The organism is Cupriavidus sp. Agwp_2 (assembly GCF_040784895.1).
In the GTDB taxonomy this organism is placed as follows: Bacteria; Pseudomonadota; Gammaproteobacteria; order Burkholderiales; family Burkholderiaceae; genus Cupriavidus.
Map to the genome: position 1 here is coordinate 1,351,851 of NZ_CP088083.1, position 56,711 is coordinate 1,408,561.

A 56,711-nucleotide genomic window follows, 5' to 3' on the forward strand; every position below is an offset into this window, starting at 1 on the left:
CGCGCGCCGAAGAACAGCATCCGGCGCCCGCTGAAGTGCGACAGGTTGCGGCGCATGCGCTCGGTCATGGCGCGCATCGGTGCCGAGCCGGTGCCGGTGCAGATCATCATCACGCTGGCTTCGGCGTGGTTGGGCATCAGGAAGGTGGCGCCGAACGGGCCCACCACCTGCACGGTGTCGCCCTTGGCGAGGCCGCACAGGTAGTTGGACGCCACCCCGCGCACCGGCCGGCCGTCATGGTCCTGGTCGACCCGCTTTACCGTCAGCGCGAGGTTGTTATAGCCGGGGCGTTCGCCGTCGCGCGGGCTGGCCACCGAGTACATGCGGATGTAATGCGGCTTGCCGGCGGCGTCGGTGCCCGGCGGCACGATGCCGATCGACTGGCCTTCCAGGATCGGGAAGAAATGGGTGCCGAAGTCCAGCACGATATGGTGGATATCGCTGGACGCGTCCTCGGCGGTGAGCCGGTAGTTGCCGGCCACCGTCGCGGCGACCGGGGCGCGCACGCCGTGCAGGTTCACATACGGGTGCGCCGCCGACCATGGCGCGCGCTGCGAGGCGTGGCGGCTGGTTTCGACCGCCTGGATGGCGACGTCAGGCGCGGCCGTAGCTGGTGCCGCGGCGGCGGTACTTTCGATCGCCGTGTCCAGCTCTGGCAACGGCACCTCAGCCGGCAGTTCGTCCCACAGCAACTGCGCCTCGATGGTGTAGGCGTCGCCGCGCAGCATGGTGCGCCAGTTGTCGATGGCGCCGGTCGGGCACGGCGACAGGCAGGCATTGCAGCCGTTGCAGACGTCGGCCCTGACCACGTAGTTGCGGTCGTCGTGGGTGATGGCGTCGATCGGGCAGGTGTCTTCGCAGGTATTGCAGCGGATGCAGATTTCCGGGTCGATCAGGTGTTGCTTGATGATGTCGGGGGCGCCCATCGCATATCTCTGGTTTGTCCGGTATGTCCGGTTAGTCCGGTTAGTCCGGTATCTCCTTGCCGGCTCGTTGCCAGGCTCAGTTGAAACGCACGTACTCGAAATCCATCGGCTGGCGGTTGATGCCCACCGCCGGCGGCGCAATCCAGTTGGCGTACTTGCCGGGCTCGACCACGCGGCCCATCAGGCTGGCGACAAAGGCGCGGTCCTCGTCGGTGGCGAGCCACTTGCGCTCGTTGGCCTTCCACTCGGCCTCGGAGATCAGCTCACCCTGCGGCGACACATGCACGTTGGCCAGCGTGCCGATCTTGCGGTTGAAGGCCTTGTGCGGCACCGTCAGGCGGAAGGAGATGCCGGCTTTTTCAATCACCTTGTTCCAGCGCGCCACGCCGCCCATGCTGTCCTTGATGTAGTCGTCGCGCAGCACTTCATTGAGCGCATTGAGCATCGGCACCTCGCGCTCTCCCAGGCGGCCGTCGCGCACTTCCAGCACGCGGTAGGCATCGCCCTTGAGCACGTGGTCGTCGGCGCGCTTGCCTTCCTCGAAGCGGCCCTTCAGGCCGGCGCTGTAGAAGGTGGCCGCGTTGGACGACTGGTCGGCGCCGAACAGGTCGATGGTCACGCTGTAGTGGAAGTTCAGGTAGCGCTGGATCGTCTCCAGGTCGATCACGCCGGCGGCGCGCACCTGTTCCGGATCTTCGATGCCGCGCTCGCGCATGACCTCGCAGGTGCGCTGGATCACGCGCGACACGCCCGATTCGCCGACGAACATGTGGTGCGCTTCCTCGGTCAGCATGAAGCGCGTGGTGCGCGCGAGCGGATCGAAGCCCGACTCGGCCAGCGCGCACAGCTGGAACTTGCCGTCGCGGTCGGTGAAGTAGGTGAACATGAAGAACGCCAGCCAGTCCGGGGTGCGCTCGTTGAAGGCGCCGAGGATGCGCGGATTGTCCTGGTCGCCGGAGCGGCGATCCAGCAGCGCCTCGGCTTCTTCGCGGCCGTCGCGGCCGAAGTAGCGGTGCAGCAGGTACACCATGGCCCACAGGTGGCGGCCTTCCTCCACGTTCACCTGGAACAGGTTGCGCAGGTCGTACAGGCTGGGCGCGGTCAGGCCAAGGTGGCGTTGCTGCTCGACCGATGCCGGCTCGGTGTCACCCTGCGTGACGATGATGCGGCGCAGGTTGGCGCGGTGTTCGCCGGGCACGTCCTGCCACGCGGCTTCACCCTTGTGCTCGCCGAAATGGATCTTGCGCTCGGGGTCGGCCGGCTGCAGGAAGATGCCCCAGCGGTAGTCGGGCATCTTGACGTGATCGAAGTGCGCCCAGCCCGACGGGTCGACCGACACCGCGGTGCGCAGGTACACGTCGAAGTTGTGCGAGCCATCCGGCCCCATGTCGCGCCACCAGTCGAGGAAGGCGGGCTGCCAGTGTTCGAGGGCGCGCTGCAGCGCGCGGTCGTCGGACAGGTTGACGTTGTTGGGGATCTTCTGGCTGTAGTCGATGCTCACGGTGTCTCCTCGTTGTACTGGCGCGGCGCAGCGGGCAGGGCGCTACACCCGGTCCCAGTCGAAGCGCGCCTTGTTGCCGGTGCCGAACACCTTCAGTGCGCCGTTCTCGCCGACGGCGTTGGGCCGCTGGAAGATCCAGTTCTGCCACGCGGTCAGCCGGCCGAAGATGCGCGTCGCCATGTTCTCGGCGCCACCGAAACGCAGGTTGGCTTCCATGCCGGTGAGTGCGTCTGGAGACAGGCTGGCGCGCTCTTCCAGCGCGATGCGGATCTCGTCTTCCCAGTCGATATCGTCGGGCGCGGCGGTAATCAGGCCGAGCGAATCGGCGCTGAGCGCGTCGAGCGGCGCGCCAATGTGTTCGCGCACCGCGGTCAGTGCGGTCTCGTCGCCATAGAAACGCGCGGCCAGCCGGGTTTGGCCGTTCGGCATCGGGTAGCGGCCGAAGTTGACCGCGGACACGAAGATACGTGGCGCGTCGTCGGGTGCATCGGGCAGGTGCAGCATGTAGCTGCGGTCGGCCGCCAGCGCCAGTTCGAGCAGCGTGCCGGCGAAGCACGAATCCTGCTCGATCAGCGCGATCAGGCTGCGTGACGACACATCCAGCCGCGCCAGCGTACGGCGCAGCATGCCGATGGTCTCGCGCACGAACCAGTGGCCGGCATTGGCTTCCAGCAGCGCGTCAGCGGCCAGCACCTGAGCCGGATCGCCATCGGTCTTCAGCACCCAGATGCCGATGTCCAGGTGGTTGGTGCGCAGCGTCAGGATTGCGTCGTCAAGCTCGCGCGCCATTTTCAGCGGCCACCATTGCGCGCCGGCCGCGACCACGGCGGCGAGATTGGCGGGCTGGTGCTTGTCCGGGCCGAACACGGTCAGCGTGGCCTTGCGCGCCGCGGGATCGATATGCACGCGCACGGTCTCGTAGCGGTAGCCGTCGGGCTCGACTTTTCGCGACAGCGGCGTCAGCGTGACGCCATGGTGGCCCTGCGGGCGGTCGCTGGTGGCGGCCAGGGCCGCGGCGCGTTCGGCGACATACTCGGCGAAGCGCGCCGGCTTGACCACTTCATCGACCAGTTTCCAGTCCTTGGCGCGCTGGCCGCGCACACCCTCGGTGGTCGTGCAGAAGATGTCGGCATGGTCGCGCCTGACCTTGCGCTTGTCGGTCACCCGGGTCAGGCCGCCGGTACCGGGCAGTACGCCCAGCAGCGGCACTTCGGGCAGGCTGACCGCGGACGAGCGGTCGTCGACCAGCACGATCTCGTCGCAGGCCAGCGCCAGTTCGTAGCCGCCACCGGCGGTGGTGCCGTTGCAGGCGGCGATGAATTTCAGTCCGGAGTGCTCGCTGGCATCCTCGAAGGCGTTGCGGGTCTCGTTGGTGAACTTGCAGAAATTGACCTTCCACGCGTGCGACGACTGGCCCAGCATGAAGATATTGGCGCCGGAGCAGAAGATGCGCTCGCGTGCGCTGGTGAGCACCACGGTGCGCACTTCGGGATGCTCGAAGCGGATGCGCTGCAGCGCGTCGTGCAGTTCGATGTCGACGCCAAGGTCATACGAATTCAGCTTGAGCGCGTAGCCGGGGCGCAGGCCGGCTTCCTCGTCGACGTCCATCGCCAGCGTGGCGACGGCGCCGTTGAAACTGAGCTTCCAGTGGCGGTACTGGTCTGGATGGCGCTCGAACGTGACGGGAACGGGGGCTTCTGCCTGGTTGGCAGGCTGAAGTGGGGCGGTTGCCGGCGCGGACATGGCTGTCTCCTTGATGCACTATAGTGCCTTGCGGCTTTTGATGAAATATAGTGCAGAGGAAGGCGCGGCGCAATGCCTGATTGCCCCGCGCGCGGAACGGCGGGGTGGAGACGGCGGAAAACGGGTCAGGCGCCCGCGGTCTGCAACTGTGCGCGCAGTTGTTGCAGCGAGGTCGCGGCATCCAGGCCGCTGGTGTCGATGGAGATATCGGCGCGGGCGTACAGCGGCGTGCGCGCCTGCAGGATGCGGCGTAGGTCGGCCATGGCTTCGCGGTTGCCTTCCATCGGGCGCATGTCGCCCTGGGCCACCACGCGCGCCATGTGCTCTTCCGGCGAGGTGCGCACCCAGATGGTGTAGCAATGCGCCAGCAACAGGTTGAAGGTGCCCGGCTCCGACACCAGGCTGCCCGGCGTGGCGAGCACCATGCGTTCGTTCTCGCGCAGCGTGCGTTCCAGCGCACGCATCTCGTAGCGGCGGTAGGCGGCCTGGCCGTACAGCGAATGGATTTCGGACAGGCTGGCGCCGGCTTCCTGCTCGATCACGGTGTTCAGTTCGACAAACGGCACGTCGCGCGCTGCCGCCAGTGCGCGACCCAGCGTGGACTTGCCGGCGCCGCGCAGGCCGATCAGCGCGATGCGGCGGTGGCGTGCGTCGCCGGATTCCTCGGGGGCCAGCGCGTGGCGGCAGGCTTCGCGCACGCGCGCGAGGTCCGCTGCCGGCAGTTGCGACAGCCATTGCACCATCTGCGCGAATTCTGTCGCCTGCTGGCCATTGAGGCCGTCCACCTCGGCCAGCACCACCGGCAGCGGCACGTCGAGCGCACCCGCTACCTGGCGCAGCAACAGCACCGAGGCATTGCCGGTACCGGTTTCCAGGTTGGCCAGGTAGCGCTCGGACACGCCGGCGCCGCGCGCCAGGTCCTTGCGCGACATCCCGCGCGAGGCGCGCAGCGAGCGGATGCGGTCGCCCAGTTGCGTCAGGTAGGGATCGCGCTCGCCATTGGCGGCCGGCGCTGACGCTTCCCGGGCGGTAGGGGCGTCGGAATCGGTGGCGGGCAGCGGGGCTGGGTCGCGGCGCATGGGTGTCGGGAGTCGTGTTGACCGGGCGGCGCCTGGACCGCCTGGCAAAAAATGCAAGGGCGCATTATACGAGCAGGCTCGGCGCGTCCTGTGGCGCTTCGGGCTCGCCGCTCAGCGGCGGGCCGCAAGGCGCTGTCTTATAGTGCATCCCCTTGCTTGCATAATAGTTGATATGAAATAAAATGCATCGCAAAGCGGATGCCGGCACCCGACGTGATCCGGACACCGCGACAACAGCGACTCGCCTGGCGCCTGCGCGCAGCTACCGGATTCCGGCGGCTCGCGGCATGCGACACCAAGGAGTGGAGACATGACGCCCCCCAATACTGCCGCGACCGCCGCCGGCGCCGTCGCGGTGCTGCCGCCGCGCTACAACGCCGCCGAAGACCTGCTCTCGCGCAACCTCGAGGCCGGCCGGGGCGGCAAGGCCGCCTATCTCGACGACGCCACTTCGCTGACCTACGCCGAACTCGATGCCCGCGCCCGACGCTTTGCGGGCGCGCTGCGCGATGCGGGGTTCCGGCAGGAAGAGCGGCTGCTGTTGTGCGCGCTCGATACCGTCGATTTCCCCACGGTGTTCCTCGGCTGCCTGCTGGCGGGGGTGGTGCCGGTAGCGGTCAACACGCTGCTGACCGCGGACGACTATGCGTTCATGCTCGGCCACAGCGGCGCCCGCGCGGTGGTGGTATCGACGCCGCTGTTGCCGGTGATGCAGGCCGCGATCGGCAAGAGCGGGCTGGCACCGACGATGATCCAGGCTGCCCCGCATGGCGATGCGGCGCCGGCATGCAGCGTGGGCGCAATGCTGGCGCGCACGCGCTCGCCCGCTCCGGTAGCCCGCACCGGTCCGGATGACATGGCGTTCTGGCTCTATTCGTCGGGCTCGACCGGCCGACCCAAGGGCACGGTGCATACCCATGGCAACCTGTTCCATACCGCTGACCTCTATGCCCGCCAGGTGCTTGGCATCCGCGAGGACGACGTCGTATTCTCGGCCGCCAAGCTGTTCTTCGCCTACGGGCTGGGCAATGCGCTGACCTTCCCGATGTCGGTCGGCGCGACCACCGTGCTGATGGCCGAACGGCCCACGCCGACGGCAGTGTTCCGGCGCCTGCGCGAGCAGCGGCCGACCGTCTTCTGCGGCGTGCCGACACTGTTCGCGGGCATGCTCGCCGCGCCCGACCTGCCCGCGCGCGACGAGGTGGCGCTGCGCGTATGCACCTCCGCCGGCGAGGCATTGCCGCGCGATATCGGCGAGCGTTTCCTGGCGCATTTCGGCTGCGACATCCTGGATGGCATCGGCTCCACCGAGATGCTGCACATCTTCCTGTCGAACCGGCCCGGCGAGGTGCGCTACGGCACCACGGGCAAGCCCGTGCCGGGCTACGAACTGAAACTGCTGGACGAAAGCGGCGAGCCCCCTGCGCCTGGCGAGATCGGCGACCTCTACATCAAGGGCCCGAGCGCGGCGCTGATGTACTGGTGCAACCGCGACAAAAGCCGCGACACTTTCGTCGGCGAATGGACGCGCAGCGGCGACAAGTACCTGCGCGATGCCGATGGCTACTACACCTACGCGGGGCGCAGCGACGACATGCTCAAGGTCGGTGGCATCTACGTTTCGCCGTTCGAGGTCGAGGCCGCGCTGGCGCTGCACCCGGCCGTACTGGAAGCGGCGGTGATCGGCGTGGCCGATGCCGACGAACTGGTCAAGCCCAAGGCCTTCGTCGTGCTGCGGCCTGGCCAGCAATGGCATGACGGCATGGGCGCGGAGTTGCAGGCGTTTATCAAGTCGAGGCTGGCGCCGTACAAATATCCGCGCCAGATCGAATGCGTGCCGGAACTGCCCAAGACCGCGACCGGCAAGATCCAGCGGTTCCGGCTGCGCCAGCGCGAGGAAGCCGCGCGCCAGTCCGGGACAACGCCTTCCTGAAGCGATGCAAGACAACAAGATGCCGATGCCGACCAGCCTGGTGGAAATCCCCTTCGACGAACGCCGTATCCAGATCGAGTACCAGTGGCTGCGCCCCGAGCGCGCGCAGCGCCCGCTGGTGGTCTTCCTGCACGAAGGGCTGGGCTCGGTCAGCATGTGGCGCGACTTTCCGCGCAGCTTCTGCGAGGCCGGCGACTATCGCGGGCTGGTGTTCTCACGCTATGGCTACGGCCGTTCCACGCCGCGCCCGCCCGCCGAGAAGTGGCGCCCCGATTTCATGCACCGCCAGGCGCGCGAGGCGTTGCCGGCGTTGTTCGACGCGCTCGATATCGGCCCTGGCCGCACGCATGGCATGCCCTGGCTGCTGGGGCATAGCGATGGCGGCTCGATCGCGCTGATCTTTGCCGCCAGTTTCCCGCAGGCGCTGGACGGCATCACCGTGCTGGCACCGCATATCGTGGTGGAAGACCTGTCGGTCAGCAGCATCGCCGCCACGCGTCAGGTCTACCTCGACACCGACCTGCGCCAGCGGCTCGCGCGCCATCACGACGACGTCGAATCCGCCTTCTGGGGCTGGAACGATATCTGGCTCGACCCGGATTTCCGCCAGTGGGACCTGCGCCCGCTGCTGTCCGGTTTGAAGGGTCCGGTGCTGGCGGTACAGGGCGAGGACGACGAGTACGGCACCATGGCGCAGATCGAGGGTATCCATCGATATGCCCCGCAAACCACGTTGCTTAAACTCGCGCGATGCGGGCATTCGCCACACCGCGACCAGCCTGAGGCGTTGACGCAGGCCGCGGTTCGGCATATAAACACACATACTTCATACCTAAAATAATTGGGCTTCCCGCCCGCTCCGCAGCGGTCCGCGGCGCAGATGCGCCGACGCAGGCCACGGCAGCGGCAGGGGGACCGGCAACGGTCCAGCGAGCCGCCGGCTTGACCACCAGGAGACAACATGCGTCGCATCACCCCGCGCAGGCTCGCGCCTGCCTGCCTTGCCGTCGCCACCGTGTTTGCCATGGCCGGCGCCTCCGCCCAGACCGCACAGCCGGCGCCGGCTGCACCGGGCGGCAAGATCAAGGTCGGCTTCATGCTGCCGTACACCGGCACCTATGCGGCGCTCGGCACCGCCATCGAGAATGGCTTCCGGATGTATGTGCAGCAGCAGGGCGGCAAGCTCGGTGGGCGCGAGATCGAGTACTTCAAGGTCGACGATGAATCCGACCCCGCCAAGGCCCCGGAAAATGCCACCAAGCTGGTCAAGCGCGACCAGGTCGACGTGGTGGTCGGCACGGTGCATTCGGGCGTGCAGATGGGCATCGTCAAGGTCGCCAAGGAAAACAACACGCTGCTGATCATCCCCAACGCCGGCGTCGACGAAGCCACCGGTCCGCTGTGCGGCCCGAACATCTTCCGCACTTCGTTCTCGAACTGGCAGCCGGGCTATGCGATGGGCCAGGTGCTGGCCGACCGCGGGCTCAAGAAGGTGGTGACGCTGACGTGGAAGTACGCCGCCGGCGAGCAGTCGGTCAAGGGCTTCAAGGAAGCCTTCGAGGCCAAGGGCGGCAAGGTGGTGAAGGAACTGAGCCTGCCGTTCCCCAACGTCGAATTCCAGGCGCTGATCACCGAGGTGGCTTCGCTCAAGCCCGATGCCGTGTTCGTGTTCTTTGCCGGCGGCGGCGCGGTCAAGTTCGTCAAGGACTGGGCCGGGGCAGGATTGAAGGACAAGATCCCGCTGTATGGCTCGGGTTTCCTGACCGACGGCACGCTGGAAGCGCAGGGCAATGCCGCGCAGGGGCTGGAGACGACGCTGCACTATGCCGATGGCCTGACCAACGCGCGCGACAAGAATTTCCGTCTCGATTACGCCAAGGCCTTCAAGCTGCAGCCCGATGTCTACGCGGTGCAGGGCTATGACGCGGCACAGCTGCTCGCGGCCGGTGCCACCGCGGTCAAGGGCGACATGACGCGCAAGGCCGACCTGTACAAGGCCATGGGCGCGGCGAAGATCGACAGCCCGCGTGGGACTTTTACGCTGTCGAAGGCGCACAACCCGGTGCAGGATTTCTACCTGCGCAAGGTGGACGGGCGCGAGAACAAGGTCAGCTCGGTGGCGGTGAAGGCGCTGGCTGATCCGGCGCGTGGGTGCCGGCTGTAAGGCTTTCCAGGTCGCCCGGTCTGCTCCCCGCAGTCATCTCTCCCGCCTGCGGGAGAGGGGCCGGGGGAGAGGGCAGGAGTCTCCACGAAGTGTAGCCACGTCGCATCAGGCAAACGCCGGCCCTCTCCCCCAACCCCTCTCCCGCGCGCGGGAGAGGGGGGCTTGCCACCAGCATGCGTGGCGCTATCGGTTTCTTGATGTATTGCCCGCATGGACATCGTTTCCTTCCTCATCCAATGCCTGAACAGCGTGCAGTACGGCCTGCTGCTGTTCCTGGTCGCCAGCGGCCTGACGCTGATCTTCGGCATCATGGGCGTGATCAACCTGGCGCACGGCAGCTTCTACATGCTGGGTGCGTACCTGGCCTTCACCCTTGCGGGGCTGACCGGCAACCTGTTTATCGCCATCCCGCTCGGCATCGTGCTGGCGGTGTTGTTCGGCTACGTGCTCGAATGGGCATTCTTCAGCTATCTGTACGAGCGCGACCACCTGCAGCAAGTGCTGATGACGTACGGGCTGATCCTCGTATTCGAAGAGCTGCGCAGCATCCTGGTCGGCGACGATGTGCACGGCGTGCAGGTGCCGGCGCTGCTCGACGGCGCGCTGCCGATCGGCAATGACATGACCTACCCGGTGTACCGGCTGTTCATTTCCGCGGTATGCCTGGCGGTGGCCGCGGCCATGTACTACGTGATCCGCCGCACGCGGCTGGGCATGATGATCCGCGCCGGCGCGACCAACCGCGAGATGGTGCAATCGCTCGGCATCAACATCACCGTGCTGTACCGCTTCGTGTTCGCGCTGGGCGTGGCGCTGGCGGTGCTGGCGGGCATGATCTCGGCGCCGGTGTCATCGGTGTATCCGGGCATGGGCGGGCAGGTGCTGATCGTCTGCTTCGTGGTGGTGGTGATCGGCGGTATCGGCTCGGTCAAGGGCGCGCTGGTGGCGTCGCTGCTGCTGGGCTTCGTCGATACCTTTGGCAAGGTGTTCTGGCAGGAGGCGGCCGGCGTGCTGATCTACCTGCTGATGGCGGTGATCCTGCTGTGGAAGCCGCAGGGGCTGTTCAAGGCGGGATGACATGAATCCGACGACATTGCCGGCGCGCCGGCATCCTCGCGGCAATGCCGCACTGCTCGCCGCGCTGGGCTGGCTCGTGGCCTTCGCGGTACTGGCCGTGCTGCCGCTGCTGCTGACCGCGGACAGCCACAAGTTCTATATCGAGCTGCTCAGCAAGGTGATGATCATGGCGATCTTCGCGCTGTCGCTGCAGCTGCTGATCGGCTATACCGGGCTGGTGAGCCTGGGGCATGCCGCGTACTTTGCCATGGCGGCCTACGCCACCGCGATGCTGGCGCCGCAGTCCGGCCCGGGCAACGGCTGGCTGCTGCTGGCCGGCGCGCTGGCCGCCTCCGCGGGACTGGCGCTGGTGGTGGGCGCGCTGGTGCTGCGCACGCGCGGCGTGTATTTCATCATGGTGACGCTGGCCTTCGCGCAGATGGTGTATTTCGTGTTCCATGACACCAAGCTCGCCGGCGGCAGCGACGGCACCTATATCTATTTCCGCCCGGAATTCCCGGTACCGGGCGAGTACCTGCTGACCGTCACCGACGCCACGCACTTCTACTGGCTGGTGTGGATGGGCCTGGTGGCCACGGTGGCGCTGCTGGCGCTGGTGCTGCGCTCGCGCTTCGGCCATGCGCTGGTGGGCATCCGCCATAACGAGCAGCGCATGCGCGCCGCCGGCTATGCCACCTATCGCTACCAGCTTGGCGCCTTTGTCGCGGGTGGGCTGCTGGCGGGGCTGGCAGGCTTCCTCTATGCGATCCAGTTCGGCTTCGTCAACCCGGAGATCGCATCGTGGCACCAGTCGGGCAACGCCATGCTGATGGTGATCCTGGGCGGCGTCGGCAGCCTGGCCGGGGCGGTGCTGGGGGCGTTTTCCTTCGTACTGCTGGCCGAATGGTTCAGCACGCTGACCAAGCACTGGCAGCTGGTGATGGGCGGCTTCATCATCGTTGCCGTGGCGCTGCTGCCGCGCGGGCTGGTCAGCCTGCCTGCGGTGCTGCGGCACGGGCGCCGCGGCAAGACCGGGCGCCACAACGGCGGGCACGGGACCGAAGCCAGCGAGGCCGGCAAGGCCGGTGATGGCAACGCGCGCAAGACGGAGGCCGCATGAATACCCCGGTTCTGCAGGCGCAGCAGCTCACGCGCCGCTTTGGCGGCCTCACCGCGGTGGCCGGCGTCGACCTGTCGCTGTCGCTGCACGAGATCCATGCCGTGATTGGTACCAACGGCGCCGGCAAGTCCACGCTGATCAACATGCTGTCGTGCGAGCTGCCGCCCACGTCGGGGCGCCTGTTCCTGAAGGGTGAGGAGGTCACCGGCTGGTCGCAGCCGCGGCTGGCGCGGCACGGCGTGGGGCGCAGCTACCAGCGCAACAATATCTTCCTGCCGCTGACCGTGCGCGAGAACTGCCGGCTGGCGGCGCAGTCGCGCGCCCAGCGGGCCTGGCGTCTGTGGGAAAGCGCGCAGGGCTGCCGCACCAGCGCAGCGCTGGCCGACGAGGCCATGGAGCGCGCCGGCCTGGCGCAGCTGGCGGACCGCCCCGCCAGCGACCTGGCGCATGGCCAGAAGCGCCAGCTCGAGGTGGCGATGTGCCTGGCCACGCAGCCGGTGGCGCTGTTGCTCGACGAGCCGCTGGCCGGCATGGGGGCAGAGGAGTCGACGCGCATGCTGGGACTGCTGCGCGGCCTGCGCGAGGGCCACGCCATCCTGCTGGTCGAGCATGACATGGACGCGGTGTTCTCGGTCGCCGACCGCATCACCGTGATGGTCAACGGCACGGTGATCGCGACCGGCACGCCCGAGGCGATCCGGGCCAACCGCGAAGTCCAGCTCGCCTACCTGGGCGAGGAAGAAGGCGAGGCCGCATGAGTACGTCAATCAGCATGGCTACTAGCACGCCGACTAGCACGCCGATGATCGAAGCCACCGGCATCAACGCCTGGTACGGCTCCAGCCATGTGCTGCGCGGTATCGACTTCACCGTTGGCGTGGGCGAGACCGTGGGCCTGCTGGGCCGCAACGGCATGGGCAAGAGCACGCTGTTGCGTACGCTGCTGGGACACGTGCGCCAGCGCCAGGGGCAGATCCGCGTGGCCGGCCGGGATATGTCGCGTGCGCAGCCGTACGAGGTGGCGCGCCTGGGCGTGGCCTACGTGCCGGAAGGGCGGGGCATCTTCCCCAGCCTGTCGGTGCGAGAAAACCTGCTGATGGCCGCCCGCAAGGGTTGCAACGGCCGCAACGACTGGGACGAGGCGCGTGTGCTCGACCTGTTCCCGCGCCTCAAGGAGCGCCTGTCGCACGGCGGCCAGCAGTTGTCCGGCGGCGAGCAGCAGATGCTGTCGATCGGCCGTGCGCTGATGACCAATCCTGACTGCCTGGTGCTGGACGAAGCCACCGAAGGGCTGGCCCCGCGCATCGTGCGCGAGATCTGGGAAGTCATCGCCACGGTGCGCGCTACCGGCATTGCTTCGGTGGTGGTCGACCGCAACTTCCGCTCGGTGCTGGCGCACGCCGACCGCGCCGTGGTGCTGGAAAAGGGGCGGGTCGTGCTGGCCGGCCCCGCGGCCGACCTGGCCGGAAAGCCGGAGGCGCTGGATCGCTACCTCGGCGTATAAAGCACTCTGGGTGCCGTATGATGCACAAATGTTGCCCTGCCGCAACGGCACCTGCGGGCGCAAGGACACGCTGTTTTGCTTACACGGGCCTTGACCACCGGCCACTTCCCTCCCATTCTTGCTGAGTCGCGAAAACGGCATCCGAATCATCCGGAGTGGTCGTTAGCTGACAGTTCATCTAGAATTGCGCCGGTTTGTGCAATGCAATAGAACGCTAAGAGCGCCGGAAAACGGTCGCAGCAGCGCAGGCCCATGCGCCGGGCCGCGACTGCGCCAGAGCCAACAAAACTGCCGGCGAGCCGGCCGGGCAGACCCAATCTCATGACTACCCAGTCCACAACCAGCCATTATTTCGTCGAGAGTCCCAGCACGCGCGCCCTGGTGCTCGGCGCGGTCGGTGTCGTCTTCGGCGACATCGGCACCAGCCCGCTGTACGCGCTCAAGGAGTGCTTCAGCAAGGAGCACGGCATCGCCTTCAGCACCGACGCCGTGCTAGGCGTCATCTCGATGCTGTTCTGGGCCATGATCATCGTGGTCTCGATCAAGTACGTGGTGTTCGTGATGCGGGCCGACAACGACGGCGAGGGCGGGGTGCTGGCGCTGATGGCGCTGGTGCTGCGTACCGTGGCGCCGCGCTCCGGCAAGGCCAAGATCCTGATGATGCTGGGCATCTTCGGCGCCTGCATGTTCTATGGCGATGCGGTCATCACGCCGGCAATCTCGGTGCTGTCGGCGGTGGAAGGGCTGGAGATCGCCGCGCCGCAGCTGTCGCATTTCGTGATACCGATCACGCTCGTGATCCTGGCCGCGCTGTTCCTGATTCAGCGCCATGGCACGGCCGCGGTGGGCAAGCTGTTCGGGCCGATCATGACAGCGTGGTTCCTGGCGCTGGGCGCGCTGGGCGTGTTCAACCTGATCCAGGCGCCGGAGATCCTCAAGGCGGTCAATCCGATGTACGGCATCACCTTCCTGGTCGAGCACGCGCTGCAGGCCTTCATCGTGCTGGGCTCGGTGTTCCTGGTGCTGACGGGTGCCGAGGCGCTGTACGTCGACATGGGCCATTTCGGCGCGCGCCCGATCCGCATCGGCTGGTTCATCCTGGTGATGCCATGCCTGATGCTGAATTACTTCGGCCAGGGCGCGATGCTGATGCACAACCCCGCCGGCGCCGAGAACCCGTTCTACCTGATGGTGCCGGAGCCGCTGCTGATCCCGATGGTGCTGCTGGCTACCTGCGCCACGGTGATCGCCTCTCAGGCGGTTATCTCCGGCGCCTTCTCGCTGACCAGCCAGGCGATCCAGCTGGGCTTCGTGCCGCGCATGCGCGTGCGCTACACCTCGGCCGCTGAAATCGGCCAGATCTACCTGCCGGTGGTCAACTGGCTGCTGCTGGTGCTGGTGTTCGGCGTGGTGATCTCGTTCAAGAAGTCCGAGAACCTGGCCGCGGCCTACGGCATCGCCGTGACCACGACCATGGTCATCACCAGCATCCTGGCGGCGGTGTGCATGCGCAATGTGTGGAAGTGGAACACTGCGATGGTGGTGCTGGTCGGCGCTGGCTTCCTGCTGGTCGACCTGTCGTTTTTTGCCGCCAACCTGCTCAAGGTTGCCGAAGGCGGCTGGTTCCCGCTGCTGCTGGGCAGCATGGCCTTCTTCATGCTGATGACCTGGTACAGCGGCCGCAAGCTGCTGCGCGCGCGCAGCCTGGAAGACGGCATCCCGCTGGAGCCCTTCATTGCCGGCCTGCTGGCGCACCCGCCGCACCGCGTCGAGGGCACCGCGGTGTTCCTGACCGGCAATACCGATTCGGTGCCGGTGTCGCTGCTGCACAACCTCAAGCACAACCGCGTGCTGCACGAGCGCGTGGTGTTCCTGCACTTCATCACGCGCGACGTGCCGTACGTCGACGACGACCATCGCCTGAGCTGCAAGGACCTGGGCGGCGGCGTCTTTATCCTGAAGTCGGAGTACGGCTTCAAGGAAACGCCGGACGTGCAGAAGGTGCTGGATCTGGCCGACCGCAAGCTCGACATGCATTTCGAGCTGATGGAAACCTCGTTCTTCATCGCGCGCGAGTCGGTGATCCCGTCCAAGCTGCCGGGCATGCCGATGTGGCGCGAGAGCTTGTTCGCCTGGATGCATCAGAACGGCGCCAAGCCGTCCGACTTCTTCCAGATCCCGGCCAACCGGGTGGTGGAGCTGGGTACCAAGGTCGAGATCTGAACGCACGGGCCGCGCGCCCGCTGCAAGCCCCCGGTGGCGCTCACAGGCGCCCCGGGGGTTTTTCGTTTCAGGCGGCCATGGCAGGCGAGGGCTGGCCGCTGGCCGGCATCGCATACATCAGCGGTGCCATCGCGGCCTGGATCCGGGCCATCTGCGATTCGGTCACCATCTCGGTCAGCAGCTTGCCAAAGCGCGGCTCCAGCGCCCCTGTGACGATGTAGGTCCAGCGGTAGGCTTTCAGCACCGTCTCGGCGATCTGCGCGGCATGCGCGGTGTGGCCGGTCACGCTGATGAAGTAATCTGTATCCGCCTTTGCCTGGCCCTGCACGATCTCGTCGAAGCCGGCGACCAGCGCGATCATGTCCTCGATCGCGGCATCGCGCTCGGCGGCGTCAATGCGCGCATCCTCGCGCAGCCATTCCAGCTCGTCCATGATCGCGTGCTGCGATTCCTCGCGCCAGTGGTACAGGAACACGTCCTTGTACAGTTCGGACAGGTCGGGCGCGGTGCCGATGCTGGCGCGGTAGTGCGCCTGCGAGAACAGCTCGAGCTGGCAGGTCATGGCGAGCACGGCCCAGTTGCGCTTGCTCAGCACGAACGCGGCGACTTCGTTGGGCGTGGCGTTGAACTGGTAGCCGTCGGGCATATGCGCGGCGACCAGCCGCTCGATGCGGCGGAACAGTTCCTGGTGCTTGATCTCCTCGTCGGAAAAGCGCACCAGCGCTTCGAGCGCGGTCTGGTCGCCCAGCCAATGGTCACGGCTGAGTTCCAGCACCTTGGCGCTGACGAAGCGCTCCACCAGCCCGAACATGTTGGCGTAGGTGCGGCCCTGCACCTGGGACATGAAGCGCTGCTCGGCGGGCGACAGGAACGGCAGTTCATCGGCCAGCGACAGCCCGTCGGGCAGGAACTTGTGGTCGAGGTCGAAGGTGCGGCCGCGGATCACGTCGCGGTCGATGTCCCAGCGGATGCGGCGCGAGGCGTCAATACAGCGCGCGTAGCGCTGCGTGTCGACCTGGTAGCCGGTCTGGCTGCCGGTCGAGCCGGTGGAGGATTGGGCGGCGTTTTCCATGAGGAGGACTCCTGTAGGCGTTATCCGTCAGTCGGTTGACGGTGCACCCATCATTGCAGCGGGCCAGCGCCCGCGCATGAGGCCGGCGTCCCGATATGGCCTTTGCAGGGCGTTGTGGACGGCGTGGCGCCGGGACATCGGTCCCGGGCGCGGGGCCGCGGGGACTGCCGCACTGCAGCCATCACCGCCCAGGGCGCCCATCGGCAACCGCCGCGCCCGCAGGCAGCGATGCGTGCGGCCACCGCGGCAGCCCGGCATGCACGCACAGGGGGCCAGCGCATGCCATGCGCCACCCGCCGGCGCCTTGCCAGGGCGCTTGTCCCGGAAAGTCGGGCGGCTCCGCGGCCTACCCGGGACCAGGGCCTCATGCGCGCTCTTGCCCTCCGCCAGACAATGCAACCCTCAACCTGTCACAGGACCACCTTAGTGGTGGTCCATCTCCTCAAGGAGCCGTGCCATGCGTCCGTTGCAGCAGTGGTCTCGCCCGTCCAGCCGGCATGCCGACGAAGTCCGTCGCGCCCGCCAGCCGCGACGCGCGCTGCCGCCGTGGCTGCGACGGGCCCTGCGTCACCGCATGGCGCAAACCGGTGCGGTGCTGCTGCCGCCGGCGCTCCTGCTGCTCTACGTCTTCTGTCATTCACATGCGACCTGGGATGCGTGGCTGGCCTCACTGCGTGAGCTGGACCACGATCACGGCGCGCCGGCACGCGAGCTGGGACGCGCGTTGTCGCTGGCGCGCTCCCTGCGCGGACGCCAGGCGCCGGATGCGGCGCTCTTGCGCACCGCGGTGCAGCTGGCCGCCGACCGCGTGTCGGCGTGCCTGGCGGCACGCTGGCGCAGTCCGGCACGGCTGATGCCGTCGCTGCTGCTGCCGCCGCTGCTGCCGCTGTTCGCAATGTTTGGATGGCTGCACTGACGCAGGGCGGCTGAAGCCGGCGCCACGCGCCCGCTATCCCGCACCCGCCACACCCTGATCCAGGAGTCAGGCGCCGCGCTGCTGCCGCGATGGGAAGGCAGCCGGCCGGCGCCAGGCACTCGGCCCGCACGGCGAAGGCGATCCCGTGCGGCCCGCGCATTCCGTCGACGATCGCCTGCATGAGGGACCGCAGCGGCCACGCTCGCGGCATCCCCTGTTGGAGATAGCAATGCATAAGAAGTTTGCCAGGACCCTGCTTGCCACCGCCGCACTTGCCGCCGGGCTGAGCCTGACTGCCCACGCGGGTGTGGGTGACGAAGCCACCCGGACTGCCGCGCATGTCCGCAACGGGCAGCGCGACGCGTTTTCCGACGGCGCACACGGGCCCGCGACCGAGGCCACGATGCTGCCCGTGGTGGCGCGCCAGGGCATGTCCGTGTGCGCGGTCCGTGGCTTTGATCCGTACCGGGACGGCATGCGCAAGCCTGATCCATACACCGACGGCGCGCGCATGGGACAGTTCGACCCGTTTACGGAGGGGACCCGCATCAGCTCGCGCGACAGCTTCAGCGACGGCGAGCGCAGCGGCTCGCGCGATGGCGGCGAATGCCTGACCGCAACCGGGCGCGAAAGCGCCGCGAGCGGCCACGCGTGAGTGAGCCGGGCGCGGCGGAACGGCCGGTCCTGGCGCGCCCGCGACAGCCAGGCCAGGGAATGTGCGCCATGACCCGCGCATGCCCAATCCTGGCGCACTTTGTCCGTTGATTCACCTGCCAACTCCCACCGGCCCGGCGCCACGCCGGGCCGCTGCATCCGCGCAACCGGGTGCTTCAGGCGCAAACGCTTGCCAGGTCCCGTCGATCCTTTCCTAAACTATTGAAGTCACGCGGCGCGCCCGCGCGGCAGGCCGGGCCCACGGGCCCCGGCTGCCGTCAGGCCGTCCCAGCACCGCGCGACCCGACATGCCGATGTTCAAGCAGCAGATACGCCTGTGCACCAGCCGGGATGGCGTTCGCCTTGCCTACGCCGTTACGGGTGGCGGCGCGCCGCTGGTCAAGGCGGCAAACTGGATGAGCCACCTCGAGTTCGATGTCGGCAGCCCGGTGTGGAGCCATATGATCACGGCGCTGTCGACCGCCCACACCCTGATCCGTTATGACGAACGCGGCTGCGGCCTGTCCGACCGCGATATCGAAGACCTGTCCTTCGATGCCTGGCTGCGCGACCTGGAAACGATCGTCGATGCTACCGGGGTAGAGCATTTTCCGCTGCTGGGCATCTCGCAGGGCGCATCGATCGCGGTGGCCTATGCGGTGGCGCACCCGGAGCGCGTCAGCCACCTGATCCTGCACGGCGGCTACGCCCGCGGGCGCCTGAAGCGCGATCACCTGAGCCAGAGCCTGCGCGAGGAAGCCGAATTAATGAACAAGCTTGCCGAACTAGGCTGGGGCCAGGAGAACCCCGCCTTCCGCCAGTTCTTTACGACGCAGTTCATCCCGGGCGGCACCGCCGAGCAGCATGCCTGGTTCAACGAGCTGGAACGGGTATCGACGTCGCCGCTGAATGCCGCGCGCTTCATGCGCGTGTTCAATGAGATCGACGTGGTCGAGCTGCTGCCCCGAGTCACGTGCCCGACGCTGGTATTGCATGCGGTACGCGACGCACGCGTGCCATTCGACGAGGGCCGCCTGATCGCCAGCGAAATCCCTGGCGCACGCTTCGTGCCGCTGGAAAGCGGCAACCACCTGCTGCTGGAAACCGAGCCCGCGTGGCACCGCTGGCTCGACGAGGTGCGCGCCTTCCTGCCGGCCGCGGCACCGGTGAGCGATCCCGCGTTCACCGCGCTGACAAGGCGCGAGCGCGATATCGTCGAACTGATCGCTCAGGGCCGCGACAACGCGCAGATCGCTGCCCACCTGGACCTGTCCGAGAAGACCGTGCGCAACCACATCACCAGCATCTTTGCCAAGCTGGAAGTGGAAAACCGCGCCCAGGCAATCGTGCTGGCGCGCAAGGCGGGCTTTGATCGCGCCGACGCGTAGGCGCCTTGGCCGCGTGCCTGCGCCTACGACTGGTTCACCAGCGTGCGTGCGTCGGTCACGTGGCCGCGATACGCCTCGAATATGCGGCGCAGCGACTGCTCCATGCTGACCTCGGGCTTCCAGCCCAGCTCGTCGATGGTGTTGTCGATCTTCGGCACGCGGTGCTGCACGTCCTGGTAGCCCTTGCCGTAGAAGTCGCCCGACGAGGTCTCGACGATCTGCGTCTTGCGCGCCTCCTCGGCGTACTCGGGATAGTCCCCCGCCATCTTCAGCATCATCTCGGCCAGCTCGCGCACCGAGTGGATATTGGCCGGATTGCCGATATTGAAGATCTTGCCGCTGGCGATGCCGTTGGGGTTCTCGATGATGCGCATCAGCGCGCTGATGCCGTCCGAGATATCGGCGAACGCACGCTGCTGCGCGCCGCCGTCGACCAGCTTGATCGGCTCGCCGCGCACGATATGGCCGAGGAACTGCGTCACCACGCGCGACGAACCTTCCTTCGATTCGAAGATCGAGTCCAGGCCCGCGCCGATCCAGTTGAACGGACGGAACAGCGTGTAGTTCAGGCCTTGCTCCATGCCGTAGGCGTGGATCACGCGGTCCATCAGCTGCTTGGAGCAGGCGTAGATCCAGCGCGGCTTGTTGATCGGGCCGTAGACCAGCGGCGAGGCTTCCGGGTCGAACTCGTCATCGCTGCACATGCCATAGACCTCGGAGGTCGACGGGAACACCAGGTGCTTGCCGTACTTGACCGCGGCGCGCACGATCGGCAGGTTGGCCTCGAAATCCAGCTCGAACACGCGCAGCGGCTGGCGCACGTAGGTGGCCGGCGTGGCGATGGCGACCAGTGGCAGCACCACGTCGCACTTGCGGATGTTGTACTCGATCCACTCCTTGTTGATGGTGATGTCACCTTCAAAGAAGTGCATGCGCGGGTGGTCGACGAGGTCGCCGAGGCGGTCCGTGTTCATGTCCATGCCGTAGACCTCCCACGGCGTGGTTTCCAGGATGCGGCGCGTCAGGTGATGGCCGATGAAGCCGTTGACGCCGAGAATCAGTACTTTCTTGCCTTGCATTGCTTTTGACGATCGCATGGAAAAGAAGGCGTGCCGCGCAGGCGCGGCACGAAACACCGGCAGCACGCTAGCGCGCGCCGGCGACGGGGAAGTTGGCCACGGCAACGCGCCGCCAGTCGCGCGCGATCACGTGCATCGGCACGCGCACGCTGAGTTCGGCAAACGTCGCTGGCGACAGCAGCGCCACGGCACGCGGGCCGTGCTGCCACGCATCGACAAAGGCGTCGACGGTCGGCAGCCAGTTCTGCGGTTCCTGCTCCGTGCCGAAGGCCAGTTCATCGGGCTGCGCCACCATGGTCAGCGGATGTCGCAGGTAGAAGGGCAGCGTATGGTCGAGCATGCCGATGCCATACAGCGGCATGCCGGGTCGCAGCACGCGCTCGATCGGCGCTGCCAGGCCGATGCCAGATGCCGAGCGCCCGATGGCCTCATGGCCGAGCAGGGCGACGGTAAATGCCAGCAGCATGCCCAGCGCGTAAGCCGCGATGCTTGCCATGCGCCCGTGCCGGCGCAGCAGCCACAGCGCGGCGAGCGTGCTGGCGCAGACGAGGGCAAACGCAAGCGCCACCCACACGGCGTAGGCGCGATACAGCAGGTTGGGCGTGTTGTTGGAATCGAGCGTGGTCACGATCGGGCTTGCCAGCAGCCCGAGCGCGCCGATCGACAGCATCGCCCAAAGCTGCCTGCGCCATGCCGGCACGCTTGCCTGCGTCAGCGCGGCACCGGCGAGGATCGCCAGCGCCGGGAACACCGGCAGGATGTAGCCGGGCAATTTCGAGCCGGACAGGCTGAAGAAGACGAAGATCGACACTGCCCACAGCGCGCACATCAGCGCGGGCTGGAACGGTGCCGGGCCGCTTGTGCCGGCACTGCCGGCAGTGCCCGCGGCGCCGGCGCGATGCCTGACGGTGCGGACCATCGCGGGCAGCATCCCAAGCCACGGCAGGAAGCCACCCAGCACCAGCGGGACGAAGTACCACAGCGCCCCCTTGCGCGCATGCACGGTCGAGGTGTAGCGCTGCCAGTGCTCGTGGACAAAGAAAAAGTGCAGGAACTCGGGATTGCGCCTGGCCACCAGCCAGTACCAGGGCACCGCCACCCCCAGCATCAGTGCGAACCCCGCCCGCGCATGCAGGCGCCGCCACAGCGCCAGGTCGCGCGTGGCACAGGTGTACGCCACCAGCACCAGTCCCGGCAGCACCAGGCCGACCAGCCCCTTGGTCAGCAGCGCAATGCCCATCGCCGCCCAGGACGCCAGCATCCAGTTGCGTTGCGCCGATCGCGTGGTGCGCGGGTGCTGCGCCAGCAGCATGCCCGCGAGCACGCAGGCCATGACGCCGGAGAGCGTCATGTCGAGGGTATTGAAGTGGGCCGCGGCATTCCACATCGGCGCCGATACCAGCACCAGCCCGGCCAGCCAACCTGCGCGCGCGCCGAACCAGCGCGCCGCCGCCAGCATCGATGCCGCCACGCCGGCCAGGCCCGCGAGTGCGACGCACAGCCGCGCCTGCCATTCACCGACGCCGAACAGCGTGTACGAGAGCGCCGTCACCCACATGTGGAAGGGCGGCTTCTCAAAGTACTTCAGGCCGTCATAGCGGATCGTGACCCAGTCGCCGGTGACCAGCATCTCGCGCGCGATCTCGGCGTAGCGGCCTTCGTCCGGTCCCAGCAAGTGGCGCACGCCCAGCGTGCCGAACCACAGCAGCGCGAACGCCAGCACGGCGAGCGCGAGCGCAAGGGCGGGGATGCCTGCCACGCGGACGGCATGCCCCGGCCCGGCGGCGAGGCGCCCGGTGCGGGGCAGCACGGCGGGGGTGGCAGGGCTGGAGGGCAGGTGTGACGGCAAGGCGGCGCGGAAGGAAGAGTTGACGGCCTTGTCGGCGCCGGCGCCAGGCGCGGCGTTGAACAGGACAAGGCCTGGCAATGCGAGCGCGAGGATAAGCCGCCAACCTTAATGGCACATTAAGCCTGCGGGCGCACAATCGATATCCTTCGCGGCGTGCTTGCCGCGCGTGACTCCCGCATAACACCCGGAACATGAGAATCCTTATCGTTGAAGACGACCCCATGCTCGGCGATGGCCTGCGGCGCGGGCTGCAGCTGCTGGACTATGCGGTCGACTGGTTCGGCACCGCCACCGAAGCCGACCATGCGCTCGAGATGGCCGACTATGACGCCGTGGTCCTGGACCTTGGCCTGCCCGGCGAAGACGGCATGGCGCTGCTCGCGCGCTGGCGCGCGCGCGGCTGCTGCATTCCCGTGATCGTGCTGACCGCGCGCGATGCGATTGAAAGCCGCATCGGCGGGCTCGACGCCGGCGCCGACGACTACCTGGTCAAGCCGATCGCGCTCGACGAACTGGCCGCGCGCCTGCGCGCCGTGACGCGCCGGGCCGTGGGGCTGTCGTCGCCGGTATGGAAGCACGGCGCGCTGGAATTCCATCCGGCCGGCAGGCAGGCGTACTGGGCCGGCACGCCGGTGGAGCTGACCAGCCGCGAAGCCATGCTGCTCGAACTGCTGCTGGCACATCCCAACCGCCTGCTGACGCGCGACTTCCTGCGCGACAAGCTCTATGACTGGCAGGGCGGCGTGGAAAGCAATGCCCTTGAAGTCCATATCCACCACCTGCGCCGCAAGATCCATCCCAAGATCGTGCGCACCTTCCGCGGCGCGGGCTACACGCTGGGCGCCGCCGAGGACTGCCAATGACGCTGCAGCGCCGGCTTATCCTTGCCGTGCTGATCGCCACGCCGGTGGTCTGGCTGCTGACCATCGGCCTGACCTACGTGCGCGCCCGGCATGAGATCAACGAGCTGTACGACACCGACATGGTGCGCATGGCGCTGCAGATGCACTCGGTGATGCCGATGGTCGACCTTGCCGCAGGGCCGTCGCGCACCCGGCTGCCGCAACTTGTGGAGGGCGACCAGGGCGATGCCGGCCTGGGCGACCTCGCCATCGCCGCGTGGCTGCCGGACGGGAAGCCCCTGCATATCGATCCGGAGGGCGACCTGCTGCCGCGCGCGCCGGGCTTGAAGGGCTTCAGCGACACGGTCCTCGGCCACCAGCGCTGGCGGCTCTACTACCTCGACGATCCCGATACCGGCTGGCGCGTCTGCGTCGGCCAGCAACTGGCCGAGCGCAACGAGCTGATCCTGTCCTATATCGCCGCGCAGGTGCTGCCATGGGCCGCGGGCCTGCCGATGCTGATCGGGCTGCTGATCTGGTTCACGCGCCGCGCGATGGAACCGGTGCGGGCGTTGTCGGCCGATATCGAACGGCGTGCGCCCGATGATCGCCAGCCGCTCAGCCTGGCGGCGGTGCCCGGCGAGCTGGTGCCGCTGGTCCATGCCATGAACCGGCTGCTGGCGCGGGTTTCGGACTCGATCGAGCACGAGCGCCGCCTGACTGCCGACGCGGCGCATGAGATGCGCACGCCGCTGGCTGCGCTGAAGGCGCAATGGGAGCTTGCCGAGCGCTCGCCGGACGCCGTGGAGCGCAACCAGGCCCGCGCCAACGTCGCCGCCGGCATCGACCGCATCAGCCGGCTGGTATCGCAATTGCTGACGCTGAGCCGGCTGGAAGATGCCTCGGCACTGCCGTCCCGCCAGCCGGTCAGCTGGCTGCCGGTGGCGCAGCAGGCGCTGTCAGACTGCCTGGCGCTGGCGCAGCAGAAGCAGGTCGACGTGGAGCTCGAATGGCCGGAGCAGGGCGGGGAACCGCTGCCGGTCGCGGGCGATGCCAACCTGTTGTCGCTGCTGCTGCGCAACCTGCTCGACAATGCCATCCGCTACAGCCCGCCGGGGGCGCTGGTCACCGTGGATTTCCAGCCGGACGGCATTACCGTGCGCGACCAGGGGCCGGGCATCGCGCCCGATGTGCTGGCGCGGCTGGGCGACCGGTTCTTCCGCGGGGGTGGGGCGCAACGGGAGCACGGGCATGGCCTTGGTGTTTCCATCGCGCAGCGCGTGGCGCGGCTGCATGGGCTGGACCTGGCCTTTGCCAACCGGACCGACGGCGCGACGGGGCTGGCAGTGCGGATCGCCCGGGACGGGCCCCAATGAAAAACGCCCCGCACGGCTTGGTGCGGGGCGCCAGGGATGTCGCGGGCAGCGAGCCGCTCAGCGCTTGAGCTTGGCGAATGCCGCCGCCATCGCGCCCGCCGGCTCTTGCTCGCGGCGGCCGCCGCTGCTGCTGCCCTTGCCGCCACTGCGCTGGCCGCCGCGGTCGCCGCCGGCGCGCGGGGCCGCCTGGCCGGGCTCGTCATCCAGGCGCATCGACAGCCCGATGCGGTTGCGCTTGACGTCGACCTCCATCACCTTGACCTTGACGATCTGGCCGGCCTTGACCACCTCGTGCGCGTCCTTGACGAACTTGTTCGACAGTGCCGAGATATGGACCAGCCCGTCCTGGTGCACGCCGATATCGACAAACGCGCCGAACGCCGCCACGTTGGTGACCACGCCTTCCAGCACCATGCCAGGCTGCAGGTCCTTCACGTCCTCCACACCTTCCTGGAAGGTCGCGGTCTTGAACTCGGGGCGCGGGTCGCGGCCGGGCTTTTCCAGCTCGGACAGGATGTCGCGCACGGTCGGCAGGCCGAACGACTCATCGGTGAACTTCTCCGCCGACAGGCCGCGCAGCGCTTCGCGGTTGCCCATGACATCACGCAGGCCCTTCTTGATGGCGTCCAGGATGCGTTGCACCACCGGGTACGCTTCCGGGTGCACCGACGAGCGGTCCAGCGGGTTGTCGCCATCGTTGATGCGCAGGAAGCCGGCCGCCTGCTCGAAGGTCTTGTCGCCCAGGCGCGGCACCTTCTTCAGCGCCGCGCGGTTGGCGAAGGCACCGTTGGCATCGCGGAACTCGACGATATTGCGTGCCAGCACCGTGTTCAGGCCCGACACGCGCGCCAGCAGCGGCGCCGAGGCGGTGTTGACGTCCACGCCCACGGCGTTCACGCAGTCTTCGACCACGGCGTCCAGGGTGCGTGCCAGCTCGCGCTGGTTCACATCATGCTGGTACTGGCCCACGCCGATCGACTTGGGATCGATCTTGACCAGCTCGGCCAGCGGATCCTGCAGGCGGCGTGCGATCGACACCGCACCGCGCAGCGACACGTCCAGGTCCGGGAATTCCTTGGCGGCCAGTTCCGACGCCGAGTAGACCGAGGCGCCGGCCTCGCTGACCACGATCTTGGTCAGCTTCAGCTCGGGCATCTGCTTCATCAGGTCCTGCACCAGCTTGTCGGTCTCGCGGCTGGCGGTGCCGTTGCCGATCGAGACCAGCGCGACGTTGTGCTGCCTGGCCAGGCGCGCCAGCGTGGCGAGCGAACCGTTCCAGTCGCGGCGCGGCTCGTGCGGGTAGATGGTGGCGGTATCGAGCAGCTTGCCGGTGCTGTCGACCACCGCGATCTTGCAGCCGGTGCGGATGCCGGGATCGACGCCCATCACGGACTTGGGGCCCGCCGGCGCGGCCAGCAGCAGTTCATGCAGGTTGCGGCCGAAGACCTTGATGGCTTCGCTCTCGGCGGTCTCGCGCAGTTGCGTCAGCAGCTCGGTTTCCAGGTGCGGCTGCACCTTCACGCGCCAGCACCAGCGGCACACGTCGCCCAGCCACTTGTCGGCGGGGCGGCCCAGCTGCTGGATGCCGACATGGCGCGCGATCATGCCTTCGCACGGGTGCGGCACCATCGCGTCCTGTTCTTCGCCCAGGCCCAGCTTGACCATCAGCACGCCCGCGTTGCGGCCGCGGAACAGCGCCAGCGCGCGGTGCGACGGCACCGTGCGGATGGTTTCGCTGTAGGCGTAGTAGTCGCGGAACTTCTCTTCCTCGGCGGTTTCCTTGCCTTCCATCACGGTCGAGGCGACCACGCCGTTGTTCCACAGGTGTTCGCGCAGCTTGCCCAGCAGTTCCGCGGTCTCGCCGAACTGCTCGGACAGGATGTCGCGCGCGCCGTCCAGCGCCGCCTTCACATCGGGCACGCCGCCGTCGGCGGTCGGGTTGCCGTTGACGTACTTGGCCGCCTCGGTTTGCGGATCCAGCGTGGGATCGGCCAGCAGCGCCAGCGCCAGCGGCTCCAGCCCGCATTCGCGCGCGATCTGGGCGCGCGTGCGGCGCTTGGGCTTGTAGGGCAGGTAGAGGTCTTCCAGCGCCTGCTTGGTTTCGGCGCCCTCGATGGCGGCCTGCAGTTCGGGCGTGAGCTTGCCTTGCTCCTGGATCGACGCCAGGATGGCCGCGCGGCGGTCTTCCATGTCGCGCAGGTAAAGCAGGCGCTCTTCCAGGTTGCGCAGCTGCGTGTCGTCCAGGTTGTCAGTCACTTCCTTGCGGTAGCGGGCGATGAACGGGACGGTGGCGCCCTCGTCGAGCAGGGCCACGGCGGCCGCGACCTGGCGGGGCTGCACGGACAGTTCAGCCGCGATGAGCGACACGATTTTTTGCGAGACGGAAGCGGGCAGGTTGGACATCTGAAAACGCAGTCGGTCGAAAGCGGGGCATTTTGCCACAAGCGCGGCGCGGTTCGGCCACGCTGGCCGCTGGCGCCGCGCAAGGGGCGTTACCAGCATGTGCGGGGCAGGCCGCCAGGCGGCCCGGATGCTAGAATCCCGTCATGATCGTCAAGCCCCGTCCGGCCGCCGCCAAGGCCACTTCAGCGGCAACTTCGCCGGCACCCTCACCGGCCATGCCAACCGTCGCCAACGTGCCGAAATCCGTCCTCTTCCAAGCTGCCAGCCTGGCAGTGCTGGCGCTCGCCGCCGGTGCCGTGCTGATGCCGGTGCGACCCGCGCTGGCGCAAGCCTCGGCACCGGCCGCGGCAACGCCAACGGCCGCCGGAGCTCCGCGCGATTTCGGCGCCGAACGCAAGGCCATCGGCGATTCGCGCGCGTGGACCAACTACCGTTTCTCCGCGGCCGAGCACGAGTGCTACAGCAAGTTCTTCGTCACCAGCTGCATCGACAAGGCCAAGGAAGCCCAGCGCCAGGAGCTGCAGGTGCTGCGCAAGCGCGAACTGGAAGTCGGCGAGGCCGAGCGCGCGCACCGCGCCGCCGAGCGCGACCGCGACCAGGCGCTGCGCCGTGCCGAATTCGAGGCCAGCCAGCCGCAGCGTGCCGCCAGCGAGAAGTCCAGCCGCACCACATTCGAGAAAAAGCAGCAGGAACAGCAGCTGCGCGAGGCGCAACGCCAGGGCGAGGCGCCGCAGCGCGCCGCCAACGCGCAGTCGTACCAGCAGAAGCAGTCCGACTTCGACGCCAGGATGAAAGAGGCGCAGCAGAAGGGCGGCGAGCAGGCTCGCCAGCGCGAGGAAAACGCGAAGGCGTACGAGGCCAAGCAGCGCGACCTCGAGCGGCGCCAGAAGGAACTGGAAGAGCGGCGCGCCAAGGCCAAGGAACAGCAAGGCCAGGCGTCGGCGCCGCGCCCGTTCGGCTTCTGAGCCGATCGCACTGACCGTACCGCGGAGGCGCACATGGACAGCAACCTGAATACCCTTGAACGGCGCATCATGGAGTTGCAGATCGAGCACCGCGATCTGGACTTCCTGATCGACCGGCTCTCCGGCGACGCCGTCCATGACGAGCTGCAGTTGCGCCGCCTGAAAAAGCGCCGCCTGAAGCTGAAGGACGCCATCACGCTGCTGCAGTTGCAGCTCGAACCCGACGTGCCGGCCTGAGCATACGGGCCGCCGCGCCAGACGCCGCCGGCAGATCGACCGGCGGCCTACACAAACGTATTCCCCCACCCTTGTCCGACCTTTCCGATTCCCCCGAGCAAGACGACGCCGCCACTGCGGACGACGCAACGGACGTGCATGACGTCGCCGCCAGCGCCTTGGACGCCGCTGCCAGCCGCAGCGCCGAGCTTGGCACCATCTTTGCCGATACCGGCACGCTGGCACAGGCCATCCCGGGCTACCGGCCGCGCGCGTCTCAGCACAAGATGGCCGATGCCGTCGCCGAGGCGATCGCCGCCAACGACACGGTGATCGTCGAGGCCGGCACCGGCACCGGCAAGACCTACGCCTACCTGGTGCCTGCCATGCTTTGGGGCGGCAAGGTCATCCTGTCCACCGGCACCAAGAACCTGCAGGACCAGCTATTCCTGCGCGATATCCCGACGGTGCGCCATGCGCTGAACGTGCCGGTCTCGGTGGCCTTGCTCAAGGGCCGCGCCAATTACGTGTGCCACTACCACCTGGAGCGCGCGCAGGCGGCCGGGCGGCTGGCGTCGCGCCAGGATGCCGCGTGGCTGCGCGACATCGGCCGCTTCCTCAAGGAAACCAAGACAGGCGACAAGGCCGAGCTGGCCGCGGTGCCGGAAAACGCACCGGTGTGGCAGATGGTGACGTCGACACGCGACAACTGCCTGGGCTCGGAGTGCCCGTACTACAAGGACTGCTTCGTGATGCGCGCGCGCAAGGAAGCGCAGCAGGCCGACGTGGTGGTGGTCAACCATCACCTGTTCTTTGCCGACGTGGTGCTGCGCGATACCGGCATGGCCGAGCTGCTGCCCGCCGCCAACACCGTGATCTTCGACGAGGCGCACCAGCTGCCCGAAACCGCAACGCTGTTCTTCGGCGAGACGCTGTCGACCAGCCAGCTGCTCGAGCTGGCCCGCGACACGGTGGCCGAAGGCCTGTCGCATGCGCGCGACGCGGTCGACTGGGTCGCACTGGGCGCGCCGCTGGAGCGTGCCGCGCGCGACCTGCGGCTGGCGTTCAACAAGGACAACGCGCGCCTGGCGCTGGGCCAGATCGAGGCCGACCGCCGCATCGCCGAGCCCTTCAACGAAACGCTCGATGCGCTGGACGAGGCACTGTCGGCCTTTGTCGAGATGCTGGAAAGCCAGGCGGAGCGCGCCGAATCGCTGCAGCAGTGCCATCGGCGCGCGCTGGAACTGGCCGAGCGCCTGGCGGCATGGCGCAGCGATGCCGTTGCCGCGCCCGTGCCCGCCACACCGGCAGGCGAGGGGGGCGAGGGGGGCGAGGTAGCCGAAGCACGGGCGCCGGCAGAAACGGTACGCTGGGTCGAAGTGTTCTCCCATACCGTGCAGTTGCACCGCACCCCGCTGTCGATCGCGCCGATCTTCTCGCGCCAGCGCGGCGGCCAGCCGCGGGCGTGGGTCTTTACCTCGGCTACGCTGTCGGTCAAGGGCAACTTTACGCACTATGCGGCGCAGCTCGGGCTCGACAAGGACCGCTCGCTGACGCTGCCGAGCCCGTTCGACTACGCGACGCAGGGGCTGCTGTACGTGCCGCGCGACATGCCCGCGCCGCAGTCGCCGCAGTTCACCGATGCCGTGGTGCAGGCCGCGCTGCCGCTGATCGAAGCGGCCGGCGGGCGCACCTTCCTGCTCTGCACGACGCTGCGCGCGGTGCAGCGTGCCTCCGACCTGCTCTACGATGCCTTCGCCGAGCGCGGCCTGAACCTGCCGCTGCTGGTGCAGGGCCAAGCCAGCCGTACCGAGCTGCTCGACCGCTTCCGCGAACTCGGCAACGCCGTGCTGGTCGGCAGCCAGAGCTTCTGGGAGGGGGTGGATGTGCGTGGCGAGGCGCTGTCGCTGGTGATCATCGACAAGCTGCCGTTCGCGCCGCCGGACGACCCGGTGCTGGCCGCGCGCATGGAAGTGCTGCAGAAAAAGGGGCTGAGTCCGTTTGCCGCGCACCAGCTGCCGCATGCGGTGATCACGCTGAAGCAGGGCGCGGGGCGGTTGATCCGCTCGGAGTCCGACCGCGGCGTGCTGGCCATCTTCGACACCCGGCTGGTGGAAAAGCCCTATGGCCGCCAGATCTGGCAGAGCCTGCCGCCGTTCACGCGCACGCGCGAGGCGGCCACGGCGGTGCGCTTCCTGGAATCGCTGCGCGGCGAGGGCAAGACAGCGCCTGCAGAGGCGCAGGACGCCGACGCGGACGATTGACGGGGCGCCGAAGGGGCGCTGAACGCGCCGCGCTGAAAACAAAAACGGGACGGTCATGCGACACGTCCCGTTTTTTATCGCCGCCGTCAGGCGTGAGCGAGGTTCAGAACACTTCCCACCAGGACTTGTCCTTGCGGCGCTCACCGTACTTGATGAAGTCGCTTTCCGGGAAGTTCTTCTCCATCACGCGGGCGGTATCGTCGCGCAGGTCCTTCATGCCCATCGCATCGTACGAACGGATCATTATGTACAGCGCTTCCTCGTTGGCCGGCGCGCCGTCATAGTCCTTCAGCGCCTGCTGCGCGCGGTTCACCGCGGCCAGGTAGGCGCCGCGCCTGTAGTAGTAGCGTGCGGCATGCACCTCGTGCTGGGCCAGCGAGTTGACGATGTACTGCATGCGCAGTGCGCCGTCGGCGGTGTACTTGCTGTCCGGGTACTTGGTGACGAGCGTGTTGAACGCGTCGTAGGCGGCACGTGCCGCCTTGGGATCGCGCTCGCTCAGGTCCTGGCCGGAAAAGCGGCCCAGCCAGCCCAGGTTGTCGTTGAAGTTGATCAGCCCCTTGAGGTAGTAGGCGTAATCGATGTTGGGGTGGTTCGGGTGCAGCTGGATAAAGCGGTCGACCGCGGCCAGTGCGGCGGCTGTCTCGCCATCCTTGTAGTTGGCGTAGGCGGTATCGATCTGCGCCTGCTGCGCGTAGCGGCCGAACGGATAGCGGCCTTCGAGCTTTTCGTACAGCTTGACGGCGCGGGTGTAGTCGCCGCCATCCAGTGCGTCCTTGGCTTCCGAATATAATTTGTTGGCCGACCAGCCGGCGGTTTCGTCGGGCTGGTCCGCCAGCAGGCCGCATGCCGATAGCATGACGCAGCCGCCTGCGAGCAGAACCGCTCCAATAGTCGCGCGCCACGGCGCGCGTTTCATGCTCAGCAATTGCATGGGCAATCGTATCCCGGATGAAGAAAAATAGCGTCAAGCATTATAGCCCAAGCCCCCAGCCCCAAGCCCGACCGGCCGCAGGTGTGGGAGGACTGCCACCCGAACAGGTGCGCGCCGCCGCAGCCGTGGCCGATTCCGAGGAACTGGAAGACCTTGCCGATGCCGTGCCGGCCAACACCGCGCCAGGCGCCGAGGCGGGGGTAACCCTGTCGCTTGAGGTGGACAGTGCCGCGCATGGCGAGCGTCTCGACAAATTGCTGGCGCGTCACTTCAGCGAATTTTCGCGCAGCCGCCTGCAGCAATGGATAGAAAGCGGGGCAGTGCGCGTCGACGGCCAGGTGCGCCGCCCGCGCGATGCGGTACAGATGGGCAACCGCATCGAGATCCAGCCGCAGGCCGCGCCGGAGTCCTCCGCCTTTGCCCCGGAGGACGTGCCGCTGGACGCGGTCTATGAGGACGACACGCTGCTGGTGATCAACAAGCCCGCCGGACTGGTGGTGCATCCGGCCGCCGGCAACTGGAGCGGAACCGTGCTCAACGGACTGCTGCATCGCGATCCCGCTGCCGTGGCGCTGCCGCGCGCGGGCATCGTGCACCGGCTCGACAAGGAAACCTCCGGCCTGATGGTAGTCGCGCGCTCGCTGACCGCGCAGACCGACCTGGTGCGCCAGTTGCAGGCGCGCACGGTCAAGCGCACGTACATTGCGCTGGTGTGGGGCCGCACCTATGACGAGGGCACCATCGATGCGCCGATCGGCCGCGACTCGCGCGAACGCACGCGCATGGCGGTCGTGCATACGGCCAGCGGCAAGCCTTCGCGCACGCATTTCCGCACGCTGGCCACGGTGCCGCTGGGCCGCGGCTTTGTCTCGATGGTGATGTGCAAGCTCGAGACCGGACGCACGCACCAGATCCGCGTGCACTTCGAATCGATCGGCCATCCGCTGGTGGGCGATCCGGTCTACTTCCGCGCGACGCAGCGCGGCCAGCGTCCGGCGATCCGCGTGCCGCTGCCGGTGCCGTTCGAGCGCCAGGCGCTGCATGCGTACAAGCTTGGGCTGGTGCATCCGGCGACCGGCCGCCACATGTCGTGGACCGCGCAGCCGCCGGCGGACCTGCAGGCGCTGATCGATGCACTCGACTTCGAAAGCGCGCAGGAAGAGGACGAGGAAGAAGCCTGGGACGAAGTGTGGGAGGGCGGTGAAGCCCACTGGGAATATGCCGGCGGGGGTGACGAGGAGGGTGACGAGGAGGGCGACGAAGATGAAGACGATGAGCGCGACGCCTGATTCTCACTGGCTGGTGCCAGACTGGCCGGCGCCGGCGCGCGTGCGCGCGCTCTCGACCACGCGCCACGGCGGCGTCAGCCAGGGACCGTACGGGCTTGCCGGCGGCGTGCCGGGCGGGCTCAACCTGGGCACGCATGTGTGCGACGATCCGTTGGACGTCGCGCGCAATCGCGAACGCCTGGCCGCGCACCTGCCGTCGATGCCGCGCTGGCTCGACCAGGTGCATGGCTGCGCCGTGGTCACCGCCGACCACGTGGCCGGTGCCGATGATCGCGCGCCGCAGGCTGATGCCAGCGTGGCGATCGCGCCGGGCCATGTCTGCGCCGTGATGACGGCGGACTGCCTGCCAGTCCTGCTGTGCGATGCGCAAGGCACCGTGGTGGGCGCCGCGCATGCCGGCTGGCGTGGCTTGTGCCATGGTGTCATCGAAGCCACGCTGGCACGCATGCAGGCCGCTTCAGGCGGCCACGGCAGGCGCTGGCTGGCCTGGCTCGGCCCGGCCATCGGCCCGGATGCGTTCGAGGTCGGTGCCGAAGTGCGCGAGGCCTTCCTGGCGCAGGCGCAGGCCGGCGAGCAAGACGCCGTCGACGCGGCGTTCCGTGCCGGTGCTCCGGGCAAATACCTGGCGGATATCTATGCGCTCGCGCGCATGCGGCTGGCACGCGCCGGCTGCACCGAGGTGTATGGCGGTGATGCCTGCACCGTCACCGACGCAGCGCGTTTCTACTCCTATCGCCGCGACGGCGTAACCGGCCGCATGGCCAGCCTGGCCTGGCTGGCCGACTGAAGCGTCATTCTTTTCTCTCCGGCGGTGTTTCCGCCACCGGCAGCGCATCGCTGCCGGCCTGCGCGGCGCGCTCGGCTTGCGCCTTGCGCCGCCGCCGCGCGGGCGTGCCCATGATGTAAAGCACCAGCGCCACCGGCGCCAGTCCATAGAACACGAACGTGGCGACGCCCGCCACCACCGTGTGCTCGGTGATCGCCATCATCAGCGCGACGTAGAGCCAGCCAATGGCCACGATGTACATAAAATTTTCATCCTTCTCGCCTATCCTGCGGAGCCTCGGCGGAGGCAGGCGCGGCATACCGTCCGGTAGGTCGGGAAGCGCGCCTCGCCGGGGCGGATTTCCACATTGACAGCGCATACGTTGCAAGGCAACAATGGCCTCAAATGTCTCGGGATCGCTGACGATTCCAAGGATTTTTGCCGGCAAGCATACCGCATGGCGTTGCCAGCCAGAGCGCCGCGGTAGCCGGTAAAAAGGGAGTTGCTATCGGGATGGGCGGAATCCGCCGCGCAAGCGCGGCGTCAGGATTCCGGCGAATTATCTGGCTAGCCTGCCCAATTCGGGTGAGGCGCGCGCCGGGTCCATCCGGATAGCATCTCCCCATGCAAAAGTGCCGGCCAGGGCAATGCCCGGAGCCGGTTCGTATAGTGACGGCAGAGAGACAATTCACATCATGGCGACCGGCAAAGGTGCGGCAGCTTCCACCCAGGAAGGCAAGTCCCAACCGTTCAAGTTCACGCCGGGGCCATTCGATCCAGCCACATGGCTGGAATGGTCCCGCCAGTGGCAGGGCACAGGAGGTAACGGCCATGCGGCCAGTGCAGGCATTCCGGGCCTGGACGCGCTGACAGGCGTGAAGATCGCCCCGGCGCAGCTGGGCGATATCCAGAAGCGCTACATGAACGACTTCGTGGCCCTGTGGCAGGCCATGGCCGAGGGTAATCCCGACGCCGCGGGCCCGTTGCATGACCGGCGCTTCGCCGGCGAGGCGTGGCGCAACAACGTGCCTTACCGCTTTGCCGCCGCGTTCTACCTGCTCAACGCACGCGCCATGACCGAACTGGCGGACGCCGTCGAGGCCGACGCCAAGACGCGCCAGCGCATCCGCTTTGCGATTTCGCAATGGGTCGATGCGATGTCGCCGGCCAATTTCCTGGTCACCAACCCCGAAGCGCAGCGGCTGCTGATCGAATCGGGCGGCGAATCGCTGCGCTCCGGCGTGCGCAACATGCTCGAGGACCTGACGCGCGGCAAGATTTCGCAGACCGACGAGACCGCGTTCGAGGTCGGCCGCAACGTTGCCGTTACCGAGGGTGCGGTGGTCTATGAAAACGAATACTTCCAGCTGCTGCAATACAAGCCGCTGACCGTCAAGGTCCACGCGCGGCCGCTGCTGCTGGTGCCGCCGTGCATCAACAAGTACTACATCCTCGACCTGCAGCCGGAAAGCTCGCTGGTGCGGCATGCGGTGGAGCAGGGTCATACCGTGTTCCTGGTGTCGTGGCGCAATCCCGATGCCAGCCTCGCGGCCTCCACCTGGGACGATTACATCGAGCACGGCGCCATCCGTGCCATCGAGGTCGCGCGCGATATCGGCGGCCAGGACCAGATCAACGTGCTGGGCTTCTGCGTGGGCGGCACCATTGTCTCGACCGCACTGGCGGTGCTGGCCGCGCGCGGCGAGCATCCGGCCTCGAGCCTGACGCTGCTGACCACGCTGCTGGATTTTGCCGACACCGGCATCCTCGACGTGTTCGTCGACGAGGCCCATGTGCAACTGCGCGAAGCCACGCTGGGTGGTGGCGCCGGCGCGCCGTGCTCGCTGCTGCGCGGGCTGGAGCTGGCCAATACGTTCTCGTTCCTGCGCCCGAACGACCTGGTGTGGAACTATGTGGTCGACAACTACCTGAAGGGCAACACGCCGGTGCCGTTCGACCTGTTGTTCTGGAATGGCGACGCCACCAACCTGCCTGGCCCGTGGTACTGCTGGTACCTGCGCCACACCTACCTGCAGGATGAACTGAAGGTGCCCAACAAGCTGACCGTGTGCAACGTGCCGGTTGACCTGGGCAGCATCGACACGCCGACGTATCTCTACGGCTCGCGCGAGGACCACATCGTGCCGTGGACCGCCGCCTATGCCTCGACCGCGCTGCTCAAGAACAACGTGCGTTTCGTGCTGGGGGCGTCCGGGCATATCGCCGGCGTGATCAACCCGCCGGCCAAGAACAAGCGCAGCCACTGGACCAACGACAAGCTGGCGGCCTCGCCGCAGCAGTGGCTGGCCGATGCCACCGAGCACCACGGCAGCTGGTGGCCGGACTGGATGGCATGGCTCGCCGGCCATGCCGGCGCCAAGCGCGCCGCGCCCGCCGAGTACGGCAACGCGCGCTATCCCGTGATCGAACCCGCGCCTGGGCGTTACGTCAAAGCCAAGGCATGATGCTTGCATGACGGCCGGGCCGCCACACCGGGCGGCGCCGGCCGCCGCGCAGGCTTTCCATTTCCATTGAAAGGACTACACCATGACTGACGTTGTCATCGTTTCCGCGGCCCGTACCGCAGTAGGCAAGTTTGGCGGATCGCTGGCCAAGATCCCGGCACCGGAACTGGGCGCCGTGGTCATCAAGGCCGCGCTGGAGCGCGCCGGCATCAAGCCGGAACAAGTCAGCGAAGTGATCATGGGCCAGGTGCTGACCGCCGGCTCGGGCCAGAACCCGGCGCGCCAGGCGTCGATCAAGGCCGGCCTGCCGGCCATGGTGCCGGCGATGACCATCAACAAGGTTTGCGGCTCGGGCCTGAAGGCCGTGATGCTGGCGGCCAATGCCATTGCTGCCGGCGACGCCGAGATCGTGGTGGCCGGCGGCCAGGAAAACATGAGCGCCGCGCCGCACGTGCTGCCGGGCTCGCGCGACGGCTTCCGCATGGGCGACACCAAGCTGGTCGACACCATGATCGTCGACGGCCTGTGGGATGTGTACAACCAGTATCACATGGGCATTACCGCCGAGAACGTCGCCAAGGAATACGGCATCACGCGCGAGGCGCAGGATGAATTCGCGGTCAGCTCCCAGAACAAGGCCGAGGCCGCGCAAAAGGCCGGCAGGTTCGATGAGGAAATCGTGCCGGTGCTGATCCCGCAGCGCAAGGGCGACCCGGTCGCGTTCAAGACCGACGAGTTTGTCCGCCAGGGCGCCACGCTGGACAGCATGTCCGGCCTGAAGCCCGCCTTCGACAAGGCCGGCTCGGTGACCGCGGCCAACGCCTCGGGCCTGAACGACGGCGCCGCCGCGGTGGTGGTGATGTCGGCCGCCAAGGCCAAGGAACTGGGCCTGACGCCGCTGGCCACGATCAAGAGCTTCGCCAACGCAGGCGTCGATCCCAAGGTGATGGGCATGGGCCCGGTGCCGGCTTCCAAGCGCGCGCTGTCGCGTGCCGGCTGGACGCCGCAGGACCTCGACCTGATGGAAATCAACGAGGCCTTCGCCGCGCAGGCGCTGGCGGTGCACCAGCAGATGGGCTGGGATACCTCCAAGGTCAACGTCAACGGTGGCGCCATCGCCATTGGTCACCCGATCGGTGCATCGGGCTGCCGTATCCTGGTGACGCTGCTGCACGAAATGAAGCGCCGCGACGCCAAGAAGGGCCTGGCCTCGCTGTGCATCGGCGGCGGCATGGGCGTGGCGCTGGCGGTTGAGCGCAACTGATCCGCACCTGAGCTGACATTACGCGGCAACAAATCAGCAGTAGGCCGGGCCAGCGGTCCGCGCGGGCCCGGCAACGATAACGAAGAGCCAATCAAGGAGTGGACATGACTCAGCGCATTGCGTATGTGACCGGCGGCATGGGCGGCATCGGGACCGCTATTTGCCAGCGCCTGGCCAAGGATGGCTTTCGTGTGGTGGCCGGCTGCGGCCCCAATTCGCCGCGCCGTGAGAAGTGGATCGAGCAGCAGAAGGCGCTCGGCTTCGATTTCGTTGCCTCGGAAGGCAACGTCGCCGACTGGGACTCGACCAAGACCGCCTTCGACAAGGTCAAGGCCGAGGTCGGCGAGGTCGATGTGCTGATCAATAACGCCGGCATCACGCGTGACGTGGTCTTCCGCAAGATGACGCGCGCCGACTGGGATGCGGTGATCGACACCAACCTGACCTCGCTGTTCAACGTCACCAAGCAGGTGATCGACGGCATGGTCGACCGCGGCTGGGGCCGGATCGTCAATATCTCGTCGGTGAACGGCCAGAAGGGCCAGTTTGGCCAGACCAACTACTCCACCGCCAAGGCCGGCCTGCACGGTTTCACCATGTCGTTGGCGCAGGAAGTGGCGACCAAGGGCGTGACGGTCAATACCGTTTCGCCGGGCTATATTGCCACCGACATGGTCAAGTCGATCCGCCAGGATGTGCTCGACAAGATCGTCGGCACGATCCCGGTGAAGCGCCTGGGCGAGCCGGAAGAGATCGCATCGATCTGCGCCTGGCTGTCTTCCGATGAGTCCGGTTTCTCCACCGGCGCCGACTTCTCGCTGAACGGCGGCCTGCACATGGGCTGACCTGCCGGCGTGATCGGCAACCGCGCCGGCGGCCGCTTTTTGCGGTGCAGCCAGCGCGGCGCACAAGGCGGCGGACGTTTCGTTTCGCTGTCTCTTTCGCGGGCCGCAACGGCCCGCGAATCGTTTCTGCGCGGTGGTTTATTTGCTGTTCTTGCGCCGGTTTACCGGGTTTTCCTTAAGCTGGGTCGCTTTTCTTAGTGCTTTGTTGGGCATAGAATCAGGGCAGCGGCGCAGCCAGCACCATAGTCGTGCAGCGCGGCCCTCGCGGGGGCGAGGTGGCGAAGCCGCAACGCGCAGCCATGCGCGCACAGGCCGCGGCAGCCGACACGACAACCACAGATGGCGCAGGCGGTACCGATTTGCGCACTGCACCCCATGCGGTGCAGCAGCGCGCAAACAGCGACGACACAAGGACAGAGCACCGATGGCCACGACCAAAAAAGGCGCAGAGCGACTGATCAAGAAGTATCCCAACCGCAGGCTCTACGACACCCAGACCAGCACCTACATCACCCTGGCTGACGTGAAGCAGCTGGTCATGGATTCCGAAGAATTCAAGGTCGTTGACGCCAAGTCGGGGGACGAACTGACCCGCAGCATCCTGCTGCAGATCATCCTTGAAGAAGAGACGGGCGGCGTGCCGATGTTCTCCAGTGCCATGCTGTCGCAGATCATCCGTTTCTACGGCCATGCCATGCAGGGCATGATGGGCACCTACCTGGAAAAGAACATCCAGGCGTTTATCGATATCCAGAACAAGCTGGCCGAGAACTCCAAGGGCCTGTATTCCGGCGAAGCCTTCAGCCCCGACATGTGGTCGCAGTTCATGAACATGCAGGGCCCGATGATGCAGGGAATGATGAGCAACTACATCGAGCAGAGCAAGAACCTGTTCGTGCAGATGCAGGAACAGATGCAGAGCCAGGCCAAGAATATGTTCGGGACGTTCCCGTTCAACCAGCCGGACAAGAAGTAAGCGATGTGGCGGCGGGCCGCCTGGCCTGCCGTATTCCCTGTGCGCTGTCGATGAAAACCTCCGGCGTGCAGCGCAGCGGCCAAAGCGGTTAAAATGCCGACCTCCTGAACTGGCGGCTCATTTGCGGACTCGCCTGCAAAGCGCGAATCCCGATGCCTTCCAGAATCCACCGTCATTGCCATCTGCGTGCCCGCGAAGCCGGCGTGCGCCGCCTCGCGCACTCCCGAGTATGAGCCGCCTATTCCTCGCTCCGATGGAGGGGCTTGCGGACTATGTATTGCGTGACGTGCTGACGGGCCCGGGCGGCTACGACGGCTGTGTGTCAGAGTTTGTCCGGGTGACGGGCTCCCTGCTTCCCGCGCGTGTCTATGAGCGGGATACGCCCGAAACCCTGCAGGGTGGCTACACCCGCAGCGGCACACCGATGGTGATCCAGCTGCTGGGCAGCGACCCCGAATGGCTGGCGCGCAATGCGGCCTATGCCGCAACCCTGTCGCCGCATGGCATCGACCTGAACTTCGGCTGCCCGGCGAAGGTGGTCAACCGGCATGGCGGCGGCGCCATGCTGCTTGGGCAACCTGAGCTGCTGAACCGCATCGTTGCCGCAGTACGGGCCGCGGTGCCGGCGCATATCGCCGTGACGGCCAAGATGCGGCTGGGTATTTCCGATACGGCGCTCGCGCTGGACTGCGCCACCGCGCTGGCGGAGGGTGGGGCGGCATCGCTGGTGGTGCATGCCCGCACGCGCGACGACGGTTATCGGCCGCCTGCGCATTGGGAGTGGATCGCGCGGATCGCAGAGGCCATCGATGTTCCGGTCATTGCCAATGGCGATGTCTGGACCGTTGCCGACTGGGAACGCTGTCGCGCCGTGACCGGCTGCGACGATGTGATGATCGGGCGCGGCGCGGTCTCCGATCCTTTCCTGGCCCAGCGCATCCGCGGGCAGATGGAGAGCACGCCGTCCGCCGCCGAATGGCCGCTGGTGCTGCGCCAGATCTCGCTTTACCTGAAGAAGCTGCACGAACGGATCTCGTCCTGCCATGAGCACGGACGGGTCAAGCTGTGGCTCAGCTACCTGAAGCGGACCTGGCCGGAGGCCGTCGAACTACATGCCGCGATCCGGCGCGTGCATGACTCGGCCGAGATCGGTCGCCTGCTGCTAAGTGTCCCCGGCGCCTCTCCGATTCCTCACTGAGCAACCCGCCGCTGACCAGGCGACAAGTGTGGCGTCAGGCGCCGGCAAAACATGGCGAAAGGGTAAAATATGCGATTGGCCTGCACCGCCTGGCGTCCGATCGCCCGCGCGATAACCGGATATACTCCGCCCCGCCTGCCCCACATTCGTATTGCACCGTGAAAAACCCTTCAGAATCAACGACCCAGAAAGACCATAGTCCGCGCGTGGGATTCGTTTCGCTCGGCTGTCCCAAGGCCCTGGTCGACTCCGAGCAGATCATTACCCAACTCCGCGCCGAGGGCTATGCCATCAGCGGCACCTATGACGGCGCCGACCTGGTGGTGGTCAATACCTGCGGCTTTATCGACGAGGCCGTGCAGGAAAGCCTGGACGCCATCGGCGAGGCGCTGACCGAGAACGGCAAGGTCATCGTGACTGGCTGCCTTGGCGCCAAGAAGGACGCGGCGGGACACGACATCGTGTCTTCAGTGCATCCCAAGGTACTGGCCGTGACCGGCCCGCATGCGCTTGGCGAGGTGATGCAGGCTGTGCACACGCACCTGCCGAAGCCGCACGACCCGTTCACCGACCTGGTGCCGGCCGCCGGCATCAAGCTGACGCCCAAGCATTACGCCTACCTGAAGATTTCCGAGGGCTGCAACCACCGCTGCTCGTTCTGCATCATCCCGTCGATGCGTGGCGACCTGGTCTCGCGCCCGGTGGCGGAAGTCATGCTGGAGGCCGAGAACCTGTTCAAGGCCGGCGTCAAGGAACTACTGGTGATCTCGCAGGACACCAGCGCCTATGGCGTCGACGTCAAGTACCGCACCGGCTTCTGGAACGGCCGCCCGCTCAAGACCCGCATGACCGAACTGGTGGCGGCGCTGGGCGAGCTGGCCGCGCAGTATGGCGCCTGGGTGCGCCTGCACTATGTCTACCCATACCCGCACGTCGACGAGATCATCCCGCTGATGTCGCAGGGCCACGTGCTGCCGTACCTGGACGTGCCGCTGCAGCACGCCCACCCGGACGTGCTCAAGCGCATGAAGCGCCCGGCCAACGCCGAAAAGACCATGGATCGCATCCGCGCATGGCGCGAGATCTGCCCCGAGCTGACCATCCGCAGCACCTTTATCGCCGGCTTCCCGGGCGAGACCGAGGCCGAGTTCCAGACGCTGCTGGACTTTATCGCCGAGGCGGAGCTGGACCGTGTCGGCTGCTTTGCGTACTCGCCGGTGGAAGGTGCCACCGCCAACGACCTGCCGGGCGCGCTGCCCGACGAGGTGCGCGAGGAGCGCCGCGCGCGCTTCATGGAAGTGGCCGAGGAAGTGTCCGCGCGCCGCCTGCAGCGCAAGGTCGGCCAGACCCTGCGCGTGCTGGTCGACGAGGTCAACCAGGACGGCGGCATCGGCCGTTCCTCGGCGGATGCGCCGGAAATCGACGGCCTGGTCTATATCGCGCCGCCGGAGCGTACTTCGCAGCGCTACCGCGCGGGCGAGTTTGTCGACGTGAAGATCACCGGCGCCGACGGCCACGACCTGTGGGGCGAGGTCTGAGCTAGTCCTGCCGGACGAGTTGGACCCGGCGTCGATTAGGTAAAAGTACGATCGTTCGTTTTGGCGGATGCACCGTTATACTGTGCGGTGCAACATACCTCCTGGAGACAAGTCATGACGCGTGAAGTCGTAGTGGTGAGCGGTGTCCGTACCGCGATCGGGACCTTTGGTGGCAGCCTGAAGGACGTGGCGCCGGCAGAACTGGGCGCGCTGGTCGTGCGCGAGGCACTGGCCCGCGCGCAGGTGTCCGGCGACGACGTCGGCCACGTGGTGTTCGGCAACGTGATCCAGACCGAGCCGCGTGACATGTACCTGGGCCGCGTCGCCGCGGTCAACGGTGGGGTTTCGGTCAACGCGCCCGCGCTGACCGTGAACCGCCTGTGCGGCTCGGGCCTGCAGGCCATCGTCAGCGCCGCGCAGACCATCCTGCTGGGCGATGCCGACGTGGCCATCGGTGGCGGGGCCGAAAGCATGAGCCGTGCCCCGTACCTGGCGCCGGCAGCTCGCTGGGGCGCCCGCATGGGCGATGCCGGCCTGGTCGACATGATGCTGGGTGCGCTGCATGACCCGTTCCACCGCATCCATATGGGCGTGACCGCCGAGAACGTTGCCAAGGAATACGATATTTCGCGTAGCCAGCAGGACGAGGCCGCGCTGGAATCGCACCGCCGCGCCTCCGCCGCGATCAAGGCCGGGTACTTCAAGGACCAGATCGTCCCGGTGGTGAGCAAGGGCCGCAAGGGCGACGTCACCTTCGATACCGACGAGCACGTGCGCCATGACGCCACCATTGACGACATGACCAAGCTCAAGCCGGTCTTCGTCAAGGAAAACGGCACGGTCACGGCCGGCAATGCCTCGGGACTGAACGACGCCGCCGCCGCGGTGGTGATGATGGAGCGTGCCGAGGCCGAGCGCCGGGGCCTCAAGCCGCTGGCTCGCCTGGTGTCGTACGGCCATGCCGGTGTCGATCCCAAGACCATGGGCATCGGCCCGGTGCCGGCGACCAGGATCGCGCTGGAACGCGCCGGCCTGCAGGTGTCGGACCTGGACGTGATCGAGGCCAACGAAGCCTTTGCCGCGCAGGCTTGCGCCGTGACCAAAGCCCTGGGACTGGATCCGGCCAAGGTCAACCCGAACGGTTCGGGCATCTCGCTGGGCCATCCGATCGGCGCAACCGGCGCGCTGATCACGGTCAAGGCGCTGTACGAGCTGCAACGCGTGCAAGGCCGCTACGCCCTGGTGACCATGTGCATCGGCGGCGGGCAGGGCATTGCCGCCATCTTCGAACGGATCTGAGGTTCGCCTTGCGCCGTGTGTTGCTGAAATCGTCTGTCCCGGCGCTGGCCGCCGTGCTCGCCCTGACGGGCGCGGCGCAGGCCGCACCAGCGACCGAGTTGTCGACCGGCCCCGTCGGGGCCGTGTCGGGTGTTGGCGAAGGCCTCGGCATCAACCAGGCCATCCGCGATGGCGAGGCCAGGCGTGGCACGGCGCTGTCGACCGGCGCGCCCAGGGCGCTGGCACCGCGCGCTGAGTATTCCTCGCTGCCGGTCTATGTCGGCAAGGTCGGCGACCAGCCGGTGCGGCTGCGGCTCGGTCCCAAGCCCGACGAGCGCGACAGCGTGCGCGGGGAATATACCGGCCGTGGCGCCGGTGTGCGTCTGCTTGCCGGCGAATGGGAAAACGGGGCTTTCCTGATGGAAGAGTCCGACGACGGTACGCGCGTATCGGGCAACTGGGAGGGCAATATCGACGCCAGCGGTGCGGTACGCGGCACCTGGACCGATGCCTTCAATCCGGCCATCGTGCTGCCGTTCTTTATCCGCCCGCTGGGCGCGCTGGTCATTCCCCCGTTCGACATGACGCCCAACAGTGGCGTTACCTACGCGCCGCCGCCGCCCAGGTCGTCGATCTCCGGCTGGTAGCCGCGCACAATCCTCTCGCGAAATCCTCGGGTACCTCCTTGCATGCAGTACGGACCGCCACCGTACCCGGTGGCGCGGCAGGCATTTGCTGGTAAGCTCGGAGGCTCACCGAGTCTCATTCCTGGCCGGACAGCGTGATGCCCGCTTGGCATCGCAGCAGGGCCGGCCAGCAGCCAGCAAGGAATCCGCCGTGTCCGATTCGCCGTCCGACAAGCCCGCATCCCGCCCCCATTACCTGCAGACCGTCGCGGTCCAGCCCGAGCTGGACATCGCATCCGGCTTTGCTTCGTTCTCGCCCGCCACCCACCGTGGCTCCACCGTGGTGTTCCGCAACCTGGCCGAACTGCGTGCGCAGGGCGACGGCGCCACCACTTACTGGCGCTACGGCCTGCACGCCACCCCGACCAGCGAGGCACTTTGCCAGCACCTGGCGTTGCTCGAAGGCGCGCGCCATACCTTGCTGCTGCCTTCGGGGCTGGCGGGGATTTCACTGGTCTACTTCGCACTGCTCAAGAGCGGTGACGACGTGCTGGTGCCGCACAACGTCTACGGGCCCAACCGCGACCATGGCGAATGGCTGGCACGCGACTACGGCGTGTCGGTGCGCTACTACGATCCGATGGACGTTGCCGGCATGGCCGCGATGATCCGTCCCGACACGCGCCTGATCTGGATGGAGTCCCCGGGTTCGGTGACGATGGAGGTGCCGGACAGCGATGCCATCGTCGCCGCTGCGCAGGCGCATGGCGTGCTGACGGCAATCGACAACACCTGGTCGGGTGGCGTCTACTTCCGCCCCTTCGACAAGGGCATCGATATCTCGGTGCAGGCGCTGACCAAGTACCAGTCTGGCGGCAGCGATGTGCTGATGGGCGCGGTGTTGACCCGCGACGATGCGCTGCACGACCGCCTGCGGCGCACCCGCATGCTGATGGGCTGGGGCGTGTCCGCCGACGATTGCCACCTGGTGCTGCGCGGGCTGCCAAGCCTGCCGGTGCGGTTGGCGGCGCATGACCGCGGCGCGCGCGAAATCGCCGAATGGCTGCGCCAGCGGCCCGAAGTGGCGCGCGTGCTCCATCCCGCGCTGCCCGACTGTCCGGGCCATGCCAACTGGCGGCGCGACTTTACCGGCGCCACCGGCCTGTTCGCCATCATCCTGCGCGCGCGCTACTCGCGCCAGCAGGTCGATGCCTTCGTCGAGGCGCTGCAGTTGTTCGCGATCGGCTGGTCATGGGGTGGCGCGCACAGCCTGGCCGTGCCCTATCACGTGCAGGGCATGCGTCCGGCTGGCACCTGGCCGCCCGCCGGCTGGCAAGACACCGGCGAACTGGTGCGGCTCTATATCGGCCTGGAAGACACGCGCGACCTGATCGCCGACCTGCGCCAGGCGATGGAGGCGAAGCTGGACGCGGTGTAAGGGCTGTAAGACAGGGCGGGGCGCAGGCGCGCCCCGCGCCGCTTCAGGCAGGCTTGCGCAGTGCCAGGTTGAGCTGGTCGACCACTTCGGCCCAGTCGGCGTCGTCGAGCAGCTCGTCGTGCAGCAGCGCGGATTGGGCCGGCGTCCAGAATGATGCCTCCGCCAGCTCCACATCGTCTGGCAGCGGCGCATGCTGGCCGATAAAGCTGCGGATGCTGGCTTCATCGGAAGCCAGTCCGAGTTGTGCGAACAGTTCGGAAAACTGGTGGAAGGTAGGTTCCATGGCGGTCGGGTTCGATGATTGGGGGCTCATGTAGTGTAGGCGAGCCCCCGCCCAGCCGCCGGCGCTTAGCGGACGTCGGCGCCGGACATCGGCTTGGCGCTGGCAGCGGCCGCCGTCGTCACGGCAGCACGCGGCATCGCCCAGACCGACTCGGCCGGGCCGCTGCGCGCGCGCCGCAGGGTGGCGCGCGCGAGGGCGACAAAGCCCGCCGCCAGCGCGATGGCGCCGAGGTCGAAGCCGGCGATGATCCAGTGCCCGCTGGGAATGCTGTGCAGCAGGTGGTCGCCGGTCAGGATGGCGTTGGCCACCGGAACGGTGAGCGCCGCCAGCGCCGCCACGTAAAGCAGCTCGATCGCTCCGCGTACCGGCGGGCGCAGCGCCGCCCACGCACAGGCGATGCCGAACGCCGTGAAGTAGGTGTAGCTCACCGCGCGCTCGGGCCACAGCAGCGCCGCCGGGAAGCACAGCGCCACGCCGATGCAGCAGCCGATGCAGACGCCCACAGTCGCCTGCGCCAGCAGGCGGTGCACGCGCGGCTGCTCGGCCTGGCGCAGCTTGCGCCGCGACTCGATCCACAGCAGGTTGCCCGAGTAGAACAGGAACGCACCAGCCAGGCCCGCCAGCAGGTAGACCAGCCGCACTGGCAGTTCGCCAAAGGTGCCGAAGTGCAGGGCGTACAGCGCGCTGTAGAGCCCGTGGTTGCTGTCGCGCGTGCCGGCAGTCTGGTTGGCGGTCAGCTGGCCAGCGTTGGGCTCGCCCTGCGCGGCGTGGATGCCGACCGAGCCGAGATTGCCGAGCGCCCTGGTGCTGGTGCCGCGCACCTCCACCACGGCATTGGCGTCGCCAAAGCGCTGGAAGCGGAATGACTCGGGCGTGAAGCGTTCGCCGCCATGCTGTTGCGCGATCTGCACCAGGCTCGCGGTGGGCATCGTAGGCACCGCGCGACCGGCGGCAGCCACCTCGGGCACCGCGGTGGTGGCGCGCGGCACCGCTTCGAACAGGCGGCCGTCGAAGGTCAGCGTATTGAACACCATCATCAGCACCAGCGACAGGCAGAACAGTGCGCCGGTGATGGCAAAGATCAAATGGAACGGCAGGCTGAACAGTCCCAGCACGTTGTGCGCGTCCATCCAGAAGCGCTTGAGGTTGCGGCCCGGTCGCACCGCGAGCAGGTCTTTCTTGAGGCGCGGCAGGTGCAGCAGCACGCCCGACACCAATGCCAGCCCATACAGCACCGAGATCGCGCCCATGAAGTAGATGCCGCCGACCGGGATGCCGAGCGAATAGTGCAGGCTGTTCAGGAACGCCGACAATTCCCCGATCACGTGGTCGCGCGACGTATCGCGCTGCATCGCGGCGTCGCCGGCCAGGCGCGCGTCGGTGGTCATCTGCCATTCGCCGGCCTTGTCCTGCCAGTAGGCGGCGATATTGGGCTCGCCTTCGGACGGCATGATCACGTAGGCGCTGGCGGCAGCCTCAGGATGGATCGCCACCAGCTTGTGCATGAAGCGATCGACCGCGGCCGGGTCGGCCTTGGCCTCGACCGGCGCATTGCCTTTCAGGCGCGTCGGCGATTGCCAGACGTGCAGCTCGTGGTGGAACACGGTCACGGCGCCGGCAAAGAAAGCGATGAACAGGGCCCAGCCGGCCATCAGGCCGACCCAGGTATGCAGCGTCTGGTACAGGCGCAGGGTTGCGGTTTTCATGATGGTGTTCTCAGGAGACAGGCAGTGCGGCCGGGGCCAGGCCCGCCAGGCGAAGCGCCCACAGCGCGCCGAAGCCGAGCAGGTTGGCACCCCCAAGCCACAGCCAGGCCGAGCGGCTGGTGCGGAACAGCAGGCTGCAACTGATGATGGTCACCCACACTGGCAGGCAAGCCACGACCGCGGCGACGATGCCGGTTTCCCAGCCGCCGGGCAGCCACAGGATCGACAGCGTGCACAGCAGGACGGCGAGGGGCAGGCCGAGCAGGGTGCCTGCCAGCCACTTGGTGCCCATGGTATCGGTGGCGGCGTTCATGCCTGCTGCCCCCCTTGCCCTGTACGCACCATTTGGCCCTGAGCCGCCTGGCGCTTGCGTTGGGCATAAATGCCGACGAAAGGCCAGGCCGACAGTGCGCAGGGCACCGTCGCCAGGCTGGCGGCGACCGCCACCGGCCAGCCGTTGGTCGTGCTCCACAGCCAGGTGCTGGCGATTACCAGCGCCAGGCCCAGCCAGCCAAATAGGCGCGGCCGCGGGCCGCGTCCGGGCGGCAGCAGGACCTGGTTAGGCGCAGCCAGGTACAGGCACGCAGCCGCGGCCAGGCCCAGGAAAACGGCCAGAACTTGCATGAGGGGAAATGTCAGTGAATCAAAACATTAATGGTAATGATTCGCATTTGTCACTGCAAGCGGAATGTTGGAGAGCGGGGTCGAAACATGATGCAGCCGCCACCCCGCAAGAAAAGTACGATGTGGCGGCGCCACGTAACCGGCGCTGCGGGCCGATTGTGAATTTTCAGTGGGGGAACAGCGCCAGCAGCCCGTCCAGCCCGACGTGATTGAACGCCACGCTGGCCTGCGCGCGCACCACCGGCTTGGCGCGGAAGGCCACCGACAGGCCGGCAACCGCCATCATCTTGAGGTCGTTGGAGCCGTCGCCCATGACGATGGCCTGGTCCGGCGTGGCGCCGATCTGCGCGCAGACTTCCTGCACGGTACGGGCCTTGACGTCGGCGTTGACGATCTCGCCGACCACGTTGCCGGTCAGCTTGCCGTCGACGATCTCCAGCGTGTTGGCGCGGGTGAAGTCCAGCTTCAGGCGCGGCTTGAGCTGGTCGGTGAAGTGGACGAAGCCGCCGGACACCAGCAGCGTCTTGATGCCCAGCGCCTGCACGGCCTGCAGCATGCGTTCGGCACCCGGCGACAGGCGCAGGCGCTCGGCATAGACGCGGTCGAGCACGCTGGCGTCCAGGCCCTTGAGCAGCGCCACGCGGCGGCGCAGGCTTTCGTTGAAGTCGGTGATCTCGCCGCGCATCGCCGCTTCGGTGATGGCGGAGACTTCGGCCTTGAGGCCGCAGAAATCCGCGATCTCGTCGATGCACTCGATCGTGATCAGGGTCGAGTCCATGTCCATCGCCACCAGGCGGAAGTCCGTCAGCTTGCGCCCGGCCGGCACCACGGCCCAGTCGATCGCGCGCGGACCGCAGAAATCGTCCAGCGCATCGCGCAGCGCCGGCGTCAGCGGCGCGCATTCCTCGGCGGCGGCCACGGTGTCGCTGCGCGGCACCAGTTCGGAGGCGCGGGCGAGGGTGCGGACGGTGTCGAGGTCGGCGGCGGGAAGCGGGGCGGTGCTCTGGAGGATCAGGGGCATGACAGGTGAGGATCGGGCGCGTGCAGCATGGCAGGCAAGCAGGGCGGCAACGCGGAAAAACCGCTATTGTAGCCGCCCCGGCCGACTAGCTGCGCGCTGTCCGGAGGCTCAGCGCTGCGCCATCACCATGTAGTCCACCGTCAGGTTGGACAGCGCGCGCACGCCGTTGATCAGCGCCGGCTCGTCCACATAGAACTCGGGCGAGTGATTGGAGGGCGCCTTGGTCACATCCTGGCCCTTCGGCGTCACACCCAGGTTGAAGAACAGGCCGGGGGAGCAAACCAGCGGCGTCGAAGCTGGTCAGGCCACGCGCAGGCTATCCACCACCTTGTGCAGGAACCCCTCGCACGCCGCCAGCTGCTCCAGCGCGACAAACTCGTCCGGCTTGTGCGCCTGCTGGATATCGCCAGGCCCGCACACCACCGCCGGAATACCCGCGCGCTGGAACAGACCGGCCTCGGTGCCATAGGCGACCTTGTTGGTATCGCGGTCCGCCGTCAGCGCCCGCACCAGCTGCGTGATCGCGGCCTGCTCGGCAACGTCCAGCGACGGCGCGGCGGCGATCTTGTTCAGCGTCAGGTCGGCATCGGCATGCTCGGCGCGCATCTTCGGCAGCAGCACGTCGTTGGCGTAGGCATGGATGCGCGCGTAGATGGCTTCCGGATCCACGCCCGGCAGATTGCGGAACTCGAACACGAACTCGCATAGCGCCGGGATGGTATTGAGCGCGATGCCGCCCTGGATCGTGCCGGTCTGCGCGGTGGTGTAGGGCACGTCGAAGGCCTGGTCGTAAGGGCCGTTAGCCTTGAACTCATCGGCGATATCGCGGATGAAGCAGATCAGCCGCGCCGCGTATTCGATGGCATTGACGCCGCGCGGCGTCAGCGACGAGTGCGCGGCCTGCCCTTTGACGCAGCAGCGGTAGGCATTGATGCCCTTGTGCGCGACGATCACGCGCATGCTGGTCGGCTCGCCGACGATGCAGCCGCCGGGCGTCACGCCGCGCTCGCGCAGTTCGGCCAGCAGGTAGGGCGCGCCCATGCAGCCGATCTCTTCATCGAAGGAGAGGGCGTAGTGCACCGGCTCGCGCAGCTTCGCGTCGAGGATGGCCGGCAGCAGCGACAGGCTGGTGCCGATGAAGCCCTTCATGTCGCAGGTGCCGCGGCCATACAGCTTGCCGTCGCGGATCGCCGGCTTGAACGGATCGGTGGTCCAGTTCTGGCCGTCCACCGGCACCACGTCGGTGTGGCCCGACAGCACGATGCCGCCGTTGGTGTCGCCATTGGCGGCGGGCACCGTGACGAACAGGTTGGCCTTGTCCTGCTGCGGGTTGTAGCTCAGATGCGGCTTCAATCCCCTGGCCAGGAAGTGGTCGCGCACGGACTCGATCAGGCCGAGGTTGGAGTGGCGGCTGGTGGTGTCGTACGCGACCAGCCGCTGGGTCCATTCGAGCGCGCTGCCGCGCGCGGCGGGTTCATTGGCGGTCTGGCTGGCGGTGGCTCGGGCTGGCATGGGGGCGCTATCGCTGACTTGTCAAGGATCCGATGCTACACCCGGGTGCGCGCAGAGTCCATGCGATGCCTCAGGCCAGTTGCCGCAGCGTCTGCTTGATCGTCTGCGCGCGTACCGTCACGTCCGGCATCTTCGCCTCGATGCGCAGCTTGTCTTGCCCGGCCAGCTTGATATGCCGGTTCTTCTGCACCAGGTCGATGATGCGCATGGCATCGATCGGCGGGTTGGGCACGAACTGCACGCTGATGGTGGCTTCGCCCGCGTCGATCTTGCGCACGCCCAGCGGCGCCGCGGCGATGCGCAGCCGGTGCGTTTCCACCAGCGCCTGCGCCTGCGCCGGCAGCCGGCCGAAGCGGTCGATCAGTTCTTCCTGGATATCGTCGACACGCTCGGCGGTCTCGCAGTTGGCCAGGCGCTTGTACAGCGACAGGCGTTCATGCACGTCGCCGCAATAGTCATTGGGCAGCAGTGCCGGCGTGCCGAGGTTGATCTCGGTGGTGGCCGCCAGCGGTGCCATCAGGTCGGGCTCCTTGCCTGCCTTCAGCGCCTTGACGGCATGGTTGAGCATGTCGGTGTAGAGCTGGAAGCCGATTTCGTGGATCTCGCCCGACTGCTTGTCGCCCAGCACCTCGCCGGCGCCGCGGATTTCCAGGTCGTGCATGGCCAGGTAGAAGCCCGAGCCCAGCTCCTCCATCTGCTGGATCGCTTCCAGCCGGCGCTGCGCCTGCTTGGTCAGACCGTCGACATCATGCACCAGCAGGTAGGCATAGGCCTGGTGGTGCGAACGCCCGACGCGGCCGCGCAGCTGGTGCAGCTGCGCCAGCCCGAACTTGTCGGCGCGGTGGATCAGGATGGTGTTGGCGGTCGGCACGTCGATGCCGGTCTCGATGATGGTCGTGCACAGCAGGATGTTGTCGCGGCGCGAGACGAAGTCGCGCATCACGCGCTCCAGCTCGCGCTCGTGCATCTGGCCGTGCGCCACCGCGATGCGTGCCTCGGGCACCAGCTCGGCCAGCCTGGCGCGCTTGTTCTCGATGGTCTCGACCTCGTTGTGCAGGAAGTAGATCTGGCCGCCGCGCTTGAGCTCGCGCAGGATGGCCTCGCGGATCACGCCGTCTTCCTCGCGGCGCACGAAGGTCTTGATCGCCAGCCGCTTCTGCGGCGCGGTGGCGATCACGGAGAAATCGCGCAGGCCTTCCAGTGCCATGCCCAGGGTGCGCGGGATTGGCGTGGCGGTCAGCGTCAGGATGTCGACCTCGGCGCGCAGCGTCTTCAGCGCTTCCTTCTGGCGCACGCCGAAGCGGTGTTCCTCGTCGATGATGACCAGGCCCAGGCGCTGGAATTTGACCTGGTCGGACAGGATCTTGTGCGTGCCGATGACGATGTCGACGGTGCCTTCGTTGATCTGCTTGATGGCCGCGTCGATTTCCTTCTTGGTCTTGAAGCGCGACAGTTCTACGATGCGCACCGGCCATTCGGCGAAGCGGTCCGACAGCGTCTGGAAATGCTGCTCGGCCAGCAGCGTGGTCGGCGCGAGCATTGCCACCTGCTTGCCACCCAGCACCGCGACGAAGGCGGCCCGCAGCGCCACCTCGGTCTTGCCGAAGCCGACGTCGCCACACACCAGCCGGTCCATCGGCTTGCCCGAGGTCATGTCGGCAATCACCGCGGCAATGGCGGCGGCCTGGTCCGGCGTTTCCTCGAAGCCGAAGCTCTCGGCAAAGGTCTCATAGTCCTTCGGCGAGAGCGGGAAGGCAAAGCCCTCGCGCGCGGCGCGGCGCGCGTAAAGGTTGAGCAACTCGGCGGCGGTATCGCGGATCTGCTGCGCTGCCTTGCGCTTGGCCTTGTCCCACTGGCCCGAGCCCAGGTGGTGCAGCGGCGCGGTGTCCGGATCGGCGCCGGAGTAGCGCGAGATCACATGCAGCTGGTGCACCGGGACATACAGCTTGCTGCTCTTGTCGTATTCGAGGTGCAGGAATTCCTCGTCGCCCTGGCCCATGTCGAGCGACACCAGGCCATGGTAGCGGCCGATGCCGTGCTCGCTGTGCACCACCGGGTCGCCGATCTTCAGTTCGGCCAGGTCGCGCACCATCGAGTCGACGGCGGTTGCCTGCTCCTGCTTGCGGCGGCCGGCGCGGCGCGCGGTGCCGGCGTACAGCTCGGCTTCGGTCACGAAGGCCAGTTGCCCATGTGGTAGCGCAATGGGCAGCGCGAAGCCGCTCCCCAGCGGCGCCACCGCGATCGAGAAGTGCGATTCGCCGGCAAGGAACGCGGCAAAGTCGTCCACCGGCTGCGGGCGCAGGCCGCTTTCGGCAAACAGCTGCAGCAGCGTCTCGCGCCGGCCGGCGGAGTCGGCGCACATCAGCACGCGGGTCTGCTTGTCGAGCAGCAGCGCTTCCAGGTTGACCAGCGGATCGTCGGCACGACGGTTGACCGAGACATCGGGCAGGATCGCAGAGAACGGCGTCTGGTCCGCGCCTGGCTCCGTCTGCAGCACCAGCCGCGCCATCGGCTTGGCGCCGACGAAGAACTGCTCCTCGGACAGGAACAGGTCGGCCGGCGGCAGCAGCGGGCGCTCGCGGTCGTGCCGCATGAAGTTATAGCGCTGTGTGGTGTCGGCCCAGAAGCGGCGGATCGCTTCATCGATGTTGCCCGCGAAGGCGAGTTGCGTATCCGCGGGCAGGTAGTCGAACAGCGTCGCGCTGTCTTCGAAAAACAGCGGCAGGTAGTACTCGATGCCAGCCGACGGCACGCCATTGCCGATGTCCTTGTAGATCGGCGACTTGGTCGGGTCGCCCTCGAAGACTTCGCGCCAGCGGCCTCGGAACGCGGTACGCGCGGCTTCGTCGAGCGGGAACTCGCGGCCCGGCAGCAGGCGCACTTCCTTGACCGGGTACAGGCTGCGCTGCGTGTCCGGGTCGAACGCGCGGATGGTCTCGATCTCGTCGCCGAACAGGTCGATCCGGTACGGCAGCGCGGAGCCCATCGGGTACAGGTCGATCAGGCCGCCGCGCACGCTGTATTCGCCGGGGCGCATCACGGCGCTGACGTGCTCGTAGCCGGCCAGCGTGAACTGCGCCTTCAGCGCGGCTTCGTCCAGGCGCTCGCCCTGCTTGAAGAAGAAGGTGTAGGCCGCCAGGAAGGACGGCGGCGCCAGCCGGTACAGCGCGGTGCTGGCCGGCACCAGCATCACGTCGCATTGCCCGCCCTGGATGTCGTGCAGCGTGGCCAGGCGTTCGGAGACCAGGTCCTGGTGCGGCGAGAAGCTGTCGTAGGGCAGCGTTTCCCAGTCGGGCAGCAGGCGCACGCGCAACTCGGGTGCGAACCAGGGGATTTCCTCCGCCAGGCGCTGGGCGTCGACGGCATTGGCGCACACCACTGCCAGCATCGGCACGCGTTCGCGATGCCGGCGCGCGTACGCGGCAATGGCCAGTGCATCGGCGGAGCCACGCAGGCCGGCCACGGTGTGGCGCAGGCCGGGCTTGACCAGCGGCAGGTTGACGAAGGGTAGGGAGGGCGTAACGTCGGGCATGTCGGCAACGGGCGTTCAAAACGACAACACCCCGCCGGCGATGCGGGCGGGGGTCGGACAGAATGCTGCGGGCATGGGACTGCACCCGCCCACGCCGCCAGGCACACGCATGCGGCATGGCGACGGGCAAGGGCCGTATTATAGAATGCGACCCGGTTGTTCCGCTGGCGCCGCGACGCCGGCACAAGCCCCGTACCTCATTCACTTCCTGCCCAAGCCGTGTCCGCTCGCCGCTTTGCCCTGATTCCCTGTGCCGGTACCGGCAGCCGCGCCGGCGGCACCGTTCCCAAGCAATACCAGACCGTGGCCGGCCGGCCGATGATCTGGTACCCGCTGGCGGCGTTCTCGGCGTGCGACGCGATCAACGCCACCGCGCTGGTGCTGGCGCCCGACGATATGCCGCTGGAATCGCGCTTCGGCGCCGCGACGTTTGCCGGACTCCGCTTCGACACCGCCTTCGTTGGCGGCGACACGCGGCATGCATCGGTGCTGGCAGGACTGCATCACCTGGCCCAGCTCGGCGCCACCGATACGGACTGGGTGCTGGTGCACGACGCCGCGCGGCCGGGCCTGACCCCGGCGATGATCCACGCGCTGGTGCGCGCGGTCGAAAGCGACGGCGACGACGATCCGGATGCGGCCATCGGCGGCATCCTGGCGGTGCCGGTGCCGGACACCCTCAAGCGCGCGCAGGACGATGCCCGCATCGGCGGCACCGTGTCGCGCGAAGGGCTGTGGCAGGCGCAGACCCCGCAGATGTTCCGCCTCGGCGTGCTGCGCCAGGCGCTGCAGGATGCCATGGCGGCCGGCGCGGTGGTGACCGACGAAGCCAGCGCGATCGAACGGCTAGGGCTCCATCCGCGGCTGGTCAACGGCTCGCTGCGCAATTTCAAGGTGACCTACCCGGAAGACTTCGCGCTTGCCGAAGTGCTGCTGGGTACAGGCACAACAGGAGCAACAGGAGCATAAGGAGCGTAACCGCAATGATGCCTTTCGATATCCGCGTGGGTCAGGGCTATGACGTCCACGCACTGGTACCCGGCCGCAAGCTGATCCTTGGCGGCGTGGAGATCCCGCACGACCGCGGCCTGCTGGGCCATTCGGATGCCGACGCGCTGCTGCACGCGGTGACTGACGCGCTGTTTGGCGCGGCCGCGCTGGGCGATATCGGCCGCCATTTCCCCGATACCGACGCGCAGTTTGCCGGTGCCGACAGCCGCGTGCTGCTGCGCGAGGCCGCGCGCCGCGTGCGTGAGGCTGGCTATGAGATCGGCAATGTCGATGCCACGGTCATTGCGCAGGCGCCCAAGCTGGCGCCGCATATCGGCGCGATGGTGGCTAACCTTGCGGAAGACCTCGGGCTGGCGCCCGGGCGCTGCAACGTCAAGGCCAAGACCAACGAAAAGCTGGGCTTCGAGGGCCGCCAGGAAGGGATCGTGGCACAGGCCGCGGTACTGGTCTGGCGCGCTTCGGTGACGGGCGTGCAGGACTGAGCGCCCGGTGGCGGGCCGGGCGGGCAGGGCAGGCGAGAGCCGCTAGCTTCGCGGCGCGTCCGCCGCCGGGGCGTTTTCCGGGGTGATGGCGTAGGTGTAGTCAATCAGGCGCGCCATGGCGCCCGAGCGGGCTCCGGCCTCGGTGCGCTTGGTGAAGCCCATCTGCTGCACCAGACGGTTTGCCGACGCCATTTCCGGCATGGTCCGCACCAGCAGCGTGGGCGAGCCAATATCGCGCGCGCGCTGGATGCAGATCTGCATCAGCGTGCGCCCCAGCCCCAGGCCGCGCGCCTGCGGGCTGACCGACAGCAGCCGCGCCTCCGGCTGCGTCAGCGTGATGGTGCTGCCGTCGAGCGCGGGCAGCGTCGCCCCGGGATGGCAGAACAGCACGGCCCCCATGATGCCGTGGTCGGTTTCCGCCACCCACCATTCCATGTCGGGATTGCTGGTCGCCAGTACGGACTGCATGCCGCGCTGGAACGAAGCCCGGCAGTCTTCCATGATTTCCAGCTCATACTGGCCGTAGGCTTGCTGCGTGACGGCGGCGATGTCGCCCCAGTCATGCACTGCGGCAAGGCGGTAGTGGAAACGGGGGGAAGTCGGCGAAGGCAGGGTCATGGCAGGCTGAAAGTGCATATGCTGCCTGGATTGTAGGCCGATCGCCGCGCCAGTCCAGTCCCGGCGCGCGGTCGGTTGCAAGATGGGAACAGCCGGCATTTCCCGCTGGGAAGCTGCCGGCTGCTGTGCTACAGGGGCCGTGGAACGGCCCCTTCGGAGGGCGCGGGGGCGCGCTGTCCGCTTACTGGGTGGCGATCACGTTGGCCGCGGCCACGATCACCGCGGCGATGCGGCCCACGTCGCGCAGTTGCTGCGCGGTCATGCCCTGTTCGTTCTTCAGCAACTGGTAGTGCGACTTCACGCAGAAGTGGCACTTGCCCACGATCGACGCGGCCAGCGCATACATCTCGAAACGGCGCTTGTCGACGCCGCCATGGGTGGCGTAGGCGTTCATGCGCAGGCCGGCCGGCTGGGTCGACAGGTCGGTGTCGCCCGCCATCTCGACGTACGGGTACCAGGTGTTGTTCATGCCCATCAGTGCCGCGGCGGTCAGCGCACCGTTGGTTTCCTCGGGCGACAGCACGCCGGCATTGCGGATGGCATCCACCAGCACCTTGCTCTGCGCCGCGAATGCCGCCGCCAGCGCCACGCCGACCGCATCGTTGCCTTCCAGCGAGGAGCGGGCGATGGTGCCGTCCACGTTCAGGCGGATGTCCTTGGCGTAATCGGGAATAAGGTTCTTAATCGCGCTGAGGAATTCCATTTATTTCTCCTATCGATCGGGGCCCAAAAAACCCGCGCAAGCGGGTTTCGGAGCGGAGGGCTGGGCCCTCCGCGGATCGCCACGGTGTCTGGCGAAGAACTGCAAATTACAGCGTTGCGCCACCAACGGCACGGTTGCACGGGCACAGCTCGTCCGTTTGCAGGCCGTCCAGGATACGCAGGACTTCGTCCGGGTTGCGGCCGACGTTCAGGTTGTTCACCGAAACGTGCTGGATCACGTTGTCCGGATCGACGATGAAGGTCGCGCGCAGGGCCACGCCGGCAGCCTGGTCACGCACGCCCAGCTGGTCGATCAGCGCGCCGGTCACG

Annotated in this window: 49 protein-coding genes and 1 pseudogene (2 of these 50 cut by a window edge); 29 read left to right on the forward strand and 21 right to left on the reverse strand. The window is 67.4% G+C overall.

The genetic code is table 11. The features are described from left to right. The 4 genes from boxA to LPA45_RS06355 form a co-directional block, all read right to left on the reverse strand. Positions 1-926, reverse strand: partial view of a benzoyl-CoA 2,3-epoxidase subunit BoxA gene (gene boxA / locus LPA45_RS06340; RefSeq protein ID WP_317922025.1) — the 5' portion only. 313 nt of this gene lie to the left of the window's left edge; only the first 926 of its 1,239 coding nucleotides appear in the window; it begins with the start codon at positions 924-926; the stop codon falls past the left edge of the window. A gap of 76 nt (positions 927-1,002) precedes the next feature. Further along, a complete protein-coding gene (gene boxB, locus LPA45_RS06345) occupies positions 1,003-2,427 on the reverse strand; it encodes a benzoyl-CoA 2,3-epoxidase subunit BoxB (RefSeq protein ID WP_317922028.1) in 1,425 nt (474 codons plus the stop codon). A gap of 42 nt (positions 2,428-2,469) precedes the next feature. Further along, positions 2,470-4,170, reverse strand: coding sequence for a 2,3-epoxybenzoyl-CoA dihydrolase (boxC, locus tag LPA45_RS06350; protein WP_317922029.1), 1,701 nt, complete (start codon positions 4,168-4,170; stop codon positions 2,470-2,472). 125 nt (positions 4,171-4,295) lie between these two features. Beyond that, positions 4,296-5,249, reverse strand: coding sequence for a helix-turn-helix transcriptional regulator (locus tag LPA45_RS06355; RefSeq protein ID WP_116317779.1), 954 nt, complete (start codon positions 5,247-5,249; stop codon positions 4,296-4,298). Between the two features lie 310 nt (positions 5,250-5,559). On the opposite strand from LPA45_RS06355, the gene LPA45_RS06360 reads away from it, so the two are divergent. From LPA45_RS06360 to LPA45_RS06395, 8 genes are all read left to right on the forward strand, one after another. Beyond that, a complete protein-coding gene (locus tag LPA45_RS06360; RefSeq protein ID WP_317922030.1) occupies positions 5,560-7,182 on the forward strand; it encodes a benzoate-CoA ligase family protein in 1,623 nt (540 codons plus the stop codon). A gap of 4 nt (positions 7,183-7,186) precedes the next feature. Continuing rightward, entirely contained in the window at positions 7,187-8,023 is an 837-nt protein-coding gene (locus LPA45_RS06365; protein WP_116317781.1) for an alpha/beta fold hydrolase, read from the forward strand. Between the two features lie 120 nt (positions 8,024-8,143). Then, positions 8,144-9,346, forward strand: a complete 1,203-nt coding sequence (locus LPA45_RS06370) for an ABC transporter substrate-binding protein (RefSeq protein ID WP_116317782.1) — start codon at positions 8,144-8,146, stop codon at positions 9,344-9,346. 210 nt (positions 9,347-9,556) lie between these two features. Then, the gene (locus tag LPA45_RS06375; RefSeq protein WP_116317783.1) at positions 9,557-10,423 is read left to right on the forward strand and encodes a branched-chain amino acid ABC transporter permease; all 867 of its coding nucleotides are present in this window, start codon (positions 9,557-9,559) and stop codon (positions 10,421-10,423) included. Position 10,424: 1 nt separating this feature from the next. Further along, the gene (locus LPA45_RS06380) at positions 10,425-11,522 is read left to right on the forward strand and encodes a branched-chain amino acid ABC transporter permease (protein ID WP_317922662.1); all 1,098 of its coding nucleotides are present in this window, start codon (positions 10,425-10,427) and stop codon (positions 11,520-11,522) included. Further along, entirely contained in the window at positions 11,519-12,280 is a 762-nt protein-coding gene (locus LPA45_RS06385; RefSeq protein ID WP_116317784.1) for an ABC transporter ATP-binding protein, read from the forward strand. The genes LPA45_RS06380 and LPA45_RS06385 overlap by 4 nt, the downstream gene beginning before the upstream one ends. Beyond that, positions 12,277-13,026, forward strand: coding sequence for an ABC transporter ATP-binding protein (locus LPA45_RS06390; protein WP_317922661.1), 750 nt, complete (start codon positions 12,277-12,279; stop codon positions 13,024-13,026). The genes LPA45_RS06385 and LPA45_RS06390 overlap by 4 nt, the downstream gene beginning before the upstream one ends. A 321-nt stretch (positions 13,027-13,347) precedes the next feature. Then, positions 13,348-15,249: a potassium transporter Kup gene (locus LPA45_RS06395; RefSeq protein WP_317922659.1), complete on the forward strand. Its 1,902-nt coding sequence runs from the start codon at positions 13,348-13,350 to the stop codon at positions 15,247-15,249. A 67-nt stretch (positions 15,250-15,316) separates the two neighbouring features. On the opposite strand, the gene LPA45_RS06400 is transcribed toward LPA45_RS06395, so the two are convergent. Beyond that, complete coding sequence (locus tag LPA45_RS06400; RefSeq protein ID WP_317922658.1) at positions 15,317-16,321, reverse strand: hypothetical protein; 1,005 nt, start codon at positions 16,319-16,321, stop codon at positions 15,317-15,319. Between the two features lie 457 nt (positions 16,322-16,778). On the opposite strand from LPA45_RS06400, the gene LPA45_RS06405 reads away from it, so the two are divergent. From LPA45_RS06405 to LPA45_RS06415, 3 genes are all read left to right on the forward strand, one after another. Then, on the forward strand, positions 16,779-17,237 hold the full coding sequence (locus LPA45_RS06405; protein ID WP_317922656.1) for a hypothetical protein: 459 nt from the start codon (positions 16,779-16,781) through the stop codon (positions 17,235-17,237). 229 nt (positions 17,238-17,466) lie between these two features. After that, a complete protein-coding gene (locus tag LPA45_RS06410) occupies positions 17,467-17,892 on the forward strand; it encodes a hypothetical protein (protein ID WP_116317788.1) in 426 nt (141 codons plus the stop codon). A gap of 307 nt (positions 17,893-18,199) precedes the next feature. Continuing rightward, on the forward strand, positions 18,200-19,279 hold the full coding sequence (locus tag LPA45_RS06415) for an alpha/beta fold hydrolase (protein WP_116317789.1): 1,080 nt from the start codon (positions 18,200-18,202) through the stop codon (positions 19,277-19,279). 23 nt (positions 19,280-19,302) lie between these two features. Here LPA45_RS06415 and LPA45_RS06420 read toward each other — a convergent pair whose 3' ends face one another. Both LPA45_RS06420 and LPA45_RS06425 read right to left on the reverse strand, forming a co-directional pair. After that, positions 19,303-20,358 carry a bifunctional UDP-4-keto-pentose/UDP-xylose synthase gene (locus LPA45_RS06420; protein ID WP_317922654.1) on the reverse strand — a complete coding sequence of 352 codons (1,056 nt, stop codon included), beginning with the start codon at positions 20,356-20,358 and terminating at the stop codon, positions 19,303-19,305. 67 nt (positions 20,359-20,425) lie between these two features. Beyond that, on the reverse strand, positions 20,426-22,165 hold the full coding sequence (locus LPA45_RS06425) for a glycosyltransferase family 39 protein (RefSeq protein ID WP_376790639.1): 1,740 nt from the start codon (positions 22,163-22,165) through the stop codon (positions 20,426-20,428). 233 nt (positions 22,166-22,398) lie between these two features. Between LPA45_RS06425 and LPA45_RS06430 the strand changes: the two genes are divergently transcribed. Together LPA45_RS06430 and LPA45_RS06435 are read left to right on the forward strand one after the other, a co-directional pair. Continuing rightward, the gene (locus tag LPA45_RS06430) at positions 22,399-23,070 is read left to right on the forward strand and encodes a response regulator (RefSeq protein WP_317922653.1); all 672 of its coding nucleotides are present in this window, start codon (positions 22,399-22,401) and stop codon (positions 23,068-23,070) included. After that, positions 23,067-24,425: an ATP-binding protein gene (locus tag LPA45_RS06435; RefSeq protein ID WP_317922652.1), complete on the forward strand. Its 1,359-nt coding sequence runs from the start codon at positions 23,067-23,069 to the stop codon at positions 24,423-24,425. Before LPA45_RS06430 ends, LPA45_RS06435 begins: the two co-directional genes overlap by 4 nt. Before the next feature lie 57 nt (positions 24,426-24,482). Here the strand turns inward: LPA45_RS06435 and LPA45_RS06440 are convergent, their stop codons facing one another. Continuing rightward, positions 24,483-26,828 (reverse strand): Tex family protein, encoded by a 2,346-nt coding sequence (locus LPA45_RS06440; RefSeq protein ID WP_317922650.1) that lies wholly within the window; start codon positions 26,826-26,828, stop codon positions 24,483-24,485. Positions 26,829-26,971: 143 nt separating this feature from the next. On the opposite strand from LPA45_RS06440, the gene LPA45_RS06445 reads away from it, so the two are divergent. The 3 genes from LPA45_RS06445 (at position 26,972) to LPA45_RS06455 (ending at position 30,273) form a co-directional block, all read left to right on the forward strand. Further along, a complete protein-coding gene (locus tag LPA45_RS06445; RefSeq protein ID WP_317922648.1) occupies positions 26,972-27,793 on the forward strand; it encodes a hypothetical protein in 822 nt (273 codons plus the stop codon). A gap of 33 nt (positions 27,794-27,826) precedes the next feature. Continuing rightward, on the forward strand, positions 27,827-28,030 hold the full coding sequence (locus LPA45_RS06450; RefSeq protein ID WP_116321060.1) for a DUF465 domain-containing protein: 204 nt from the start codon (positions 27,827-27,829) through the stop codon (positions 28,028-28,030). Positions 28,031-28,101: 71 nt separating this feature from the next. Beyond that, positions 28,102-30,273 carry an ATP-dependent DNA helicase gene (locus LPA45_RS06455; RefSeq protein WP_116321059.1) on the forward strand — a complete coding sequence of 724 codons (2,172 nt, stop codon included), beginning with the start codon at positions 28,102-28,104 and terminating at the stop codon, positions 30,271-30,273. A 103-nt stretch (positions 30,274-30,376) separates the two neighbouring features. On the opposite strand, the gene LPA45_RS06460 is transcribed toward LPA45_RS06455, so the two are convergent. Continuing rightward, positions 30,377-31,207 carry an outer membrane protein assembly factor BamD gene (locus LPA45_RS06460; protein WP_116321058.1) on the reverse strand — a complete coding sequence of 277 codons (831 nt, stop codon included), beginning with the start codon at positions 31,205-31,207 and terminating at the stop codon, positions 30,377-30,379. Between the two features lie 17 nt (positions 31,208-31,224). On the opposite strand from LPA45_RS06460, the gene LPA45_RS06465 reads away from it, so the two are divergent. Together LPA45_RS06465 and pgeF are read left to right on the forward strand one after the other, a co-directional pair. Continuing rightward, positions 31,225-32,496, forward strand: coding sequence for an RluA family pseudouridine synthase (locus LPA45_RS06465; protein ID WP_116321057.1), 1,272 nt, complete (start codon positions 31,225-31,227; stop codon positions 32,494-32,496). Next, on the forward strand, positions 32,480-33,283 hold the full coding sequence (gene pgeF / locus LPA45_RS06470; protein ID WP_317922666.1) for a peptidoglycan editing factor PgeF: 804 nt from the start codon (positions 32,480-32,482) through the stop codon (positions 33,281-33,283). Before LPA45_RS06465 ends, pgeF begins: the two co-directional genes overlap by 17 nt. 4 nt (positions 33,284-33,287) lie before the next feature. Here the strand turns inward: pgeF and LPA45_RS06475 are convergent, their stop codons facing one another. Beyond that, a complete protein-coding gene (locus LPA45_RS06475; RefSeq protein WP_317922644.1) occupies positions 33,288-33,524 on the reverse strand; it encodes a hypothetical protein in 237 nt (78 codons plus the stop codon). A gap of 433 nt (positions 33,525-33,957) precedes the next feature. Here LPA45_RS06475 and phaC point away from each other — a divergent pair, with 433 nt between their 5' ends. From phaC to LPA45_RS06520, 9 genes are all read left to right on the forward strand, one after another. Beyond that, positions 33,958-35,727: a class I poly(R)-hydroxyalkanoic acid synthase gene (phaC, locus tag LPA45_RS06480; protein ID WP_317922642.1), complete on the forward strand. Its 1,770-nt coding sequence runs from the start codon at positions 33,958-33,960 to the stop codon at positions 35,725-35,727. An 82-nt stretch (positions 35,728-35,809) separates the two neighbouring features. Further along, on the forward strand, positions 35,810-36,991 hold the full coding sequence (locus LPA45_RS06485; protein ID WP_317922640.1) for an acetyl-CoA C-acetyltransferase: 1,182 nt from the start codon (positions 35,810-35,812) through the stop codon (positions 36,989-36,991). A 104-nt stretch (positions 36,992-37,095) separates the two neighbouring features. After that, entirely contained in the window at positions 37,096-37,836 is a 741-nt protein-coding gene (locus LPA45_RS06490) for a 3-ketoacyl-ACP reductase (RefSeq protein WP_116321053.1), read from the forward strand. 424 nt (positions 37,837-38,260) lie between these two features. After that, positions 38,261-38,812 (forward strand): polyhydroxyalkanoate synthesis repressor PhaR, encoded by a 552-nt coding sequence (gene phaR / locus LPA45_RS06495; RefSeq protein WP_022534503.1) that lies wholly within the window; start codon positions 38,261-38,263, stop codon positions 38,810-38,812. Positions 38,813-39,041: 229 nt separating this feature from the next. Then, positions 39,042-40,010, forward strand: a complete 969-nt coding sequence (locus LPA45_RS06500; RefSeq protein WP_317922635.1) for a tRNA-dihydrouridine synthase — start codon at positions 39,042-39,044, stop codon at positions 40,008-40,010. Between the two features lie 158 nt (positions 40,011-40,168). Then, complete coding sequence (rimO, locus tag LPA45_RS06505; RefSeq protein WP_116321051.1) at positions 40,169-41,548, forward strand: 30S ribosomal protein S12 methylthiotransferase RimO; 1,380 nt, start codon at positions 40,169-40,171, stop codon at positions 41,546-41,548. A gap of 114 nt (positions 41,549-41,662) precedes the next feature. Continuing rightward, positions 41,663-42,847: a beta-ketothiolase BktB gene (bktB, locus tag LPA45_RS06510; protein WP_116321050.1), complete on the forward strand. Its 1,185-nt coding sequence runs from the start codon at positions 41,663-41,665 to the stop codon at positions 42,845-42,847. Positions 42,848-42,891: 44 nt separating this feature from the next. Next, the gene (locus LPA45_RS06515) at positions 42,892-43,473 is read left to right on the forward strand and encodes a hypothetical protein (RefSeq protein ID WP_376790640.1); all 582 of its coding nucleotides are present in this window, start codon (positions 42,892-42,894) and stop codon (positions 43,471-43,473) included. A 190-nt stretch (positions 43,474-43,663) separates the two neighbouring features. Next, positions 43,664-44,890 carry a cystathionine beta-lyase gene (locus tag LPA45_RS06520; protein WP_317922630.1) on the forward strand — a complete coding sequence of 409 codons (1,227 nt, stop codon included), beginning with the start codon at positions 43,664-43,666 and terminating at the stop codon, positions 44,888-44,890. Positions 44,891-44,933: 43 nt separating this feature from the next. Here LPA45_RS06520 and LPA45_RS06525 read toward each other — a convergent pair whose 3' ends face one another. The 8 genes and pseudogenes from LPA45_RS06525 to mfd form a co-directional block, all read right to left on the reverse strand. Next, positions 44,934-45,173, reverse strand: a complete 240-nt coding sequence (locus LPA45_RS06525; protein WP_317922629.1) for a DUF2789 domain-containing protein — start codon at positions 45,171-45,173, stop codon at positions 44,934-44,936. A gap of 65 nt (positions 45,174-45,238) precedes the next feature. Beyond that, entirely contained in the window at positions 45,239-46,879 is a 1,641-nt protein-coding gene (locus tag LPA45_RS06530) for a PepSY domain-containing protein (RefSeq protein WP_317922627.1), read from the reverse strand. 10 nt (positions 46,880-46,889) lie between these two features. Beyond that, a complete protein-coding gene (locus LPA45_RS06535; protein ID WP_116321047.1) occupies positions 46,890-47,192 on the reverse strand; it encodes a hypothetical protein in 303 nt (100 codons plus the stop codon). Further along, on the reverse strand, positions 47,189-47,503 hold the full coding sequence (locus LPA45_RS06540) for a hypothetical protein (RefSeq protein WP_116321046.1): 315 nt from the start codon (positions 47,501-47,503) through the stop codon (positions 47,189-47,191). The genes LPA45_RS06535 and LPA45_RS06540 overlap by 4 nt, the downstream gene beginning before the upstream one ends. Before the next feature lie 166 nt (positions 47,504-47,669). Next, positions 47,670-48,524, reverse strand: coding sequence for a phosphoserine phosphatase SerB (serB, locus tag LPA45_RS06545; protein ID WP_317922625.1), 855 nt, complete (start codon positions 48,522-48,524; stop codon positions 47,670-47,672). 108 nt (positions 48,525-48,632) lie between these two features. After that, positions 48,633-48,797 (reverse strand): annotated as a pseudogene (locus LPA45_RS06550) (amidohydrolase); the annotation flags it as partial. 27 nt (positions 48,798-48,824) lie between these two features. Further along, the gene (argE, locus tag LPA45_RS06555) at positions 48,825-50,036 is read right to left on the reverse strand and encodes an acetylornithine deacetylase (RefSeq protein ID WP_317922623.1); all 1,212 of its coding nucleotides are present in this window, start codon (positions 50,034-50,036) and stop codon (positions 48,825-48,827) included. Positions 50,037-50,106: 70 nt separating this feature from the next. Continuing rightward, positions 50,107-53,568, reverse strand: a complete 3,462-nt coding sequence (gene mfd / locus LPA45_RS06560; protein ID WP_116321043.1) for a transcription-repair coupling factor — start codon at positions 53,566-53,568, stop codon at positions 50,107-50,109. A gap of 219 nt (positions 53,569-53,787) precedes the next feature. On the opposite strand from mfd, the gene ispD reads away from it, so the two are divergent. Together ispD and ispF are read left to right on the forward strand one after the other, a co-directional pair. Next, complete coding sequence (gene ispD, locus LPA45_RS06565) at positions 53,788-54,537, forward strand: 2-C-methyl-D-erythritol 4-phosphate cytidylyltransferase (protein WP_317922621.1); 750 nt, start codon at positions 53,788-53,790, stop codon at positions 54,535-54,537. A 14-nt stretch (positions 54,538-54,551) separates the two neighbouring features. After that, positions 54,552-55,061: a 2-C-methyl-D-erythritol 2,4-cyclodiphosphate synthase gene (gene ispF, locus LPA45_RS06570; protein ID WP_116321041.1), complete on the forward strand. Its 510-nt coding sequence runs from the start codon at positions 54,552-54,554 to the stop codon at positions 55,059-55,061. Between the two features lie 42 nt (positions 55,062-55,103). On the opposite strand, the gene LPA45_RS06575 is transcribed toward ispF, so the two are convergent. The 3 genes from LPA45_RS06575 to LPA45_RS06585 all read right to left on the reverse strand — a co-directional run. Beyond that, a complete protein-coding gene (locus LPA45_RS06575) occupies positions 55,104-55,679 on the reverse strand; it encodes a GNAT family N-acetyltransferase (protein ID WP_116321076.1) in 576 nt (191 codons plus the stop codon). Positions 55,680-55,860: 181 nt separating this feature from the next. Next, on the reverse strand, positions 55,861-56,382 hold the full coding sequence (locus LPA45_RS06580) for a carboxymuconolactone decarboxylase family protein (protein ID WP_317922620.1): 522 nt from the start codon (positions 56,380-56,382) through the stop codon (positions 55,861-55,863). A gap of 106 nt (positions 56,383-56,488) precedes the next feature. Further along, positions 56,489-56,711, reverse strand: the 3' portion of a protein-coding gene (locus LPA45_RS06585; protein ID WP_116321039.1) for a peroxiredoxin. It continues 326 nt past the right edge of the window; 223 of the gene's 549 nt are visible here — the last part of the coding sequence; its start codon lies off the right edge, out of view; it ends in the stop codon at positions 56,489-56,491.

Excerpts from the sequence above, each read along its gene's own strand:
- LPA45_RS06460 (WP_116321058.1), bottom strand. The coding sequence starts at position 31,207 with ATGCAATTGCTGAGCATGAAACGCGCGCCGTGGCGCGCGACTATTGGA.
- LPA45_RS06430 (WP_317922653.1), top strand. The coding sequence starts at position 22,399 with ATGAGAATCCTTATCGTTGAAGACGACCCCATGCTCGGCGATGGCCTG.
- mfd (WP_116321043.1), bottom strand. The coding sequence starts at position 53,568 with ATGCCCGACGTTACGCCCTCCCTACCCTTCGTCAACCTGCCGCTGGTC.
- LPA45_RS06380 (WP_317922662.1), top strand. The coding sequence starts at position 10,425 with ATGAATCCGACGACATTGCCGGCGCGCCGGCATCCTCGCGGCAATGCC.
- LPA45_RS06385 (WP_116317784.1), top strand. The coding sequence starts at position 11,519 with ATGAATACCCCGGTTCTGCAGGCGCAGCAGCTCACGCGCCGCTTTGGC.
- LPA45_RS06445 (WP_317922648.1), top strand. The coding sequence starts at position 26,972 with ATGATCGTCAAGCCCCGTCCGGCCGCCGCCAAGGCCACTTCAGCGGCA.
- LPA45_RS06435 (WP_317922652.1), top strand. The coding sequence starts at position 23,067 with ATGACGCTGCAGCGCCGGCTTATCCTTGCCGTGCTGATCGCCACGCCG.
- phaR (WP_022534503.1), top strand. The coding sequence starts at position 38,261 with ATGGCCACGACCAAAAAAGGCGCAGAGCGACTGATCAAGAAGTATCCC.
- LPA45_RS06360 (WP_317922030.1), top strand. The coding sequence starts at position 5,560 with ATGACGCCCCCCAATACTGCCGCGACCGCCGCCGGCGCCGTCGCGGTG.
- LPA45_RS06540 (WP_116321046.1), bottom strand. The coding sequence starts at position 47,503 with ATGCAAGTTCTGGCCGTTTTCCTGGGCCTGGCCGCGGCTGCGTGCCTG.
- LPA45_RS06395 (WP_317922659.1), top strand. The coding sequence starts at position 13,348 with ATGACTACCCAGTCCACAACCAGCCATTATTTCGTCGAGAGTCCCAGC.
- LPA45_RS06355 (WP_116317779.1), bottom strand. The coding sequence starts at position 5,249 with ATGCGCCGCGACCCAGCCCCGCTGCCCGCCACCGATTCCGACGCCCCT.
- LPA45_RS06415 (WP_116317789.1), top strand. The coding sequence starts at position 18,200 with ATGCCGATGTTCAAGCAGCAGATACGCCTGTGCACCAGCCGGGATGGC.
- LPA45_RS06575 (WP_116321076.1), bottom strand. The coding sequence starts at position 55,679 with ATGACCCTGCCTTCGCCGACTTCCCCCCGTTTCCACTACCGCCTTGCC.
- LPA45_RS06500 (WP_317922635.1), top strand. The coding sequence starts at position 39,042 with ATGAGCCGCCTATTCCTCGCTCCGATGGAGGGGCTTGCGGACTATGTA.
- LPA45_RS06465 (WP_116321057.1), top strand. The coding sequence starts at position 31,225 with ATGAAGAAAAATAGCGTCAAGCATTATAGCCCAAGCCCCCAGCCCCAA.
- LPA45_RS06370 (WP_116317782.1), top strand. The coding sequence starts at position 8,144 with ATGCGTCGCATCACCCCGCGCAGGCTCGCGCCTGCCTGCCTTGCCGTC.
- LPA45_RS06390 (WP_317922661.1), top strand. The coding sequence starts at position 12,277 with ATGAGTACGTCAATCAGCATGGCTACTAGCACGCCGACTAGCACGCCG.
- LPA45_RS06485 (WP_317922640.1), top strand. The coding sequence starts at position 35,810 with ATGACTGACGTTGTCATCGTTTCCGCGGCCCGTACCGCAGTAGGCAAG.
- LPA45_RS06450 (WP_116321060.1), top strand. The coding sequence starts at position 27,827 with ATGGACAGCAACCTGAATACCCTTGAACGGCGCATCATGGAGTTGCAG.
- serB (WP_317922625.1), bottom strand. The coding sequence starts at position 48,524 with ATGCCCCTGATCCTCCAGAGCACCGCCCCGCTTCCCGCCGCCGACCTC.
- LPA45_RS06580 (WP_317922620.1), bottom strand. The coding sequence starts at position 56,382 with ATGGAATTCCTCAGCGCGATTAAGAACCTTATTCCCGATTACGCCAAG.
- pgeF (WP_317922666.1), top strand. The coding sequence starts at position 32,480 with ATGAGCGCGACGCCTGATTCTCACTGGCTGGTGCCAGACTGGCCGGCG.
- LPA45_RS06475 (WP_317922644.1), bottom strand. The coding sequence starts at position 33,524 with ATGTACATCGTGGCCATTGGCTGGCTCTACGTCGCGCTGATGATGGCG.
- LPA45_RS06400 (WP_317922658.1), bottom strand. The coding sequence starts at position 16,321 with ATGGAAAACGCCGCCCAATCCTCCACCGGCTCGACCGGCAGCCAGACC.
- LPA45_RS06375 (WP_116317783.1), top strand. The coding sequence starts at position 9,557 with ATGGACATCGTTTCCTTCCTCATCCAATGCCTGAACAGCGTGCAGTAC.
- LPA45_RS06365 (WP_116317781.1), top strand. The coding sequence starts at position 7,187 with ATGCAAGACAACAAGATGCCGATGCCGACCAGCCTGGTGGAAATCCCC.
- LPA45_RS06530 (WP_317922627.1), bottom strand. The coding sequence starts at position 46,879 with ATGAAAACCGCAACCCTGCGCCTGTACCAGACGCTGCATACCTGGGTC.
- LPA45_RS06535 (WP_116321047.1), bottom strand. The coding sequence starts at position 47,192 with ATGAACGCCGCCACCGATACCATGGGCACCAAGTGGCTGGCAGGCACC.
- LPA45_RS06420 (WP_317922654.1), bottom strand. The coding sequence starts at position 20,358 with ATGCAAGGCAAGAAAGTACTGATTCTCGGCGTCAACGGCTTCATCGGC.
- LPA45_RS06490 (WP_116321053.1), top strand. The coding sequence starts at position 37,096 with ATGACTCAGCGCATTGCGTATGTGACCGGCGGCATGGGCGGCATCGGG.
- LPA45_RS06525 (WP_317922629.1), bottom strand. The coding sequence starts at position 45,173 with ATGGAACCTACCTTCCACCAGTTTTCCGAACTGTTCGCACAACTCGGA.
- LPA45_RS06405 (WP_317922656.1), top strand. The coding sequence starts at position 16,779 with ATGCGTCCGTTGCAGCAGTGGTCTCGCCCGTCCAGCCGGCATGCCGAC.
- boxC (WP_317922029.1), bottom strand. The coding sequence starts at position 4,170 with ATGTCCGCGCCGGCAACCGCCCCACTTCAGCCTGCCAACCAGGCAGAA.
- ispF (WP_116321041.1), top strand. The coding sequence starts at position 54,552 with ATGATGCCTTTCGATATCCGCGTGGGTCAGGGCTATGACGTCCACGCA.
- argE (WP_317922623.1), bottom strand. The coding sequence starts at position 50,036 with ATGCCAGCCCGAGCCACCGCCAGCCAGACCGCCAATGAACCCGCCGCG.
- LPA45_RS06410 (WP_116317788.1), top strand. The coding sequence starts at position 17,467 with ATGCATAAGAAGTTTGCCAGGACCCTGCTTGCCACCGCCGCACTTGCC.
- bktB (WP_116321050.1), top strand. The coding sequence starts at position 41,663 with ATGACGCGTGAAGTCGTAGTGGTGAGCGGTGTCCGTACCGCGATCGGG.
- phaC (WP_317922642.1), top strand. The coding sequence starts at position 33,958 with ATGGCGACCGGCAAAGGTGCGGCAGCTTCCACCCAGGAAGGCAAGTCC.
- LPA45_RS06440 (WP_317922650.1), bottom strand. The coding sequence starts at position 26,828 with ATGTCCAACCTGCCCGCTTCCGTCTCGCAAAAAATCGTGTCGCTCATC.